General features: G+C 45.5%; 44 protein-coding genes (2 of these 44 only partly in view). 32 read left to right on the forward strand and 12 right to left on the reverse strand.

Going from position 1 to position 57,671, the window contains the following annotated elements:
- The 6 genes from B7P33_RS09215 to B7P33_RS09240 all read right to left on the reverse strand — a co-directional run.
- Positions 1–1,918, reverse strand: the 5' portion of a protein-coding gene (locus tag B7P33_RS09215) for a helix-turn-helix transcriptional regulator (RefSeq protein WP_097441679.1). 722 nt of this gene lie to the left of the window's left edge; only the first 1,918 of its 2,640 coding nucleotides appear in the window; its start codon is at positions 1,916–1,918; its stop codon lies off the left edge, out of view.
- 131 nt (positions 1,919–2,049) lie between these two features.
- Complete coding sequence (locus tag B7P33_RS09220; protein ID WP_141402431.1) at positions 2,050–3,060, reverse strand: DUF6588 family protein; 1,011 nt, start codon at positions 3,058–3,060, stop codon at positions 2,050–2,052.
- Between the two features lie 202 nt (positions 3,061–3,262).
- A complete protein-coding gene (locus B7P33_RS09225; RefSeq protein ID WP_097441681.1) occupies positions 3,263–3,493 on the reverse strand; it encodes a ferredoxin in 231 nt (76 codons plus the stop codon).
- Positions 3,493–4,734 (reverse strand): peptidase U32 family protein, encoded by a 1,242-nt coding sequence (locus B7P33_RS09230; RefSeq protein WP_097442295.1) that lies wholly within the window; start codon positions 4,732–4,734, stop codon positions 3,493–3,495. The genes B7P33_RS09225 and B7P33_RS09230 overlap by 1 nt, the downstream gene beginning before the upstream one ends.
- A gap of 187 nt (positions 4,735–4,921) precedes the next feature.
- Entirely contained in the window at positions 4,922–6,436 is a 1,515-nt protein-coding gene (locus B7P33_RS09235; protein WP_097442296.1) for an arylsulfatase, read from the reverse strand.
- Positions 6,437–6,577: 141 nt separating this feature from the next.
- Complete coding sequence (locus B7P33_RS09240; RefSeq protein ID WP_097441682.1) at positions 6,578–7,105, reverse strand: SRPBCC family protein; 528 nt, start codon at positions 7,103–7,105, stop codon at positions 6,578–6,580.
- Positions 7,106–7,235: 130 nt separating this feature from the next.
- Here B7P33_RS09240 and B7P33_RS09245 point away from each other — a divergent pair, with 130 nt between their 5' ends.
- From B7P33_RS09245 to B7P33_RS09270, 6 genes are all read left to right on the forward strand, one after another.
- Positions 7,236–7,811 carry a TetR/AcrR family transcriptional regulator gene (locus tag B7P33_RS09245; protein WP_097441683.1) on the forward strand — a complete coding sequence of 192 codons (576 nt, stop codon included), beginning with the start codon at positions 7,236–7,238 and terminating at the stop codon, positions 7,809–7,811.
- A 62-nt stretch (positions 7,812–7,873) separates the two neighbouring features.
- Positions 7,874–8,308, forward strand: a complete 435-nt coding sequence (locus tag B7P33_RS09250; RefSeq protein WP_141402432.1) for a hypothetical protein — start codon at positions 7,874–7,876, stop codon at positions 8,306–8,308.
- A gap of 163 nt (positions 8,309–8,471) precedes the next feature.
- Positions 8,472–9,311, forward strand: a complete 840-nt coding sequence (locus B7P33_RS09255) for a phosphatase PAP2 family protein (RefSeq protein ID WP_097441685.1) — start codon at positions 8,472–8,474, stop codon at positions 9,309–9,311.
- A gap of 118 nt (positions 9,312–9,429) precedes the next feature.
- The gene (locus B7P33_RS09260) at positions 9,430–9,951 is read left to right on the forward strand and encodes a ferritin (protein ID WP_097441686.1); all 522 of its coding nucleotides are present in this window, start codon (positions 9,430–9,432) and stop codon (positions 9,949–9,951) included.
- A gap of 118 nt (positions 9,952–10,069) precedes the next feature.
- Positions 10,070–10,255, forward strand: coding sequence for a hypothetical protein (locus B7P33_RS09265; RefSeq protein WP_097441687.1), 186 nt, complete (start codon positions 10,070–10,072; stop codon positions 10,253–10,255).
- Between the two features lie 109 nt (positions 10,256–10,364).
- Positions 10,365–11,654 carry an acetyl-CoA hydrolase/transferase family protein gene (locus tag B7P33_RS09270; protein WP_097441688.1) on the forward strand — a complete coding sequence of 430 codons (1,290 nt, stop codon included), beginning with the start codon at positions 10,365–10,367 and terminating at the stop codon, positions 11,652–11,654.
- Positions 11,655–11,692: 38 nt separating this feature from the next.
- Here the strand turns inward: B7P33_RS09270 and B7P33_RS09275 are convergent, their stop codons facing one another.
- From B7P33_RS09275 to B7P33_RS09295, 5 genes are all read right to left on the reverse strand, one after another.
- Entirely contained in the window at positions 11,693–12,736 is a 1,044-nt protein-coding gene (locus B7P33_RS09275; RefSeq protein ID WP_097441689.1) for an efflux RND transporter periplasmic adaptor subunit, read from the reverse strand.
- A gap of 9 nt (positions 12,737–12,745) precedes the next feature.
- Positions 12,746–17,065, reverse strand: a complete 4,320-nt coding sequence (locus B7P33_RS09280; protein ID WP_097441690.1) for a CusA/CzcA family heavy metal efflux RND transporter — start codon at positions 17,063–17,065, stop codon at positions 12,746–12,748.
- 65 nt (positions 17,066–17,130) lie between these two features.
- Positions 17,131–17,523 (reverse strand): hypothetical protein, encoded by a 393-nt coding sequence (locus tag B7P33_RS09285; RefSeq protein WP_141402433.1) that lies wholly within the window; start codon positions 17,521–17,523, stop codon positions 17,131–17,133.
- Between the two features lie 86 nt (positions 17,524–17,609).
- A complete protein-coding gene (locus B7P33_RS09290; protein WP_097441692.1) occupies positions 17,610–18,953 on the reverse strand; it encodes a sensor histidine kinase in 1,344 nt (447 codons plus the stop codon).
- The gene (locus B7P33_RS09295; protein ID WP_097441693.1) at positions 18,950–20,311 is read right to left on the reverse strand and encodes a sigma-54-dependent transcriptional regulator; all 1,362 of its coding nucleotides are present in this window, start codon (positions 20,309–20,311) and stop codon (positions 18,950–18,952) included. Before B7P33_RS09295 ends, B7P33_RS09290 begins: the two co-directional genes overlap by 4 nt.
- Positions 20,312–20,559: 248 nt before the next feature.
- On the opposite strand from B7P33_RS09295, the gene B7P33_RS09300 reads away from it, so the two are divergent.
- From B7P33_RS09300 to B7P33_RS09375, 16 genes are all read left to right on the forward strand, one after another.
- A complete protein-coding gene (locus B7P33_RS09300; RefSeq protein WP_097441694.1) occupies positions 20,560–21,909 on the forward strand; it encodes a TolC family protein in 1,350 nt (449 codons plus the stop codon).
- 45 nt (positions 21,910–21,954) lie between these two features.
- On the forward strand, positions 21,955–23,205 hold the full coding sequence (locus tag B7P33_RS09305) for an efflux RND transporter periplasmic adaptor subunit (protein WP_097441695.1): 1,251 nt from the start codon (positions 21,955–21,957) through the stop codon (positions 23,203–23,205).
- A 119-nt stretch (positions 23,206–23,324) separates the two neighbouring features.
- The gene (locus tag B7P33_RS09310; protein WP_097441696.1) at positions 23,325–24,020 is read left to right on the forward strand and encodes an ABC transporter ATP-binding protein; all 696 of its coding nucleotides are present in this window, start codon (positions 23,325–23,327) and stop codon (positions 24,018–24,020) included.
- A 79-nt stretch (positions 24,021–24,099) separates the two neighbouring features.
- The gene (locus B7P33_RS09315; protein ID WP_097441697.1) at positions 24,100–26,508 is read left to right on the forward strand and encodes an ABC transporter permease; all 2,409 of its coding nucleotides are present in this window, start codon (positions 24,100–24,102) and stop codon (positions 26,506–26,508) included.
- A 105-nt stretch (positions 26,509–26,613) separates the two neighbouring features.
- Entirely contained in the window at positions 26,614–28,983 is a 2,370-nt protein-coding gene (locus tag B7P33_RS09320) for an ABC transporter permease (RefSeq protein ID WP_097441698.1), read from the forward strand.
- 104 nt (positions 28,984–29,087) lie between these two features.
- Positions 29,088–31,478 (forward strand): ABC transporter permease, encoded by a 2,391-nt coding sequence (locus B7P33_RS09325; protein ID WP_097441699.1) that lies wholly within the window; start codon positions 29,088–29,090, stop codon positions 31,476–31,478.
- A gap of 225 nt (positions 31,479–31,703) precedes the next feature.
- On the forward strand, positions 31,704–34,136 hold the full coding sequence (locus B7P33_RS09330; protein WP_097441700.1) for an ABC transporter permease: 2,433 nt from the start codon (positions 31,704–31,706) through the stop codon (positions 34,134–34,136).
- Between the two features lie 108 nt (positions 34,137–34,244).
- Positions 34,245–36,668: an ABC transporter permease gene (locus tag B7P33_RS09335; RefSeq protein ID WP_097441701.1), complete on the forward strand. Its 2,424-nt coding sequence runs from the start codon at positions 34,245–34,247 to the stop codon at positions 36,666–36,668.
- 107 nt (positions 36,669–36,775) lie between these two features.
- On the forward strand, positions 36,776–37,438 hold the full coding sequence (locus B7P33_RS09340) for an ABC transporter ATP-binding protein (RefSeq protein WP_097441702.1): 663 nt from the start codon (positions 36,776–36,778) through the stop codon (positions 37,436–37,438).
- Between the two features lie 209 nt (positions 37,439–37,647).
- Entirely contained in the window at positions 37,648–38,109 is a 462-nt protein-coding gene (locus B7P33_RS09345; RefSeq protein WP_097441703.1) for a c-type cytochrome, read from the forward strand.
- Between the two features lie 11 nt (positions 38,110–38,120).
- Complete coding sequence (locus B7P33_RS09350) at positions 38,121–39,461, forward strand: cbb3-type cytochrome c oxidase subunit I (RefSeq protein WP_097441704.1); 1,341 nt, start codon at positions 38,121–38,123, stop codon at positions 39,459–39,461.
- Between the two features lie 143 nt (positions 39,462–39,604).
- Positions 39,605–40,384, forward strand: a complete 780-nt coding sequence (locus B7P33_RS09355) for a CbbQ/NirQ/NorQ/GpvN family protein (protein WP_097441705.1) — start codon at positions 39,605–39,607, stop codon at positions 40,382–40,384.
- A 9-nt stretch (positions 40,385–40,393) separates the two neighbouring features.
- Positions 40,394–42,163 carry a nitric oxide reductase activation protein NorD gene (locus B7P33_RS09360; RefSeq protein ID WP_097441706.1) on the forward strand — a complete coding sequence of 590 codons (1,770 nt, stop codon included), beginning with the start codon at positions 40,394–40,396 and terminating at the stop codon, positions 42,161–42,163.
- Between the two features lie 5 nt (positions 42,164–42,168).
- Positions 42,169–43,140 (forward strand): DUF438 domain-containing protein, encoded by a 972-nt coding sequence (locus tag B7P33_RS09365; protein ID WP_097441707.1) that lies wholly within the window; start codon positions 42,169–42,171, stop codon positions 43,138–43,140.
- A 233-nt stretch (positions 43,141–43,373) separates the two neighbouring features.
- Positions 43,374–43,946 (forward strand): cytochrome c oxidase subunit 3, encoded by a 573-nt coding sequence (locus tag B7P33_RS09370; protein WP_097441708.1) that lies wholly within the window; start codon positions 43,374–43,376, stop codon positions 43,944–43,946.
- 30 nt (positions 43,947–43,976) lie between these two features.
- Positions 43,977–44,216, forward strand: coding sequence for a cytochrome C oxidase subunit IV family protein (locus B7P33_RS09375; protein WP_097441709.1), 240 nt, complete (start codon positions 43,977–43,979; stop codon positions 44,214–44,216).
- Here B7P33_RS09375 and B7P33_RS09380 read toward each other — a convergent pair.
- Entirely contained in the window at positions 44,210–44,668 is a 459-nt protein-coding gene (locus tag B7P33_RS09380) for an RNA methyltransferase (protein WP_097441710.1), read from the reverse strand. The genes B7P33_RS09375 and B7P33_RS09380 overlap by 7 nt on opposite strands.
- Before the next feature lie 375 nt (positions 44,669–45,043).
- Here B7P33_RS09380 and B7P33_RS09385 point away from each other — a divergent pair, with 375 nt between their 5' ends.
- From B7P33_RS09385 to B7P33_RS09430, 10 genes are all read left to right on the forward strand, one after another.
- Entirely contained in the window at positions 45,044–46,933 is a 1,890-nt protein-coding gene (locus B7P33_RS09385) for a metallophosphoesterase (protein WP_097441711.1), read from the forward strand.
- A 186-nt stretch (positions 46,934–47,119) separates the two neighbouring features.
- The gene (locus B7P33_RS09390) at positions 47,120–48,589 is read left to right on the forward strand and encodes a M20 family metallopeptidase (protein ID WP_097441712.1); all 1,470 of its coding nucleotides are present in this window, start codon (positions 47,120–47,122) and stop codon (positions 48,587–48,589) included.
- 46 nt (positions 48,590–48,635) lie between these two features.
- Entirely contained in the window at positions 48,636–49,712 is a 1,077-nt protein-coding gene (locus B7P33_RS09395) for a DUF418 domain-containing protein (RefSeq protein WP_097441713.1), read from the forward strand.
- A 57-nt stretch (positions 49,713–49,769) separates the two neighbouring features.
- Complete coding sequence (locus B7P33_RS09400; RefSeq protein WP_097441714.1) at positions 49,770–50,873, forward strand: helix-turn-helix transcriptional regulator; 1,104 nt, start codon at positions 49,770–49,772, stop codon at positions 50,871–50,873.
- A gap of 158 nt (positions 50,874–51,031) precedes the next feature.
- Positions 51,032–51,505, forward strand: coding sequence for a DoxX family protein (locus B7P33_RS09405; RefSeq protein ID WP_097441715.1), 474 nt, complete (start codon positions 51,032–51,034; stop codon positions 51,503–51,505).
- Positions 51,506–51,675: 170 nt separating this feature from the next.
- Positions 51,676–52,698: a DUF2911 domain-containing protein gene (locus tag B7P33_RS09410; RefSeq protein ID WP_216359376.1), complete on the forward strand. Its 1,023-nt coding sequence runs from the start codon at positions 51,676–51,678 to the stop codon at positions 52,696–52,698.
- Entirely contained in the window at positions 52,698–54,062 is a 1,365-nt protein-coding gene (locus B7P33_RS09415; protein ID WP_097441717.1) for an alpha/beta fold hydrolase, read from the forward strand. Before B7P33_RS09410 ends, B7P33_RS09415 begins: the two co-directional genes overlap by 1 nt.
- Positions 54,047–55,555: a hypothetical protein gene (locus B7P33_RS09420; protein WP_141402434.1), complete on the forward strand. Its 1,509-nt coding sequence runs from the start codon at positions 54,047–54,049 to the stop codon at positions 55,553–55,555. Before B7P33_RS09415 ends, B7P33_RS09420 begins: the two co-directional genes overlap by 16 nt.
- Before the next feature lie 9 nt (positions 55,556–55,564).
- Positions 55,565–57,328, forward strand: a complete 1,764-nt coding sequence (locus B7P33_RS09425) for a PD40 domain-containing protein (protein WP_097441719.1) — start codon at positions 55,565–55,567, stop codon at positions 57,326–57,328.
- A 4-nt stretch (positions 57,329–57,332) separates the two neighbouring features.
- Positions 57,333–57,671, forward strand: partial view of a DUF885 domain-containing protein gene (locus B7P33_RS09430; protein WP_172435906.1) — the 5' portion only. 960 nt of this gene lie beyond the right edge of the window; the window shows 339 of its 1,299 coding nt (coding positions 1–339); its start codon is at positions 57,333–57,335; the stop codon falls past the right edge of the window.

Raw genomic sequence — 57,671 nt, forward strand, 5'->3', positions numbered from 1 at the left:
CAACAAAATCGTCCAATTCGGCCCTAGTGGACGCCAACTTGGTGTATTCATGGTTCTTTAAATGGTACAACATCTTATAAAACCAGATATACATGAACCAATTCGGACGAAGCTTATCCCGCAAAGGCCACAGCTGATCGAATTTAGCCGAAAGGCCCTGATGGTCGTTGCGTTTATAGGCCGTAACTATATCGAAATAATGGAAGTGCCCCAAACCTTCAAAAAAGGTGTTTTGGGCACACAAGACCCGTAAACGGGGTAAAACGGCATTGATCCCTGGCCCATGGCCCGTTACCATATACAAAAGTATTTTGCCCACTAATAGCCTGATCCTGCTATAATGCTGTGCATCCGATAAGGCATCCAAAGCCGTATTTATCAGCACGACACCCTCTTGAAACTTATTTTGCAGGGCCAAGGTCTGGGCCTTGAAAATTATGGCATAGGTATATAGGGCCTCATTTTTTGGAGGTATCAAGGGCAATCCTGAATTGAAACTCTGTTCCGATTTGGAATAGGCCCTATCGTATATATAAATCAAACCTTTGAAAACCAAATAAGCGGCGACACTGGCTACCGGACCATTTTCGGGGTAACGGGCCCTTTCAAAATCGATCAGTATCTTTCGCCAAGGGCCAATTTTGCCCTGATATTGGTAAAGATTGGCCCTAATCATCATCAATATGGGGTGCTGCCCTGTCCAAGACCATGGTAATCGATCCATAAGTTTGCCCAAGCGTACATATTGATCGGTACAGCTTAAACGTTCGGCAACTTCTTCCATCAAAGCGGTTGTAAAATCGATTTCGGAAAGTTGTAGGCTTTGATCAATGGCTTCTTCGTAATACCCATGGATCGATAACCATTGGCAACCCACCCTAAGTATCCTTTTCCTTTTACTGCCCTCGACAACCGTATCCATTTCCGATAATATGGCCTTTTGAAAACCATGGTGCAAACGAAACCAATGGCCATCAGCGTCCAAGGCCATGATAAAAAAACTGCCCTGAAGCATACGGTTAAAAACGGCTACATAGTCGGCCTTTTGTTCAGCGCCTTGCCCGATATACTGAATCATCGGAATACTAAAACGCTCAAAAACGGCACCGATCAAAAGTATTTCCACTATTTGCATAGGCTGGTTACGAATGAATCGAGAGACCAGATAACCATCCAATGATGCGTCAATACCCCTCAAGCCTTCTGTAGTATGTTGCCGTAGGCGCAACCAATGGGCAAAGCCCATGATCCACCCTTCGGTATGGTCAAGACATTTTTGAAGATCTTCATTAGACAAACTTCGATCAAAACACCGTATGGCCATCCGACCCATCTCAGCTTCATCTAGGTTAAGGTCTTGGGCTTGTATGAGATTGACCAAACCATGGCGCGCCATACCATACTCGTTTAAAAAAGTGCGATCATGACTGATTAGATAAGGTAGTATCCGGGTCTCGGTCTGATCCCACCAAATACGTACAAATTCCAAAACCATGGCATCCGATACCAAATGAAAATCATCGAGCACGAGAATATGGGGCGTTTGCAATAACAGGATTTCCTCCAAGAAGGCATTGACCAAGGTATTTTGATGTATACTGACCGGACTATCCAAAAGGGCTTCCGTCTTAGGGAACAGTACACCTGGGGCCCCTCTTTGCAGGCCATGTACCAAATAGCGTAAAAACACACCTATATCATTCATTTCCTTTGCACAGGAAATCCAGGTAAAGGGCCTCGTATTCACTTGCAGCCAATGGCCAACCAATGTGGTTTTACCATAACCGGTACCGGCCCAAACAAGTGTTAAGGGGTCATCAAGACCTTTTTCCAACTGAACATACAAATCTTGGCGTTCAAAATATCGGAAATGGCCCACAGGAATTCGAAACCTGGTAAGCAGTAATTGATTGTGCATTATGGTTTGGTTGTTGCCTAAGGCATCACTAAAGATAGCAATTGCCTTTTGAAATAAAGCTTAGGCTCCAATCAAACTATATTAACATACAAACACTATACAGGAAGCCTTTACTACTGCCGGAAAAAGCCTTATTTCCCCTTTAAAATGGTATACCCCAAACCTAAAGACAGATTGTTATAGCCCTGAAAGGTATAGTCGAGGTTCAGGTGAAAACGGCCCCAATCGGCCTTGGCCCCTATATTGGCACGTATTCCGTCGATACTATCCTCTACATCGAAAGGATCGTTGAACTCTACGGTTCGTAAAGGGGTCACGATATCGTATTCTCCTTTTACAGCATAAACCGATTCGCCGGTTACATAACCCACGCCGCCATAGACATTATAGGTCGGGAATTTGGTGGAACCAATAAGCTCGAACATCCAGGTATCCAAGGCCACATCGATCAATTGATCTTCGCCGGTAAACACCCCGTTGGTCTCAAATTCATATTCAGCACTAAGACGGGTATAGGCCACCATACCCGACACGGCCACAGGCCAGTTGTTCATAAAACCTATGGTCTCACTCAATTCGTGTTTTAAACCGAATCCTAAAATACCAATTGAGGCATCGTCTATATGCAGTTTTGGAAAATAACGGAAAACGAATTCGGAATTGGCCGGCAATCCCACCCCGGCCTGTAAAAATGCCGAAGGTAATAGGTTGGTACTAATCAGTCCTAATCCCGTTGGCGCATCGAATTCAAAAGATTGGCCGTCTAAAAGGGCTGCCAACCGAACCCGTGAATTGGAACTGCCTAAAATAGTCGGGATTTTTATAACATTGCCACCACCCACAACACTCAAATTCTCAAAACGACTGATATCGATCTCTTGTTCCAATTTGTCTTTAGGCACAAAGGAACCATTGGTTATCAGGGACACATCGATCTCCCAGGTTTTTTTGACCCGGGCATCGTTATACCAACCTCCGGTCAGGGCAAATAACAAACCTTCGGAGACCGGTTCCAGATAAGATGCGGTCAAATCTTCGGCCTGTTCGGCACCCAATAGTAAATAGTATCGTAGATTGGAATCTTGTGCGTAGGTACTAAAGGCAAAGACTCCCATACATAGGAAACTGACAATCTTTTTCATGTGTAAACCCATTTGGTAAGAATCAACAGGAAAACCTGCGTAAAAACACTTACAAATGTACATAAAAACAAAGCGTCCTTTTCTGCCATTTGTCATAAAACGATTCCCGTGCAAAAATTGACCGTATCCGCCTCAATGGCTTATCGGCTTCTCTTTGAATCCTGGAAGCGACCTCCCCTATTAAAAAAGGGCAAGGTTAAAATTATAATTGCTTGGTCGAGATAATCTTGACCGGACAAGCTTTTTCGGCGGCTTCACAAGGCTCATAAATACTATCGTCAGGCGATTTTAAAGTAAAAAAACCCTTTTTCTCTTGAGAATGCAATAGCACCGATTTCCCATCTTTTTTGGACATCTGGAACTGCCCGGGGGCTAACTCTACGCAATAATTACAGCCGATACACTTTTTGCGCTGTAGGGTTACGACCACCATTAGGTCTTTACGATTTTATAGAGTTTGTCTGAGGGCCTGATCCTGAATTTTAACGGAATTGTACAACTATCGCCTTTGCTGGCAGTAGTCTTCTTTTCGTCGTTGACCAACATTTCGGTTAGCTCGAACTCTTCTACACCCGTAGTAGGACCGGTAATCAAAACCGTATCGCCAATACTTAGGTCGTAGGCCTCAATTTTAAACTCCCCTATACTGGCTTTTGGGAAAAAGTGCTGTCCTTTACCCAAGTATACCTTTTTTTGTGTAGCCTTAGAACCATCGACATCACTCCACGACCCCATTTTTTGACCTAGATAATACCCACTCCAGAAACCACGATTGTAGACCTTTTTCAATTCGGTCATCCACCCCTCAACCCGCTCAGGGGTAAAATTCCCTTCGTAATACGCATCGATGGCCTCGCGATAGGTGGCGATAACCTTGGCCACATATTCGGGGGCCCTGCCCCTACCTTCTATCTTAAGTACCTTAATACCCGTATCTATAACCTGATCTAAGAAGTCGAGGGTGCAAAGATCTTCGGGAGACATAATGTATTCATTGTCCAGCTCCATGGTATTGCCGGTATCTTGATCGATAACCGTATATTTTTTACGGCAGTTTTGTTTACAAGCCCCCCTATTGGCCGATGAGTTGTGGGCATGCAGACTCATATAACATTTACCGGAAACCGCCATACACAAGGCGCCGTGTCCGAAAATCTCGACCTCGACCAAATTACCCGAAGGACCACGTACGTCTTCCTTCTCGATCTGCTCACATATTTTCTTAACCTGACGCAAACTTAATTCCCTGCTCATTACCATGGTATCGGCAAAGAGGGCATAGAATTTAACGGTCTCAATATTGGTGATATTGATCTGGGTAGAGATATGCACCTCTACATCAATTTGCCGGGCATAGGCAATAACGGCCTGATCCATGGCAATAACCGCGGTAATTCCGGCCGCCTTGGCCGCATCGAGCAAGGTCTTTATGATCGAAAGATCATGGTCGTATATAATGGTGTTCAAGGTAAGGTACGAGCGTACCCCATGCGCTTCGCAACGTTTAACGATCTCGGGCAGGTCGTCCAACGTAAAGTTGATACTTGCCCGGGCCCGCATATTCAATTGCTCTACCCCAAAATATACCGAATCGGCCCCGTTGACCAAAGCGGCCTGAAGCGATTCGAAATTGCCCGCAGGGGCCATTAATTCTATCTTTCCCGTTGGTGTCATAACAATTACCCTTCTCTTTTTACCGTTTACCAAACTAAATTTCCGAGCCATCTCCGCTAATTAAGGCGGCCCGGCGCATGCAAAATACCAGCGGGCAAAATTACGAAAAGTTCCTTGAATTCTCGATTACAGCAGATAAGCCAGATCATTAGACCCCAAACCCAGCGGCCGAATCCTCACAAAATCCTTATTCCATACTGTCGCCCAGGGCTTTCATACGAAATTTGGGATTGGGGGCCTGGGTATGTTCCTGTTGCATAAACCGCTCTATTTGGGCCACGATTTCCGGGTGGTTTTGCGATACATCGTGCTGTTCTAAAATATCTTCTTCCAAATCGTAGAGTTCGGTTCTTAGCACGCCTTCCTGGATTTTTTGACGCACCGCCTTCCACTTGCCCATCCGAACGGCTTGCTGGCCTTTATAACCCGTAAACTCCCAATACAGAAAATCGTGCTGGGCTTGTTTTTCGCCCAAAAGGGTTGGCAATAAACTTACGCCATCGGTGTCTTGGGGCACTTGGGTTTGGGCCAGTTCGCAGAAAGTGGGCATCATATCGTAAAACACGGAAACATGGTCCGAGGTACTGCCGTTTTCCACCTTACCCGGCCAACTTACGATCAAGGGTACCCGCAATCCGCCTTCATAGACCGAGCCTTTGGTGCGACCCCGCCCATTGGTAAAGGGTTTTGAACTTTCGAAATACTCGTAATCGACCCCGCCGGTATAGGTAGGCCCGTTATCGCTGGTTACGAAAATGATGGTATTTTCATAAGCCCCGGTTTCTTTTAAGACACGAATCAAATCGCCCAGTTGCCAATCGAGATACGATATCATGGCCGCATAGGTAGCCCTTGGGGTCTGGTTCGGAAAATAGGATTTACCCAAATAGGGGCCCGTTTCCGGGATTTTATCTTGATAGCCTGCCACCCAACTTTCAGGAGCCTGTAAGGGCACATGGGGCAAAGGTGAGGCATAGTACATAAAGAAGGGTTTGTCCCGTTTTCTTTTTAGATAAGACACGGCTTTATCATGTATTAAAGTCGGGGCATAATCGGGTTGGGTAAAGCGGGCATAGCTTGCCGACAGATTAGGATCTGCCCCTTTATCCAAACCGGTATGGGGCTGCACCAAAGCATTGTTCAACGCCACCTTGTCTTCGTTTTCCCAAAGGTGTAATGGGTATAGATTATGCGCCTGGCGTTGGCAGTTGTAACCGTAAAAATAATCGAAGCCCATGCGCGTAGGTACGCTATGGGTAGTTGGCCCACCCAAGCCCCATTTACCAAAAATAGAGGTGTCGTACCCGGCTTTTTGCAACAGTTTGGCCACGGTAACCGTGCTTTGGGGCATTGGGCGCTGCCCTTCCAATTTGGGGTCTTTTGATACTGCAGCAAAATCCCATACCTCGCCACGTTCGCGCCATTCGTCATTCGATCGTACATAGGCATTGCCCGCATGCTTGCCGGTCAAGAACATACAGCGGGCCGGGGCACAGACCGGGGCGGCCGAATAGTGTTGGGTAAACAACATACCCTCGGCGGCCAAAGCATCCATGTTCGGGGTCTGGATCTTTTCTTGACCATATACCCCAATCTCCCCATAGCCGAGGTCATCGGCCAAAAAATAGATAATGTTCGGTCTTTGCTGTGGGTTTAGCTGTCCCAAAAGCAAACAAGGCAATAGTAATAACAAAATTCTCATAGCATATGCTTTTCTGCCCATAATATAATCAAAGTCGCTAGGGGGTAAAAAACGATACGCCATATTTCTTTTTAGCGTAGCTAGAAAACTTAAAAACCCGGCCAAAAATGACCAGGTTTTTTAATCTTAAAAGCATTTTCCCTATTCCAATTCGTTCTTTAAATTTTGGAGCCCTTCGTTCAATTGATCCCCTAAATCGGCTTCCATACTAGTAAATAGCAACATTAAATTCATCGGAAATGGCATTTTTCCCTGAAAGCCCCAGCTAACCGTAGTTTCACTTCCCGCACCAGCAAATACCATATAGGCTGGAGAGGTTGATTCATAAGGTTTTAGAAAGCGGAGTTCGTAGTCGATACGTTCCCCGTCTTTAATGGCGGTTATCTCTTGTTCGCCATGGCCAACATCTGGGTGTTCGCTCTCCCAAGCCGAAATAAAACCAACGGTTCCATCGGTACCGGTATAACTCTTTTTGGTATTGGGGTCCTTAGCCTGCCAAACGGCATAATTATCTTGGTTTTTCAGCATTTTCACATAATCAAAAACCTCTTGTTTGGGTTTGTTGATGACCACCGTACGTTCTACGGAAAACTCTTTTTTGGCTATGATTCCGGTAAGTAGTACCGCAGCAATCAAAACCCCCACTACGATTAGAATTTTTTTAAGCATGTTCTAGAATGTTTCTGTGTTGATGTCGTTTGAATATACGATAATTTAAAGACTTGGACCACCATTGCCCCATCCGGAAAGGGAATACTCCCTATTTTTGTGTACTTTTGCTATTAGACCAATCAGTCTAATGAATAAAAAATACAATAGGGAAGATATTCTGGTGGCCGGTATCCAATTGATCCGGGAGCGCGGCTATGCCAATACCGGCATACAGGATATTCTGAGTTATTGCGGTATTCCAAAAGGTTCATTTTATAACTTTTTCGCAAGTAAGGAAGCCTTCGCCTTAGAGGCCATCGACTTTTTTAAAGATAAAATGGGACATATTTTGGCCGATATAGATGCCGAGGCATTGACACCACCCGAAAAAATCAAAAAATTTGCATTAACCGCCAATACCCTCTATTGTTCCAGCGGACGCAAAAACAGTTTTTTATTGTCGCTAGCCAATGAAGTCTCGGAAGATAACCCGGCTTTCTCCGCTCCCATTTCCGATTGTTTTGAAGGTTTTAAAGGATTTCTACAAAAATGGATCCGGGAAGGACAAGAACAAGGCTATCTTATCAGTGCCCTCCCCGATAAGGAAATGGCTTCCTTATTATTGGACAGCTATCACGGGGCAGTTATCCGTATGCGCTACGAACTTAAACCCGATGCCATAGTAGCCTATTGTGAAAAAACATTACAGACATTCACCACCTAAAAAAATTTACCCTCTATATAAGTAAACTGGTCTAATTGAAATTGAAACTAAATCCTATTATTATGAAAATCGTAAGTATATCCGCATTGTTCTTTTTGTTCTTTGCCCTCCCTCTACAGGCACAACAAGGCAAATTGTTGTTGAACAAAATAACCGTGAGTAACGAAACCCCTGCTGTTAAAACCAGCCTCATGTTATATGCCAACGGTAGCTACACCCTTCAGGAGACCCAAGGTGATTCCGAAACCAAAAACGAATCGGGGCAATTGAATGCCGACCAACTGAAATCCCTTAAAAAGACGGTTAAAAAGGCTGGGGTAATCCGTTTGCAAAAGAAGTATCAGTGCGCCGCTGCCGACGGGGCCAAAGTGCTGTATTCTTTCTATACCTCTAGTGTCGCCAAAAAAATACAGTATCAAGAAGGTTGCCCTTTGCCCCAAGGCCTTGATAACATAAATGCGGCCTTAGATGGTGCATTTTCAACCGAAATCCAATAGGCTTGGCCCACTCACGGCAAAGGTGTTTTTAGGTATTTGTAAGTTTTAGTCAATATTGCCTACTATTTCAATAGGTTAGATGGGTCTCGCCCATTTAGTCTGCTATTGCTATTTTTGCAATCTAGGGGCTCATTACCCCTGTGCCATAAATATCCCGATACCTATGCCTAGAATTTTCATGGGCCTTTTGTGCCTTGTTTTGGTTGTCCCTTCTTTAACCGCCCAAGATCTGGGCTTGGCCCAACGGGGTTCTACCTGGAAGAACTTTACCTACGATATGGGTAACGTATTTGGCGGAATGGGCTATGCCTATAGCCGCCCTTTTCATTGGGAGGGAAAACAATGGTTACAAGTTGGGGGTGTGGCCGCCGGTGCAGGGTTGTTGTATATCTATGATGAAGAGGTATCGGAATATTTGGTAGATCATCAAGACGATATTCCCGAGATAATCAGGGATTACGGTTGGTACTATGGTAGCCCCCAAAACAATTATATGCTGACCGGGGCGGTATATTTAACCGGACTTTTCACCAAAAATGAAAAACTGCGGCGTACCGGGGTGCTCTTGATCTCCTCTGCATCGGCAGCCGGACTGTTACAACAGGTGAGTAAACGGGTTTTTGGGAGGGCCAGACCCCGTTCGGGCTACGGTAAAGAGGTGTTCCATCCGTTTTCTAACGACAAAGATTTTCATTCCTTTCCCTCGGGTCATGCCATCCTAGCGTTTACCAATGCCTATGCCATTGCCAAACAATTTAAAAATCCGTGGGTTAAAAGTGGTATTTATGTACTGGGACTGGTCCCTGGGGTCTCGCGTATTTGGGAAGGCGCCCATTGGCTTACCGATGTGGCCGTAAGTGTGGCCATTAGTATCGCTACGGTAGAGGCCATTGATAAATACCTCGACCGTAAATACGAACAGAAGTACAATACAGGTACCAAAAAAGTGGCTTGGGACCTTAATATGGGTCTCGGCACCATTGGGGTGGTCGCCCGGTTCTGACCTTGGCTTTGTCCAGGAATTTCAATTAGACCCCAAAGGAGGGTTTTTCCTTGTTTCCACTATAATACCTTTGACATCTGACAATATTCGTAACTTTAGCCTTTAAAATTCCATCTACATGTTATCGAAAAAACTAGAAGCTGCCTTGAACAAGCAGATTAAAATAGAAGCCGATTCCTCTCAAGTTTATTTGGCCATGGCGTCGTGGTCAGAAGTGCAAGGTCTTGAAGGTATTTCCGGATTTATGTATGCCCACTCTGATGAAGAACGTATGCATATGCTAAAACTGGTCAAATTCGTAAACGAAAGGGGCGGTCATGCCGAAGTACCGGCTTTGGAGGCACCAAAAAAGGAATTTGGCTCGTTTCAAAAAATGTTCCAAGAGCTTTTTGAGCATGAATTGTTCGTATCGAACAGTATCAACGAACTCGTACACATTACCCTGGAAGAACGGGATTATGCTACCCACAACTTTTTGCAATGGTATGTAGCCGAACAGATTGAAGAAGAAGCCTTGGCCCGTACCATTCTAGATAAAATCAATCTGATTGGGGAAGACAAAGGAGGCCTATACCTCTTTGATCGCGATGTACAGCTCATTACGGCCGATAGTGCCGCAGGGCCGGAGCCAGGGGCCTAAACCACTTAAAGAATCATAAAAGCCGAGTGTAAACATTCGGCTTTTTTTCTATCTAAACGTTAAAGTTTTATTTAGATTTAGTAAAAACAATATATTTGCCCCTGTATTTCAAACCGATATGGGGAAAGTTTTAAAATCTTCGGGTAAACAACGAATGAAGGCGGTTGAGCGGGGCGATAAAAAAGCGTTGAAGCAATTGATTCCAGATAAAACCAAATCGAAATGCTGCAAAAAATTTAAAAAGGGAGAACACAAACGCTGTGGAAAATGTCCTTGTTTCGATTTGCTTAAAAAAGTTGCTTAATCCCACTAAAAACAACCTAATTCCCCTAAAAGTGACATCTGTCATGTTTTGCACTGCATACCCCTTATAACTTTGCGGGCGCAAATGTAACCCAACAAAATCCTAGAAGATGTCAGCATCCGAACTTAAAATAGTCAGTAAGGAAGAAGCCGTATCCATTGTAAAATCTGGAGACCGTTTGTTCTTCCAAGGGGCCGCTATGACCCCTACTACCCTAATCAATGCCCTTTGTGATCGCCACCACGAACTTAACGATGTTGAGATCGTGCAAATGCATACCGAGGGTGAGGCCAAATACATGCAAGAACCGTGTAACAATGCCTTTAAACTCAGCGCCTTTTTCGTAGGTAAGAACGTACGCGATGGGGTAAACAACCGCAACGGTAGCTATATCCCTATTTTTCTTTCGGAGATCCATTGGTTGTTCCGCCGCGGATTAATGCCCTTGGATGTGGCCTTTATACAGGTTTCACCACCGGACAAACATGGTTTTTGCTCGCTTGGGGTATCGGTAGATGTTACCCTTCCGGCCATTCAAACCGCTAAAAAAGTAATTGCACAGGTTAACCCGCAAGTGCCCCGTACCCATGGCGATGGTATTATCCATGTCAGCAGTATCGATATGGCCGTCGAGATCGACGAACCCATTTTCCAGGCCCATTTGGGTGCCCCTACCGACAACGATCTTAAAATTGGTAACTATATCTCAGACCTTATAGACGATGGCTCTACCTTGCAAATGGGAATCGGAAACATTCCCAATGTGGTTTTGAATAACCTAGGTAACCATAAAAACCTGGGAATACATACCGAAATGTTCTCCGATGGGGTATTGCCTTTGGTTAAGAACGGGGTAATCAACGGTTCTAAAAAATTAATCGAAAACGGAAAAATGGTCACCTGTTTTGCCGTAGGATCTCAAGAACTCTATGATTTTATAGACGATAACCCGCAGGTAACCTTTAAAGAGGCGGCCTATACCAACGATACGGCCATTATTCGGCAGAATCCCAAGGTGGTGGCCATAAACTCGGCCATAGAGATCGACCTAACCGGACAAGTTTGTGCCGATACCATTGGTACCTACCATTACTCGGGTGTTGGGGGTCAAATGGACTTTATTCGAGGGGCCTCTTTATCTGAAGGAGGTAAGGCTATTTTTGGCCTGCCCAGTATTACCGCAAAAGGCCATAGTAAAATCGTACCTACCTTGAAAGGCGGTGCCGGCGTAACCACTACCCGTGCCCACGTACATTATGTTGTGACCGAGAACGGAGTGGTGAACCTCTTTGGGAAAAGCCTTAAGGAACGGGCCAAACTTATGATATCCATCGCACACCCTAGCCAGCAAGAGGCCCTAGCCGCAGCGGCCTTTGAACGCTTTGGGTATGTAGAATAATCCTTTCGGAAACCTAGCCTTTGGGCGCCGGTTCCCTGCTATTGAAAAACGCTTCCGTGCTCGAACTCGGAGGCGTTTTTTATTTCTACATAGCCCTGTTGTTTTTGTCCGATCGTTACCGCTTTCTTTCCACCTTTTTTCATACGCACCCAAAACCCTCCATCTGCTTCCGTTAAAACGCTTTTGGGTAAGGCCGGGGCTTGATAGGCATCCGTTATAATTTCAGCCTCAACGAACATGCCCGGTAAAAAGGGTTGGTCTTCATCATCCAAATGGGCATGTATGGCAATGGTCCTATCCGCATTCACCGTAGTACCGATCAAATATACCTCGGCTTCATATCGTTGCTCTCCGGTTTCAGGAATGCTGAAACTAATGCGCTGGCCTTTTTTGACCTTTAAAATATCCTTTTCAAACACCCGCAGCTCCAAATGGATATGATCCGGGTTCACGATCTCGAAAATCTCGGTGGCCGCCGACACGTACATGCCCTTGGCCACGTTCACTTGGGTGATGCTTCCTGCCAGCGGGGCATAAACCGAAGCCACCGTGCTCAACTCGCCTTGTTTTACTTTTTCCACACTGATATTGAGCAGTTCTAATTGCTTGGACAATCCGTTGAGGGTCGCTTGGGCGGTTTTATAGTCACTGGCCGACTTTAGGTACTGTTTTTTAGAGCTAATGCCCTCTTCGAACAGGGTTTTATGGCGTTCTTGCTCGGCCTCCAAATACGGAATTTGACCCCATACCTCCAGATAAGATTGCTGTAGGCTTACGAATTCCGGGTTCTTAAGGGTAACCATTAACTGGCCTTTTTTTACCTGATCACCCACCAACAACGGACTGAATTCTATATAACCACCTGCCATGGCCGTTACCAAAGCCTTGTTGGCCGGGGGCACATCTATGGTACCCGAGGTAGGGATACGTTCCTGGAATTCCATTTCGGTAAAAGACACCTCTTCGGTAAGGGGGCTTTGTATCGGGGTTTCTTCGGTTGCTTCCTGTTTGATGGTTTGTTTACACCCCCCGGCCATAACAACCATACCTAGCACCAGTATATTATAGATTTTATTTTTCATGTTTTTTATTTAGAGTGATGGATAGTTTAAATGGATAACGGCCTTATTATAGGCATGTAAGGCATCTAGATAGGCCAGCCTAAGCCGTTGGGCTTTATGTAGGGTCTGCAAATACTGTAAATAATCGAGTTCGCCATTCTTATAGCCCATTTCGGCCGATAGATACAATTGGTTCGATAGCTCCAAGCCTTCCGACTCGTAATAGGCCAGGGCCTCGGAATGTTTTCGAAACTCGGCCAACAATTCCTTTTTTCGCGCTTTTATTTCCAAACTATGCTTTTCGAATAGGGCCTGTTGCGCCAGCTCTACCCGTTTGGCGGCCTTGATCCGACCACTTTGCGCATGGAAGAACAGTGGAAACTTAATGCCCAATTGAAAACCATTGATCGTACCCTCCAAACTCGAATTCGATCCTTGGAAATAGGTCGCGTTAAGATCGGGCAACAGGGCCTGTTGCGACAATCTTCGGGCACTGACCGCCATGGTGTTATTTACGCGCAACCGGTCGGTTTCGTGGGTAAACCCAAAAGACACCGTATCTACCGCCAGTCTAACATAGGCACCCCGTTCCGCCAAGCCAAATTCGTAGGTCGGTGCCAAGGTCGACAAATGCCGTACTACCTTTTCCAGTTCATGGGTTTGGGCTTTTTGTGTCATTTGTATTTCCCGGGCCTCGGCCTTGGCGGTCAATTGTTCGAGATAATTCGACTCGCCCAATTCAAACTTCCGTTTGGCGGCATGGGCAAAATCGGAGTACAGACTGTCCAATAGATTAAAGACCTGTAATCGGGCCTGTACATAGCCCCATTCGTCATACCCTAGGTAAAGGGCCCTGCGCCATTCCTTCTCCTGAAGGCTCTTATCGATTTCCTTTTCCCGTAACTGTTGACCCAAATATTTCGATTGTCCAAAAAAGCGGGTTGGGAAGGGAATTTCCTGTCCCACCCCCCAAACTTGTAAAGGTTGGTTATTGGGGCCTAGGTTGTTTTGGTCTTCGCCCCAATACAGCTCCGTTTTCCCTAGATCAAAGGCGGTGGCCCGTAAAGCTTTTGTTTGTTGTAGCTCAAGCTCGGCGATTTCCAAACCTTTATACGAACGTAGACCATGGGCCAACAAAGAATCGAGAACCCGATCTTGTTGCTGGGCCCCGCCCATAAAAGGCACGAATGCCAACAGTAATAAAGTGGCCTTTTGGGGATTCAAACGCATTTTTTGTCCTTTATGAAAATAGGCGTACAACACAGGTAATACAAAAAGGGTAAGCAAGGTGGCCGTAAACAAGCCGCCAATGACCACTGTGGCCAAAGGCTGTTGTACCTCTGCCCCGGCACTGGTAGAGACCGCCATGGGCAAAAAGCCCAAAGCCGCCGCCGTAGCCGTTAGCAAAACCGCCCGTAACCGATCTTTGGCACCTGTGACGATCCAACCTTCCGATCTATCGGCATCTTTCTTCAATACCTTAAAATGTTCGATCATTACGATACCGTTCAATACGGCGATACCGAAAAGGGCGATAAACCCGACGCCTGCCGAAATACTAAAAGGCATATCGCGAAACCAGAGCAACAGAATGCCCCCAACCGCGGCCAAGGGGATGGCCGAGTAGACCAAAATGGCATCGCGAACCGAACCAAAGGCGAAATAGAGAAAGATAAAAATGAGCAATAGGGCCACGGGTACCGCAATTTTCAAACGATCCTTTGCCGATTGTAAATTCTCGAACTGCCCCCCGTATTGCACCGAATAGCCCACAGGTAGCTCTACCTCCGATTCAATACGCGCCTTTACATCGTCTACCACCGATTGAAGGTCACGGTTTCTCACATTTACACCGATTACGGCCCTACGGCGGGTATCGTCCCTCGAAATCTGGGCTGCCCCACTACTATAACTTATAGAAGCCAATTGGGCCAACGGCACTTGGCTACCATTGGGTAAAGGCACATAAAGCCGTTTCAGGTCTTCTATATCGGTGCGCCCTTGATATGGAATACGCACCACCAAATCGAAGCGTTTTTCGCCCTCAAACACTACGCCGCTAGCCTTTCCGGCAAAACCCATGGCGATCAGATCATTGATCTCACCAATGGAAACCCCGAAGCGTGCCAACTTTTTTCGGTCGAAGGAAACCCGCATTTGGGGTAAACCTTCTATTTTTTCGACCGAAATATCGGCTGCACCGGGTATGTTGGCAATGGCTTGCCCTATGGCCTCGGCCTTGTTGGCCAACACCTGTAAATCTTCCCCAAAAAGTTTGATGGCTATATCGGCCCGTACCCCGGTTATCAATTCATTAAAGCGCATTTCTATAGGCTGGGTAAATTCGACTTCCATGTCGGGCATTTGTTCTTCCAAAGCCCGTTTAAAGGCATCGGCCAGTCCATCTTTGGTATCGGCGGTGGTCCAAGTACCAGGGTCGTTCAACGTAATGATAATGTCGCTTTCTTCCATAGACATGGGATCGGTAGGTACTTCGGCCGCCCCGATACGGGTCACTACCTGATCTACCTCCGGAAAGCGCTCTAAAAGTAATTTTTCAATTTGGGTGGTAATTTCGGTAGTCTTGGCCAAGGAGGTACCGGTAGGCAGTACGGGCTGTATTACAAAATCGCCCTCGTCCAAGGTGGGCATGAACTCGCCCCCCATACGTGAAAAAATTCCTATTGAGACCACTAACAAAAGTGCTCCAACGGCCAAAACTTTCACTTTATGGGCCAAGGCCTTTTCCAGACCTATCACATATTTGGCTTCCAAAAAACGCATCAACCGGGCCGAAATTCCTTTTGGATTGGGTGTAACGGGTTTTAAAATCAAAGAGGCGGCCACCGGAACATAGGTCAGGCATAAAAGCATGGCCCCGATCAGGGCGAACCCAAAGGTTAGGGCCATAGGTTTGAACATTTTCCCCTCTACTCCCGATAGTGAAAGTATGGGTATGAATACGATTAATATGATCCACTGCCCAAAAATGGCCGAACCCATCATTTTCTGGGCCCCTTCAACGGCCATTTTTTTGCGTTCTAAACGAGCGGCTTGGGGCTGTAAATGGGCCATGCTATCGACCCGTTGGGCCATTTGGAAAGAGATAAACTCAACAATGATAACGGCCCCATCTATAATGATCCCGAAATCAATGGCCCCCAAACTCATTAGGTTGGCATCGACCCCAAAAATGTACATCAGCCCTAAGGCGAACAATAGAGACAAAGGAATTACCGATGCCACCAACAGACCCGAACGCCAATTCCCCAACAAGAGTATGACCACGAAAATGACGATCAAACACCCTAAGATCAGGTTTTCTTTTACCGTATCGGTGGTCTTGGCAATAAGTTCGCTTCGGTCTAAAAAGCCGTTGATATATACCCCTTCGGGCAGGGTCTTACCAATCTCTGCCACACGTGCCTTAACCGCTTCAATAACCTGGTTCGAATTGGCATCTTTTAACATCATAACCTGACCCAATACCTTTTCACCCTCACCATTCGCGGTAATGGCCCCAAAGCGGGTGGCGTGTCCGTAGCCGACTTTGGCCACATCATTGATATACACGGGTCGGTTCTCGAGGTTCTTAACGACTATAGCTCCAATATCCTCCAAAGAACCCGCCAAGCCTTCACTTCGAATAAAGTAGGCCTGTTCCTCTTTTTCGATATAACCCCCACCAGCTACCTGATTATTCTCTTCCAAGGCCCGAAATACCTCGTGGGCCGTAATATCCAACGCTCGTAGTTTGGCGGGATCTAAGGCCACCTCGTACTGTTTTAAAAAACCGCCCCAGGTGTTTACCTCGACTACCCCCGGAATGCCGGACAACTGCCTTTTTACTACCCAATCTTGTATCGTCCGGAGTTCCGTGGGCGAATATTTATGGGCAAATTCCGGTCGAACATCTAGGGTGTATTGATAAATTTCGCCTAAACCGGTACTAATAGGTCCCATTTCGGGTTTGCCAAAGCCTTCCGGAATGTTCTCCTGGGCCGATTGGATCTTTTCGGCGATCAATTGGCGGGGTAAATAGGTGCCCATCTTATCTTCGAAAACAATGGTAACCACCGAAAGCCCGAATTTAGATACGGAGCGGATTTCCTTAACCCCGGGCAAATTTGCCATTTCCAATTCTACCGCATAGGTAATGAACTGTTCCATATCTTGGGTAGAGAGGTTTCTGGAGGTGGTAATTACCTGAACTTGGTTATTGGTAATGTCGGGTACGGCACCTATGGGAATTCGACTTAGGGCATACAGACCGAAAACAATTATGGCCACGGTACCCAAAAGCACCAATATCCGATGCCGGATACTGGCTTTTATGATAGCTGATAACATACGAATTTGATTATGTCAAAAATGCCTTCCCCAAGGGGAAGAATTAGATAACCGGAAACAGTATGTTAGGCTTTGGGAGGCTGGAAAATACCTCGAGGTTCGAAAAGTGAATGCAGATTCTCGTAGCTAAATATCTTGGTTCGCTGTTCCATAAGCACCAAACGTGGCCTTTCCATTTCTAAAAAAGGGGCTGTTAATGCCAGTTCGGCTACATGGGTCGCTTTTTGGAAAGGCAAGGCCCCATGTTGCTCTTTTTCTTCTTGATGGTTCTTTTCGTGATCTTCCTTTTGTTCTCCGTAATGCTTAGATAAAAAGGTTAAAAAATCGTCTCCATAGGTTTGTTGGTGGAATCGGGCATGCTCTACCAATTCATTGAATTGAATTATGTCACGGGCCCCAACACCAAGCGCCTGAAGCAGTACCAAATTTGCCAAGAGTATGTGAAACATGCGTAACATCTCTCGAAATTAGGGAAAATAGGTGATGCAGAAACCTCAGACCCACAAATTTAGGTTTGGTCTAAATAGATTGGGAACCATGGCCCTTATGGAAAAAACAAAGTAAATCTAGTGCCCTTGCCCAATACCGAATACACTTTGATGGTACCGCCATGTAAGTGCATAATCTGTCTCGACAGGCTTAAGCCAATACCCGACCCCCCTTCTTTGGTCGTAAAGAAAGGCACAAAGATCTCGTCGAGTAATTCGGGGGCAATACCGGGGCCATTGTCCAACACCGAAACAAAGGTGCCGCCATCTTCCGTTTTACCCGCACTAAGTTTTAGCTCGCCATCGGGTTGCCCGTTTAGGGCCTGTAGGGCATTTTTACATAAGTTAATCAATACCAGGGCCATCTGTTTGCCATCGATGAACAAGGTCAGGTCTTCGGGTTCGCAATCTACGGTAAACCGTAATTGCTCGTTCATATCGGGCACTAGTAAGGTCTTGATGTCGGTTAGCAAAATAGAGGCTTTAACCAAGACCTTATCAGGCTTGGGCAGGTTTAAAAAGTTTCGGTACGATTGCACGAACTCCATCAAGTTTTGCCCTTGCATTTTTATTACCCCTAGGCCTTTTACGGTATTGCGCCATTGATCCGAACTTAACTCTACGGACGTCTCCCCCGTTTCGGGAAAGTACTTCATTATGGATTCCGAGATCGAGGTTATCGGGGTAATGGTGTTCATAATCTCGTGGGTTAGCACCCGGATCAAGCGTACCCAAGAATCGGTTTCCTTCTCGTCCAATTCTTGATGGATGTCCTGGGCCACGACCAACAATAACTCATCGTGGTTCAAGGCCAATTGGGTAGCCTTAAGTGAAATCTGTTTCTTGCCCCTTTCGTTACTGAGCTGCACCAATTTTCGTTTAAAAACTTGATTACCCTCGAACAGGGCATAGAGCTTTTCGTCTACCTGTTTTAGTTGTTTAATATGGTTCAACGGATGGTAATCGAGTAGCCCTTCTATGGTACTATTGGCAAAAAGGATATGGCCTTTTTTATTGATGGTCATAATGCCTATATCGGCCTGTTTTATGATTTCTTCATAATACTGCTCTTGGGCCTGCTTTTTTAAATGGATGTCTTGGATCATGGCATTGACCCGATTCAGGCTATGGTTAAGCTCTTCCAGAGACTTAACACTGAGCTTCTCAGGAAATCGTAAACTAAAATCCTCATTTTTTAGGGCATCGAAGAAATAGGCGATCTTTCGGTTGGTCTGGTTTACATACCGAATCAGGTAATACGATTGTACCACCAGGGCGAATAAGAAAAGAAAGGCTTGAATGTATTGGCCATCAAAATATAAATAAGCCGCCAGTACCGCCGAGACCACGATAAACAAAATACGGCCAATAAGCTGCAGATAAATATGCCTACTGATCATGTCCCTTTTTTGATTTTGTTATATAAGGTCTGTCGCGATATACCCAGTTCGTCCGCCGCTGCGGAATAATTGCCCCCATGACGGTCGAGGGCGGTTTGGATCATTAACCACTCCATCTCCTCCAAAGTCCTTGGCGACCCCGTACTTGGGTTGGCAGCTTTGTTGCTCAACAAAAAATCATCGGGTTTCAAAACTTTACCCTCTCCCAAGATTACCGCCCTTTCCAAGGTATGCAATAATTCGCGAATGTTTCCGGGCCAAGGATAAGCCATTAACTTTTCTTGGGCCGCTTGATTTATACGTAACCCCGACTTCCCATATTTGTTCATATAACGGCTCAAAAAGAACTCTGCCAAGACCAAGATATCATCGCCTCGGTCGCGCAGTGCCGGTACTTTTATCTGGATCGTGTTGATACGGTAGAGGAGATCTTCGCGAAACAGGCCATCGGCTACCATTTGTTCCAGGTCACAATTGGTGGCGCACACCAACCGAATGTCTACCGGTATAGGCTTGTTGGAACCTACCCTAACGATTTCCTTTTTCTGAATGGCCGATAAAAGCTTGGCCTGGGTCTGTAGCGAAAGATTACCGATCTCATCTAAAAAGAGGGTGCCGCCTTGGGCCGCCTCAAACTTACCGGCCCTATCTTCCTTGGCATCGGTAAAGGCCCCTTTGGTATGCCCGAACAATTCGCTTTCGAACAGACTCTCGGTCACCGCGCCCATATCCACACCAATGAATATTTCATCTTTACGGCCCGAACTAAGGTGCAATTCGCGGGCAATGAGCTCCTTACCAGTACCATTTTCACCAGTAATGAGCACATTGACATCGGTTTTGGCCACTTTATGCACCAAGTTCATCACTTGGTTCAGGGCCTTGGAGTTCCCTACGATAAAATCGTTTCCCTTATTGATATGTTGTTTGAGGGAATGCTGTTTTTTCTTTAAGGAGTCTATTTCTTTTTTAGAATTGCGCAAGGCCAAGGCCGACTTGACCGTAGCCAAAAGCTTATCGTTATTCCAAGGTTTTAAGATAAAATCGGCGGCGCCCTCTTTTAAGGCCTGAACGGCCAAATCGACCGCACCGTAGGCTGTCATCATTATTACCGAGGTCTCAGGACTCTTCTTGCGGATCTCACGTAACCAAAACAGACCCTCATTCCCACTGTTTACCCCGGCCGAAAAATTCATATCCAACAAAACGATATCATAACTCGCCAAATTAGGATAAGACGAAATTTGGTTGGGATTGGAAATGGTATTGACCTCACTATATTCGAATTGCAATAAGATTTCCAAGGCGCTTAACACGCTCTTGTTGTCGTCTACCACTAAAATTTTTGCCGCTACCATATTAGTTGTCGAATGTCAAAAGTCAAATGTCGAAAGCCTTTTAAGTACAAGGCCAAGAACATTGAACTAAAACTACATCATCGGAACATGTCAATCAAACCACTGTAAAATTATTTGACACTTAGTGTACAACTTTTTTACACCACATACAGGGTCAGCACTAAAATACAGCCGTCAATTACCTCATTTTGTGCTGTTTACGGTTTTTGGCACGGCTATAGCTAACATTCTGGCATAGCATCAAAAAAATGAAGCATTACCTGATTTTTATTTTATCCCTCTCTCTTTTGGCACTGCAAAGCTTACAGGCCCAAAAGAAATGGAACTTGGACGAATGTATCGCCTATGCCCTGGAGCACAATCTACAGTTGAACGATTTTGACCTGACCGAAGACTCCAATAAGGAAACCTACAGACAATCGGTTCGGGAATTGTTGCCCACGGTAAATGGAGCTACCAATTACAACATCAATTATGGTAGGTCGGTAGACCCGGACGACAACTCGTTTATCAATACCGATTTCTTTTCGAACAATTACTCCATCGGCGCTTCGGTAGATCTTTTCCGCGGGTTTCAAAAAATGAACGCCATCAAAGCTTCTAAGTTTTTGTACCTAGCTGCCCAAGAAGATTTGGTGCAACAGAAGTACCTCTTGGCCTTTCGGGTAATGTCTGCCTATTACGACATTCACTTTTTTCAGGGTATGGTCACCAACTCCAAAGAACAATTAGGTATTTCGGAAGCCAATTACGCCTTAGTTGAAAAACAAGTGGAACTCGGCCTAAAAGCCGGGGCCGATCTTTATGAGGCCGAATCGTTATTGCTAACCGATCAACTCACCCTGACCCAAAATGAAAATGCCTTGGAAACGGCGGTCTTGGTATTAAGTCGGGAAATGAATCTGACCGATACCGCTGACTTGGAATTGACACCTTATCTAGAAACCGCCCAAAAACTGGATACCGTTCAGAATCTGGACAAAGAAGACGTTTTCGAAACCGCCATGGGCTTTGTACCCATGATCCAAGCCCAAAAACACCGCCTGGCCGCTGCCAAAAAAAGCCTGGCACAGGCCCGGGGTAGCCTATCGCCAACCCTAGCCCTGAATGCCGGCTGGCAAACCGGGTATTTTGAGACCCGTACCGATTCGGAAACCGGTGAGGTGTTGCCTTTCAAGAACCAATTTAAAGATAATGCCAATAGTTATGTAGGCGCCTCTTTAAATATTCCCATTAGTAACCGCTGGTCGCGACGGTCTCAGGTAAAGCAGCAAAAAATAGCCTTGGAAAGGGCCAAGAACCAAATGGACGTTCAAGAACAAGAGCTATACAATATCGTACAAAAATTGGTGCAGGACCATCGCTCGTTCAGTGATCAGTTGGCCCAAAGCTATAAACAAATGGAATCTCAGGAACTGGCCTTTACCATTGCACAAAAACGCTACGAAAAAGGCCTTATCAACGCACTAGAGCTTACCCAGGCGAAAAACCTTTTTGCCAATGCGCAGAACGAAAACCTTCAGGTGCGTCTGAGAAAAATAGTAAACCAAAGTACCTTGGACTTCTATAGGGGGGTCTCTGAATTGAATATTAACTAGAAAGAAAGATTTCCACCTTCGCGGAAATGTAAAGACAATATATATATGGACATACAATTAGAAAAGAAGAAAGGTATTAAACCGAAGCAGATAGCCTATATCGTAATTGGGGCGTTGCTACTTTTCCTTGGCTATAAAATGGCCTTCGGCAATTCATTGGCCACCTTTCGTACCGATGCCGATAAAATATCGATAGCAACGGTCAATCCCGGAAAATTTGATGACTACATTACTATAAATGGCAACGTAGCCCCGATCTCCACTATTTTTATGGATGCCTATGAAGGGGGCCGGGTTACCGAAAAACTAATAGAAGAAGGAGCCACGGTTAAAAAAGGGGACATTATCTTAAAGTTAGAGAATATGAACCTGTATGAGCAGATCTTGGCCAGTGAAAGTAATTTGGCCTTAAAACAGAACGATCTTCGTTCTACCAAACTCACCTTCGATTCGCGTCAGGTAGAAGGAAAAAAAGCCCTGGCTACGGCCTATTACGACCTGCAACGCCTAAAGCGTAGTTTTGAACAAAATCAAGAACTTTTTGACGAAGAGTTGGTTTCCAAGGAAGTGTATCTTACCTCCAAAGAAGATTACGAACTTTCCCAAAAACAATACGAAATCGTAAAACTACAGACCGAACAAGACGACGAGATGCGCAAAACCTCCTTGGCCGGTCTTGATACCGACCTAAGTCGCATGCAAAAAACCCTGGGCATGGTATACCAGCGCTTAGATCATTTGAACGTGAGGGCGCCCGCCGACGGACAATTGGGCTTTTTAGATGCCGAAATCGGACAAAACATTAGCCAAGGCCAGCGTATTGGCCAAATCAATGTATTAACCGACTATAAAATCGAAGCCGAAATAGATGAACATTATATAGACCGGGTAAAACGTGATCTTACCGCTAGTTTCGAACGCAATGGTGAAACCTTTGAACTACGGTTGCGCAAGGTGTACCCTGAAGTAAGGAACGGCAGGTTTAAGGTAGACCTGGTTTTTACCGATGCCAAACCCGAAACCATTAGGACCGGCCAGAGCTATAATATTAAATTGCAGTTGGGCGCCTCTTCGGATGCTTTGTTATTACCCAAAGGGAGCTTTTTCCAAAGTACGGGCGGTCAATGGATATTCGTGTTGAACCCGAACGGTAACGAAGCCATAAAAAGGCCTATTCGCGTGGGTAAACAAAACTCTAGGTATTACGAGGTTATGGAAGGCTTGGAAGCCGGCGAAAAAGTAATCACCTCAAACTATGAAACCTTTGGTGAGGCCGAACGTATCGTATTAAAATAGAGGCCCCTCCCCTAAATCCCCTCCCCAAAGGGGTGGGGACTTGAAAAAAAAGCATACGTAACAAAATAAGATGAGCACCATCTTTAAACAAAAAGAAGAAACATAAAAAACGAAATAGCATGATAACTATAAAGAACCTTAAAAAGAGCTTTAGGACCGAGGAGGTAGAGACCCTGGCCCTTAACAATGTGAACCTAACCGTAGAAGAAGGGGAGTTTGCCGCTATTATGGGCCCTTCGGGATGTGGTAAATCTACTTTATTGAACATTATAGGTATGTTGGACAACCCCACCGAAGGTAGCTACAACTTTGCCGGGCACGAAGTAGCCGGACTTAAAGAAAGTCAGCGTACCCAATTGCGTAAAGGAAACTTGGGCTTCGTTTTCCAAAGCTTTAATCTTATCGACGAACTTACCGTTTACGAAAATGTTGAACTGCCATTGATCTATCTGAAAATGAGTAAGGCCGAACGTAAGCAAAAAGTACGCGAGGTATTGGAACGCATGAAGATCGCCCATCGCGAAAAGCATTTTCCACAGCAGTTATCGGGCGGACAACAACAAAGGGTGGCTATCTCTAGGGCCGTAGTAACCAACCCCAAACTAATTTTGGCCGATGAGCCTACCGGTAACCTAGATTCCAAAAACGGAATCGAGGTCATGAACCTACTTACCGAACTTAACCAAGAAGGGGCCACCATTGTTATGGTAACCCACTCTGACCGCGATTCGCACTATGCCCATAGGGTTATAAACCTATTCGACGGACAGATTGTAACCGAAAGTAAAAACAGGGCCGTGGGCGCTGCTTTATAAGAGTTTATTCATCAATCAATCACAATCAGACCTGACAGGTTTTAGAAACCTGTCAGGTCTGAAAAACGAAACGAAAACCATGTTAAAAAACCATTTCAAGATCGCCTGGCGAAACCTGTTGAAAAACAAAGGGTATTCTTTGATCAATATCGGCGGATTGGCCATCGGTATGGCCGTGGCCCTGCTCATTGGGCTATGGATCGAAGACGAACTTACCTATAACGATTATTTCAAGCATAAAGACCAAATCGCACAGATATACCAGAACCAGACTTGGAATGGAAATGTGGGTACGGGGCCAGCCTTACCGCGACCGTTGGAGAAAGCCCTTAGGAATCAATATGCCGACAATTTCACCCATATTGTCATGAGTTCTTGGGAAGACACCCAATACCTCGAATACAAAGACACCAAAATTCAGCGCGACGGTAATTTTATGCAGGCCGGTGCACCGGAAATGCTGGACCTCCAAATTCTACAAGGGGAAAAGAACGGCATTAACGACCCCAATTCGATCATGCTGGGCGAATCTACCGCCAAAGCCCTCTTCGGAGACGAAGACCCCATCGGTAAAATTGTCGATTTCAATAGTGCCTACCCGGTAACCGTAACCGCGGTTTATGCAGACATCCCCTTTAACAACAGCTTTAATTCCATGCAGTTTTTGGCCTCATGGGAGAAGTATGTAAGTGAACGCCAATGGGTTCAGAATGCCGAAAACTCTTGGGGTAACAACTCTTTTCAAGTCTTTGTGCAATTAGCCGATAATTTGACTATGGAACAGGTTACCACCAAGATTATCGACATTAAAAAAGAGGCGAACGAAGATACCCGCGAATTCAACCCAGAATTGTTCTTACACCCCATGAAAAACTGGTATCTGTATGGCAATTTTGAAGACGGCAAAGCTGCTGGGGGGCGTATTACCTATGTGCGTATGTTCGGTATTATCGGTATTATCGTGTTGTTGTTGGCCTGTATCAATTTTATGAACCTAAGCACAGCCCGTTCCGAAAAAAGGGCCAAGGAGGTAGGTATCCGAAAATCGATAGGTTCGCAACGTGGCCAATTGATCAGTCAGTTTTTGGGTGAATCGTTTTTAATTACCCTCTTCGCCTTTGTAATGGCCATAGGGTTGGTCTTTATCTCATTGGATGGCTTTAACGAATTGGCCCGAAAAGAGGTGGCTTTCCCCTGGAACAATCCGATCTTTTGGGTTGTTTCGGCCCTATTTATACTATTTACCACACTGCTTTCGGGAAGTTATCCCGCTCTATATCTTTCCTCTTTTAAACCCGTAGAGGTTTTAAAAGGCACCTTCGTTTCACGAAAAAAAGGGGTGGGACCCCGGCAAATCTTGGTGGTAATCCAATTTACCGCCTCGGTTGCCTTTATTATCGGTACCCTGATCGTTCTGCAACAAATTAACCATACCAAAAACAGGCCCGTAGGTTATGAACGTGAAGGCCTGATTCAAATACCGGCCTTTAGTAGTGATTTTTACGGAAAACAAGATCTTCTCCGTGAGGAATTCAAAAAAACCGGAGCCGTATTGGAAGTGGCTACTTCAAGTGCCCCAACTACTAGCATTTGGTCTAACCGATCGGGCTTTACCTGGGATGGCAAACCCCAAGATCTACAAGAAGATGTGGCCTGGACCGAGGTTTCCGTCGAATATGCCCAAACCCTAAACCTAAATGTTATCGAAGGGCGCGATTTTTCTAGGGAATTCGCTTCAGATTCAACTGCCATCCTCATAAACAAAACAGCGGTAAAACATATGGGGCTTACCAACCCGGTTGGCACCATTATTAGGGAAGAAGACCCGGATCCAGAAGACCCTGACCCTACCATTCTCAAAATAATCGGTGTGGTCGACGATGTTATCGCACAATCGCCTTACGAACCCGTAAAACAAGGTTGGTATGTTTTTAATACCGATCCGTATTACAGTTACTTGAACCTGCGATTGAATCCAGAGAAAAGCGCAACGGAAAACTTAGCTGCCATTGAAAGGGTTTTCTTGGAACATTTCCCCGACCTACCCTTCAACTACCAGTTCGTAGATGAGCAATATGCCCGTAAATTCAGGGCCGAGGAACGGGTAGCCAGTTTGGCCGGAATCTTTACCGCCTTAGCTATTTTTATCAGTTGTTTGGGCTTGTTGGGATTGGCTTCCTTCGTGGCAGAACAACGTACCAAGGAAATAGGGGTGCGTAAAGTTTTGGGGGCTTCTATTCTCAATGTCTGGAATATGCTTTCGAAAGATTTCGTAAGGTTGGTGATCATCTCCTGTTTGATCGCAGTACCTATAGCCTATTTTTTAATGAGCCGTTGGCTGCAGGATTACACCTATCGCATAGATATTTCTATTTGGACCTTTCTAATGGCCGGTTTGGGAGCCCTGGCCATTACGCTACTGACCGTTAGTTTCCAGGCGATAAAAGCCGCAAGAACGAACCCTGTCAAAAGTTTACGTACGGAATAGCCCCCTCTAACTCCCCCCCAAGGGGGAGAACGCACAACACATGCCATAAGAAACCATCGAACCTGACAAGTTTTAGAAACCTGTCAGGTTTAAAAACGACAAACCATGTTCAAAAACTATCTGAAAATCGCAAGTAGGAATCTAATAAAGAAAAAAGGCTATTCTTTTTTGAATATTGGGGGATTGACCATAGGTATGGCCTGCAGTATACTTATTCTGCTATGGGTTCGAAACGAATCGAGTTATGATGCTTTTCATGAAAATGCCGATGAAAAATTTAGGCTTACGGCCCAGGCAAACGCCGATTTCAAGGCAGCGGTTAGTCCGGTAGGCATGGTTTTGGGGTTGGGCGAAGAAATGCCCGAGATAAAAGAAAGCTTGTTGCTAAGTAAACCCTTCGACGCCCTCATGGAGGTCCAGGGTACGAAATTCAAGGAAAACGCTGTTTTTTATGCCAGTGACAATTTCCTTCAATTCTTTAACTACCCACTCTTGGAAGGAGACCCGAATACCGCTTTGGTGGCTCCCAACGGCATCGTAATTACCGAATCTACGGCAGAGAAGTACTTTGATAAAAATAATGCCATGGGGCAGTATATTACCATAGACAATGGCGACTCCTTTATGGTAACCGGTATACTGAAAAGCCTACCATCCAATTCCCATCTACAATTTAAGGCCGTACTACCCATGGCCTATATTGCTAACCGAGATCAAGACCTTATCGATAAGGTATGGAACAGCTTTGACTTTTATGGCTATTTCCAATTTGAAAAAGAGGCTGTACAATCGCCTGAGGCCTTTGCGCGTACTATTGAAAAAATCAATACCATATACGCCAAGCGCCAACCCGATTTCGAAATTAAGTTCGACCTTCAGGCCATAAAAGACATTCATTTGCATTCTTCGAATCTGCAGATTGATGTGCCCGGACATGGAAACAGCCTATACGTGAACCTGTTTCTTATAGTAGCTTTCGTAATTCTGATCGTGGCTTGTATCAACTATATGAACTTGGCCACGGCGAAATCGTCTAAGAGAGCCAAGGAAGTTGGCCTGCGTAAGGTGGTGGGGGCCGGCCGCCATCAATTGATTTTACAGTTTTTGGGCGAATCTTTAATCATATCCTTCCTTTCCTTGGCCTTGGCCACGATTTTGGTATATCTGTTATTACCATCTTTCAACGATCTTACACAAAAAGTGTTGTCACCCCAGTTCAACGACCCTTTTATCGTGGTCAGCATGCTGGCAATGGCAATAGTAACCGGAATACTCTCCGGAAGTTATCCTGCTCTATTTTTATCAGGTTTCAAACCTGTACGGGCCTTAAAGGGTAAGTTAATCTTCTCTAAATACAACCAATTCTTCCGTAACGGATTGGTCATTTCCCAATTTGCGATTTCGGTATTGTTACTGATTGGCACCATGGTGATTTACGATCAGGTAAACTATATAAGGGACAAAAATCTAGGCTTTGATAAATCCAACCTTATCTATATTCCAATGGAAGGGGAAATGTTCGATAAACAGGAGGCACTGAAATCTGCTTTGACCCAAAATAAACTAACAAGTGATTTCTCCATAATATCAGATATTCCCGCCAATTTGGTCACCGGTGATTTCAATGTGAGTTGGGAAGGAAAAGACCCTAACCTGCAGGTACTTTTTCCCAGTATCCGATCCGACGAACGGTTTTTAGAGGTCTTTCAAATGCAATTGTTGAGCGGAAGCAATTTCTCTAAGACTTCCTTTGAAAACCACGACTATCTGGTCAATGAAACTACGGTAAAAACCATGGGCCTAACACCAGAGCAGGCCATAGGTAAAAACCTTAGGTTTCGTGGTAATTCCGGAACAATTCTGGGTGTGGTCAAGGATTTTAACTTTAAACCATTACAACATGCCATGGAGCCCTTGATCATACAACACCATAAAGGCGGTAGATACGCCGTGGTAAAGATAGCTCCTAATACCATTAAACCTACTATAGCGGCTCTTGAGGAAATCTATGGCCGTTTAAACCCTGCCTACCCCCTAACATATAATTTTATGGATGCCCATTTAGATGCCCAATATAAGGGCGAGCAACAAATGGGAGCGGTTTTCAATGTCTTTGCCCTTTTGGCCATCTTTATTTCTTGCTTGGGACTATATGGACTTTCCGCTTATATGGCAGAACAGCGTTTTAAGGAAATAGGCATTAGAAAAGTACTTGGGGCTAGTTCTTTAAAGCTTTTACATATGCTTTCCAAAGATTATCTAAAGCTCATTCTCGCCGCTTTTGTTCTAGCATTACCCATTGCCTGGTATATTATGGACCTGTGGTTACAAGAATTTGCCTACCACATCGAAATACAATGGTGGATGTTTGCCTCGGCTGGCTTTATCTTGCTAGTGGTGGCCCTATCGACCGTCAGTTTCCAAAGTATGAAAGCCTCAATGGCAAACCCAATAAAAAGTTTACGCACCGAATAGCCCCCTTTAAAACCACCCAAGGGGGAGAACATATAACACATGCCCTAAGAAACCATCAGACCTGACAGGTTTTTGAAATCAGTCAGGTTTACAAAACGAAAAACATGTTTACTACTCATTTAAAAATCGCTTGGCGCAACCTTCGTAAGAATGCCTTGTTTTCCTTAATCAACATTTTTGGTCTTTCAATAGGTTTGGCGATAACCCTATTACTGTTCCTGTTCATTTCCCATGAACTGAGCTATAATAGCATGTACCCAAAAAAGGATAGGATCCATAGGATATTGATCCAAACCAATAGTGAGTTCGACAATCAAACCTGGGCCACGGCGCCACCAGTTATGGCATCGGCATTAACCAAAGAGGTTACCAATGTTGAATCTGCGGCCAGACTATATAAACATAACTTTGGCAAGTCGGCCTCGATCCGGGCCAATGAGAAAAACTTTACCGAAAACATGTTTTATTGGGTAGATCATGCCCTATTGGATATTTTCGATATTAACATGGTCAAAGGCAACAGCTTCAATGCCCTCACCCGCCCCAACACGGTTATTTTATCTGAATCGGCAGCAAAAAAATACTTTGCCGATCAAGATCCGATAGGGCAAATTTTGCTTGTAGATAACAGCAAACGACTAGAAGTTACCGGTGTGTACCAAGACCATCCCAAGAATAGTACATTGGATGCCGAGATTATGGCTTCTAGCAATGGGGCGTGGTTTTACGAAAGAACCAGTTGGGGTAATGTGAGTTTTGAGACCTATTGCTTATTGAAGGAGCATGTTTCTTTACAAAGTACCGAAATACAAATGGCCCAGATGCTAGACCAAAACGTAGCCAAGGAGGGGCAATGGTACAGCCTTTCGCTTCAACCTTTGGATAAAATCCATTTATATTCAGCATCTTACCACAACTCCTATGCCTCCTACGTCGGTGATATAGGTGAAGTTCGCAATCTCGGCTTTTTGGCCATTTTAATACTCTTGATCGCTTGTATCAACTATATGAATTTGACCACGGCAAAATCGCAAAAAAGGGCCAAGGAAGTGGGTGTAAGCAAAGCCATGGGTGCCCAATCGAAATCACTTTTCTCGCGCTTTTATATTGAAACTGGACTCGTTACGGGTATATCGGTGGTTTTAGGGGTTCTGCTTGCCATGCTGTTACTACCCGCCTTTAACGCGCTGACCGATCAAAACCTCAGCTTACAACTTATGGCTAACGGTACGTTCATCGGGGTTATTTTAGGGGTATGGTTGTTGACTACCGTATTATCAGGGATTTATCCATCCGTTTACCTTTCGAGATTCTTGCCCAAAGAGGTATTATCGCCATCCCAAAAACAAGATCAAGGCAATATATTGGTGCGAAAAGGTTTGGTGGTGCTTCAGTTTGCCGCTTCCGTAATCTTGATCGTTGGGGTGTTGGTTATCTACAAACAAACCCAATATATCCAGAACAAAGAATTAGGGTTCTCGCCCGAAAATGTCATGGCCATTTCCATTAGAGGTCTTAAAGATGGGCAAAACAAAAATGCCCTGGCCCAAGAATTTAGAAGAATCCCCGACGTAAAGGCCGTATCCTTTGCCCAAGGATATCCCGGATTGGATGTCAGTGGGTATGTATTGCAAAAAGATGGTACGGAAAACGAACGGGGACTGAACATCCAAATGAATACGGCCGACAGTGAAATCGCTGAAGTATTGCAACTCAAATTCTTATCTGGCCGAAGCCTGCCTAAAAACAAGAGCGCCAAAGACACCCTAGTTGAAGTTGTCTTAAACAAAAAAGCTTTGGATTACTTAGGTTTCACCGCTGAGGAGGCCATTGGAAAAAATGCCAACATCTTTTACCAACAAGAAGCACGCATCGTCGGAATCGTAGATGATTTCAACTTTGCTTCGCTCCACGAACCTATCGGTGCCTATGCCTTTCACAACAATACCAATGAAGGTAAATCTTTCGTATTGGTGCGATTAAACACCACGAACTTAGCACAAACGGTTTCCCATTTAAAAAGTTCCTTCTCCAAAATAGCCCCCAACCTAGATTTCAGCTATTCATTTCTAGATCAAAACCTGGCCCAATTGTACCAACGTGAAAAAAGAGCCGCCAAGGTCAGTATTATCGGCAGTGTATTGGCCATTACCGTGGCCTGCTTGGGCCTATTTGGCTTGGCTGCTTTTACAGTAGAACAAAGAAGAAAAGAAATTGGGGTTCGTAAAGTTTTGGGAGCAAGCGTTATGGGCATAACCCATATGTTATCAAAAGAATTCGTTAAACTGGTTTTGGTGGCCATGGTTTTGGCTTTTCCATTGGCCTATTGGATCATGTCCAACTGGCTCGAAGGTTTTGCCTATAGGATCAATATAGGATGGATTGTTTTTGTTATTTCGGGTGCTATTGCCTTGATCATTGCCTTATTGACCGTAAGTGTACAATCGATTAATGCCGCCCTGACCAACCCGGCAAAAAGTATACGAACCGAATAGCACAAAACCATCAGACCTGACAGGTTTCAGAAACCTGTCAGGTCTATGATGCCTATTAAGGCCCAATGCATGTAAAAAGAATAGACAGTAACTGTCCATTTTTTTTACACCTTAGAAAACACATTTCAATACAAAACTCTGTATATCTGTATTTTATGATTTCGGCATGGAATTGGTTTCCATAAAAACGTCAATTAAAAATCGAACCTTACACAACTGAGCATTATGTTTAAAAACTATATAAAAATCGCTTGGAGAAGCCTTAAGAAAAGGCCCTTCTTTACCTTTTTGAACACTTTTGGGCTGGCCATCGGTATGGCAGGCGGACTTTTGATATCACTCTATCTGATAGACGAACTTAGTTTTGATACCATGTACCCCGATGCCGACAGGATCTATCGGGTAGATTCCTCAATAAAATTCGGGGGCAAGGCCAGTGAGGTTCCTCAATTATCGGCCCCCATGGGTGCCGCTATGAAAGAAGATTTCCCACAGGTAGAGGAGTTTTGTAGAATGCGCAATTGGGGCAGCACCTTTATTCGCAAAAGCGATGTGGAGAACAATGCCAAAGAAGAACAAATCGCCTTTGCCGACCCTACTTTCTTTGATATGTTCGGTATAGAATTACTGGCAGGCGACGCCAAAACCGCCCTGGAAAAACCCATGACCCTGGTATTGACCCAATCAGCGGCCGAAAAACATTTTGGTGTCCACGAAGCCGTGGGGCAAACCGTATTATTGGATAACGACGACCTCTATACGGTTACCGGAGTTATCGCAGATCTACCCCGAAATTCCATGTTCCGCAACCATACGATCTTTATGGCCATGGATGGCTTGGAAGATTCCCGTGAACCCAATTGGACCAGCCATAACTATTTTACCTTTATCCGATTGGCCCCGGGTGTAGATGTGGCCGATCTTGAACAACCCCTACACGATATGTTGGACAGGTACATCATTCCCTATGTGCAACGTTTTTTTCCGGGCATTACCATGGAACAGTTCGAAGCTTCCGGAAACTACTTGAGGTATAGCCCGATCAATGTTCAGGATATCCGTTTGCATTCCGACAAATACCCCGAAGTGAGCCAAAACGGAAGCATGCAAAACGTTTACATCCTTTCCTTCATCGCCATTTTCTTGATCGTGCTCGCCAGTGTGAACTTTATGAACCTCTCTACGGCACATTCCCTAAAACGGGCCATGGAGGTGGGTATACGTAAAACCTTGGGCTCCCAAAAAACCGATATCGTACGCCAATTCTTGATCGAATCGGGGCTTATTTCATTTATCTCCTTGGTTTTGGCCTTGATCTTAGCGCTTGTGGCATTACCGTTTTTTAACGAGCTCGCCGGCAAAGAACTGCAAATGCCCTTCGAGAACCCCTTGTTTTGGTTCATACTATTGGCGGCTACTTTGGTACTCGCACTGGTTTCCGGAAGTTACCCGGCCTTTTTTATGTCGCGCTTTGGAATCGTTCGGGTACTTAAGGGCACCGGCGATAGTGGTAAGGGTGACGGTACCGTGCGAAACGGACTGGTGGTGTTCCAATTTGCCATTTCCATCTTTTTGATTATTGGTACGTTGGTCGTGTTCCAGCAATTGAAATACATACAAAACAAAGACCTGGGCTATTCCAAAGAACAGGTATTGGTCTTGAACGACCTCTATATGGCCGACGAAGGTATTCCTAGTCTAAAACGCGAAGTGGAACGTTTAGGCCAGGTAAATTCGGTAACGGTGACGGGTTATTTACCCACCCCTTCATCGCGCTCCGATAGTTCTTTTTATGTTGAGGAAAAACCCAACCAAGAAGATGCCATTAGCCTACAACATTGGGTAGTAGATCACGATTATGCCCAAACCTTGGGCCTACAATTGATCGCCGGACGCGATTTTGACCGTGAACGTCTTACCGATTCCACGGCCATTGTTGTAAATGCCAAAGCGGCCAAAGTATTGGGGCTTTCTCCCCAAGAAGTATTGGGCAAACGCCTTTCTAGCGATATGGGCTCGGAAAACCCCTTGTTCTACACGGTTATCGGTGTAGTTGAAGATTTCCATTTCGATTCGCTCAAAAAAGATATTGAGGCCTGGGGTATGTACTTGGGAAATAGTAGAAGTAGAATGGCCATAAAAATGGAAACAGGCAACCTAACCGCAACCCTAAACCAAATAGAGAACCTTTGGCACGAAGTGGCCCCTGGCGCCCCATTCAACTACGAGTTTCTCGATGCTTCTTTTAACGATACCTATAGGGCCGAACAACGCCTCGGCCGTATTTTCGTGATATTCACCATCCTATCTATACTCATCGCCTGCCTGGGTCTGTTCGGCCTGGCCGCTTTTAATGCCGATAAGCGTACCAAGGAAATTGGCGTACGTAAGGTTATGGGCGCATCGGTAGGTCAGATTACCTATCGCCTCACCATGGATTTTTTAAAGTTGGTAGGTTGGGCCGTTTTGGTAGCCATACCCATTGGCTGGTTCGCCATGGATTCTTGGCTCAAAGATTTCTCATACCGGATAAATGTAAGTTGGTGGGTACTGGTTTTGGCGGCCGTGTTGGCGGCGGCCATAGCCATAGTTACCGTGGGCTACCAAAGTATTAAGGCCGCCGTGGTAAACCCGGTTAAAAGTTTGCGTAGCGAATAGTTCAGGCCCCCTCTAACTCCCCCAAGGGGGAGGACGTAAAATATATACCAGAAAATACTCCAAGACCTGACAGGTTTTTGAAACCTGTCAGGTCTAAAAAGCAACACTATGATAAAGCTGTATTTTAAAATCGCCCTAAGGTATTTGTTCAAGAACAAAATGTACTCCTTTATCAATATCGGTGGACTCGCCATCGGTATCGCTTCCTTTGTTCTGATTATGATCTATGTGGCACACGAAAAGAGCTATGACCGTTTCCTAGGCTCAGAAAACGTGTATCGATTGTATATGGATTACCTTGAAGGGGACACCTACGAACCCGGCGATGTAATGACCTATAACGCTTCCGGACCTGAACTGAAATCCATGTTCCCGGAAATAGAAGATTTTGTTCGCTTCTATTATTTTGAACGTATGACCTTTGTGTACGACGATCTTATCTTGGAACAGCCCATAGGCTCCATGGCCGATGCCTCTTATTTTTCCATCTTTGGTTATCCGTTGCTTAAAGGAGCGCCCGAAAAGGCCCTGGAAAGACCGAACACCATCGTGCTCTCATCCACATTGGCCCAAAAAATTTTCGGGATTCAAGACCCTATTGGTAAAACGCTAAAAGCCCATTGGGATAGCTATGAAACCGTATTGACCGTAACCGGGGTTATGGCCGATTTGCCACATAACGCCCATTATCGCAACAACTACCTGATTTCATTCGCCACGGAAAAGACCTGGGGCATTTTTAACGAACAACAGTTGCGGATGAATTTTAATATGAACAACTATTATACCTACATCCGGGTAGCCCCAAATACCGATATCGATCAATTACGCCAAAAGATCATAGCCAGTGATGTAGAGGACAGTGTAGACGAACGCCATAATCTTGAGCATATAGAAAAAATACACCTTTATAGCGATAAACCCTATGAGGTTTCTGTGAATGGTAGCGCCACACGGGTCAACTTTTTGACCGCTATCGCCTTTATTATTCTGGTGCTCTCCTGGTTAAACTACATAAACCTTTCCACCACCAAATCCCTAGAAAGGGCCAAGGAAATCGGTATTCGCAAGGTATCGGGGGCCCAAAGGCCTCAATTGATCCTACAGTCGTTGGTAGAATCGACTTTGATCAATCTGATTGCCCTAGGCATCGGATTGGTATTGGCCTATCTAATATTGCCCCTTTTCAACAACCTGATCGGACAAGACCTTCTTTTAACCGCCAATAGCCTGAACGACATCTTTCCGTATTTGGCCTTTGTTTTGTTCGGAATCGTATTGGCAGGTGTATATCCGGCTCTATTGTTAAGCAGTTATAACCCCACCAAAGCCTTAAAAGGAAAGATCCAGACCCAAACGAGCGGTCCCAACCTTCGCAAAGGACTTATCGTAACCCAGTTTATAGCAACCATCGTACTGCTAATCGGCACCCTTATGGTTACCAAGCAGATCAAATATTTACAAAGCCGCCCCCTAGGTACCAACCTAAATCAGGTGGTGGCCCTAAAAGGGGAAATCATCAGTACCCAATCCGATTCGCTGGTTACCCAAAGCTTTTACACCTATAAAGAAGAAATAGAAAGATTGTCCTTTGTTGAAAATACTGCCGTATCCCAAACCTATCCGGGCGATAGCTTCGATAACCTTTCTTCTACCAAAGGCATTACCCTACCTAATGGCATCAAAAACACCACGGATATTTTTTATACCTATCAGGCCCAAAGTGATTATTTCGATTTGATGGGATTGGAGTGGGTGGCCGGGGGTACCTTTACACCAACTACCCAAGACAACAGTAAACAAGTGGTGGTCAATGAAACCTTTTTAAAGGAAATGGGGATCAGCGCCGAAGCCATAGTGCATAAAAACCTGTCTTTTTGGGGCAACCAAGAATGGGTGGTTACGGGGGTATTCAAAGACTACCACCACTTCGGACATAAAGGAAAATTATTGCCAATGTTGATCCGCCAACGCAGGGGCATTAGCAATCTATTGGTAAAACTGGACCAAAAAGCACTTTCGGCCCAAGGGGTAAGCGGGGCACTTTCGCAACTGGAGGCACAATGGAAGGAGCAATTTCCGAAAAGCACCTTCAAATACACCTTTTTGGATCAGAATTTCCAGGCACAATACCAAGCCGAAAGAAACTTTAGTACCGCCTTTCAGGTCTTTACCTTCCTCGCCATATTTATCGCCGCCCTGGGGTTGTTCGGGCTCACCTCTTATACCGTTGTGTTGCGAAAAAAAGAGATCGGGGTGCGCAAGGTCAATGGGGCCTCCCTATTGGATATATTGCATTTGTTAAATATAGATTTCGTAAAATGGATCGGCCTATCTTTTGTGTTGGCCATTCCGATCGGCTGGTTCGCCATGGATCGTTGGCTACAAGGCTTCGCCTATAAGACCGAACTGAGCTGGTGGGTGTTCGCCTTGGCCGGAATAGCGGCCTTGTTAGTGGCCCTGATAACCGTAAGCGGCCAAAGCCTACAAGCGGCCCTGGCCAATCCGGTAGATTCGTTGCGGGATGAATAAGCCCCTTTGTCCTATCGGACATTTCCCCAAAGGGGAATGGAACAAGCATAAATTATAGACCTGTCAGGTTTTTGAAACCTGACAGGTACAACAAACAAAAAATAGATATGCTCTTAGAATTAAAAAACATCTTTAAATGGGTACAATCGGGCGGACAACGGGTATTTCTGCTCAAAGACATCAACCTACAGGTACAAGAAGGCGAGTTTATCTCCATTATGGGGCCCTCGGGTTCGGGTAAATCTACCCTGCTACATGTACTAGGCATGCTAGACGGATTCAATGAAGGCGAATACCACTTTTTGGAAGGTGATGTACACGGACTCAAAGAAAAGCAGCGGGTAAAATTGTATAAGGAATATATTGGATTCGTGTTTCAATCGTACCACCTTTTGGATGAACTTACCGTATACGAAAATCTGGAAATGCCCTTGATCTATAAAAACATCAAGGGGGCCGAACGCAAGGCCATGGTGGCCGATAGCCTCGACAAATTCAATATCGTGGGTAAAAAAGATCTATTCCCCTCACAACTCAGTGGCGGGCAACAGCAGTTAGTGGGCGTGGCCCGGGCCTTGATCGCCAACCCCAAACTGATCTTGGCCGATGAACCCACCGGAAACCTCAACTCACAACAAAGTACCGAGATCATGGAGCTCTTCCAACAACTGAACCAAGAAGGGGTGACCATAATACAGGTCACCCATTCCGAGAAAAATGCCGCATATGGTTCGCGTACCATCAACCTATTGGATGGTCGAATGATCTAAAAAGAACTTGAATTAGCCGTTCCGAGCACGCTCCCAAAAGGGATATAGCCTTTATTTAGGTTGTGTCCCTTTTTTTGGATCCCATCAAAATAAAATACCTCTTTATCCTTTTTATGACATTTATCATTTTCAGCAGATCGCCCTCAACGTATTTTTACCCAATTAAAAGATATTAATGTCTTTTTATCAACCCTAAAACCTGCGAAGATATGTTATCCAAAAAACAAGCAAGGGCTTTTTTTCTGGGCGGGACCTTGGTAACCTTCCTGATCTTTATCGGGCTGACCATTTACTCCTTCACGGAAACTAATGACCAATCGAACGAAGAAAACCTCAGCGCTTCGGCCATTCGTGGTAAAGTGATCTGGGAAGAAAACAACTGCATGGGCTGCCATACCATTTTGGGTGAAGGCGCCTATTATGCTCCAGAACTCACCAAAGTGATCGATCGCCTAGACCAAAAATACAATGGTGAAGGCGAAGCTGTAATCAAAGGAATTTTGATGTCTGAAGTACCCTGGCAACCCAATGGCCGTAAAATGGTCGCTTATGGTATGAGCGAACAGGAGGCCGAAGATGTGGTAGAGTTCCTAAAATGGATCGGAGAAATTGACCTGAATGGCTTTGATAGGGTGGTATCGCCCTTGGCCAAAGATAAAATGAACCAATAACCCCCATTACAATGAAATACAAATCTCAAAAAGTCGCTTATTGGTTCTTCGCCCTCTCCATGTTGCTTTTGGTCTTGCAGCTGGTGTACGGCTTCGTTATGGGTTTTGCCCGTATCGGAATGGATAACCTACATGAAATCATCCCATTCAACACCGCAAGGGCGGTACATACCAACCTATTGGTGGTGTGGTTGCTGTCCGGTTTTATGGGCGCCGCTTACTATATTATTCCCGAAGAGGCACAACGCGAACTCGTTAATGTAAAACTCGCCTATGTACAGCTGATCAGTTTGGCCGTAGTGGGTGTTATTGCCATCGTTGGCTATCATTTCAACTATTGGGAAGGTCGTAAATTCCTCGAAATTCCGCGTCCGCTCGATTATTTGGTGGTCGTTAACGTCTTGCTTTTCCTCGGGCTCATCCTCGCCACACTTTTTAAGGGAAAACGGAAAACCACAACCGCCCTCGTACTATCCATGGGGCTTTTGTTCGCGGCCTTACTGTACCTACCCGGTATGTTGCCCTTTGATAGCCAGGTTAAGGATTCCTTTTTCCGTTGGTGGGTAGTACACCTTTGGGTAGAAGGGGTATGGGAATTGATCATGGGAGGTATCCTTTCCTTCCTATTGATCAAACTGACCGGGGTAGACCGCGAGGTCATTGAAAAATGGTTATACGTAATCGTCGGTATCACCTTCCTTTCTGGGGTATTGGGTACCGGACACCATTATTACTATATCGGCGTAAATAAAATTTGGCTCATCGTTGGGGGTATATTCTCTGCCCTAGAACCTTTGGCATTCTTGGCCATGGCCCTGTTCGCCGTGAATATGTACCGCAAAGGCGAAAAACGCCATCCGAATAAAATGGCATTGTACTGGACCCTAGGGGCCGCTATTGTTTCCTTTGTAGGTGCCGGGTTATTGGGCTTTGCCCATACCCTACCCCAGACCAACATCTATACCCATGGTACCTTGGTGACTGCTATGCACGGCCACTTGGCCTTTTGGGGCGCCTATGGTATGATCGTACTGGCCATTATCAGTTATAGTCTGCCCAACCTTACCGGTCGTAAGTTCTACGATAGTACCCGCGGGCGCTTGGCCTATTGGCTCTCCAATATTGGTATGATCGGCATGACCGTGGCCTTCGGGGTCGCCGGTGTGGCCCAGGTATATCTAGAACGGAAATTTAAAATGGACTTTATGGAGGTACAGCAAGAAATCAGTATCCACTTTGTGGTACTCATGCTCTGTGCCACCATGTTCGTTACCGGTATCGTGTTCTATATTATCGATTTCTATAAACACGGAACACCCACGGATGAAGCCTTAGAAGCTTCTCCGGCATAATATACAACGTGGTTCGTTTGCCATTTTGATCGGTCGGTCTCCTACTGTTACTTCCACTCCATGCACTTTGGACCGGCCGGTTGGGATGGCTTTTTTATTACCCCTACCGCGTATTGTTTAATTGAACTTGAATCAATCGGAATATGGAACCAAATATCCCCTACTACAAACCTTTGGGTAAGGAAATCGAAGTCTTTACCCATGCCTATTCGAATAAGATACCGTTTCTGCTGAAAGGTCCTACGGGTACCGGGAAATCGAGGTTTATCGATTATATGGCCCATAGTTTGGATCGAAAGCTAATTACCGTGGCCTGCCATGAAGAAACCTCGGCCACCGACCTTATTGGCCGATATATTTTAAAAGGGGCCGAAACCGTATGGACCGATGGCCCTTTGACCACGGCCGTTAAAGAAGGTTGTATTCTCTACCTCGACGAGATCGCCGAAGCCCGCCCCGATGTTATGGTGGCCATCCACCCTTTGACCGACCACCGGCGCGAATTGTATATCGATAAGCTGGGGCAAAGCTTAAAGGCCCATCCCGATTTTATGTTGGTGGCCAGTTTTAATCCGGGATATCAAAGAGGATTTAAGGAAATGAAGCCCTCTACCCGACAACGGTTTACGGCCATGGGTTTTAGCTATCCGCCACCCCAAGATGAGGCCGATATTTTAAGTAATGAGTCCGGAGTGGATGCCGATACCGCCAAAAAGTTGGTGGCCATCGGCAATAAGATCCGCAACCTGACCGAGCTCGGATTGACCGAAACGGTCTCAACCCGCCTGTTGGTAGATGCGGCCAAACTGATCCATAGTGGTTTGCCTAAACGCCTCTCGGTACATGTGGGTGTGGTAGAACCCCTTACCGACGACCCCGATATTATTACCTCTTTAAAAGATTTGAGCGACCTCATGATCTAGTGCCTTGCCATGTTTGAACCCGATGAGTACATATTTACCAAACTGGCCTATTTCTTTAAGCGGAAACGGAAAGAACGCTTGGCGGCCAACCCCGATACGGTTTACCTTTCGGAACTGAAACCCAGGCTCGCCTTATTGGCCCGTGCACTTACCGGCGCACCTATCGAAATCTATGAGGCCGAGGAAGAAGGGGGCTATAAAAACGAGGGCTTCTTTTTACCTGCCTCGGTTACCCGTTTTGGCCAAGCCGAAGAAAACCTACGTTATTACCTCTATCGCCTTCTCTATCTTTCAGTACAACGGGAATTGGGTTTGAATTGGGGTTTGCAACAAGACAACGACCTCACCCGATCACGACAAGAGGCCGTAAAAACGGCTTCCGTTGTTTTACAAAGCTTATCAAAACAATATCCGGTGGGCATACATTACCACGACCGTTTTAAAAAGGTATTGGAATTACAGTCCAACAAGGAGGAAACCCCTGCCTACCATTGGCTATATGGCAAATGGATGCGTAACGAAGCCATACCCGATCCCGCCGACCCTTTGGAAAACTTCGGCAGCCAAGCCAAACAGGGGCAACAATTGAATCCGGACACCATTCTAAAAAAGAAAGGGGTAGAAGAGCTGATTTCGGTACAGATCGACAAAAAACAGTTGGAAGATGCCGTATTACAGCACCAGTTCGAAAAGGTGGAAACGGCCGATGAATTCGGGGGCAACTGGCGCGATATGGATGGCGATGACGAACTAGAGGACCACGCCAACGCCCTCGAAGACCTGAACATGAAGTTTACCGTACGTTCCGATGATATGACCCACTCGGTCTATCAATCCGAGTTTATGGAAAACACTACTATAGCCGAAAGTGCCGCCCAAGACGCCCAAGGTTTTTATACGACCTATGACGAATGGGACCATAAAAAAAGAAACTATAAACCTGAGTATTGTAAAGTGTACCCCCAGTGGGTACTAAAACGAACCACAGCCTATTACTCCGAGACCATTCGGGAGAATGCCTCCGTTTTACTTGGTTTGCGCAAAATGCTGAGTCATGTAAACAATCGCTACCAACAGCAACGCCGGCAAAACCAAGGTGATAGTTTTGATTTAGATGCCCTAACCGATCTTTTCGTGGAACTGCAAAGTGGCCATACCCCAGATGAGCGCGTATATCTGTCGCAAAAAAAGAAGGAAAAAGACCTTTCCATTCTATTACTGTTAGATACCAGCCTTTCGGCAGATGGTTATGCCGCGGGTAATCGGGTGATAGATGTGGCCAAACAAACCGCCATACTGTTCGGGGAGATATTGGATGAATTCGGCATCGATTTTTCCATTGATGGCTTTTATTCCAAAACCCGAAACCATACTACCTATAATACCGCCAAAGATTTTGACGAGGCCTGGTCGATAGGCAAACATAAGATCGGGGCCTTGGAACCCACAGGTTATACCCGGATTGGTACAGCCCTACGCCATGCCGGGGCCCGATTAGATGCCCGCCCCAGTACCCATAAATGGGTAATCCTTTTATCGGACGGTAAACCCAATGATTATGACCGCTACGAAGGCAACTATGGGTTGGAAGATGTAAAACAGGCCCTCCGGGAACTAAACCAAAGACATATCAATTCCTATGCTTTGGCCATTGAGGCCGAGGCCAAATATTACCTGCCCCAAATGTTCGGGCAGAACCACTACCAGATCTTAACCTCTCCGGTAGAATTGTTACAGTCCCTGGTAAAACTGTACCAGCGTATTAAAACACAGATCTAATCCCTATGAATTCATATTTACCTACCGTCGAAAATCTAGAAAACGGCCACCCGGTCAAGGTGTATTATCAAGAAAGTGCTTTGATCCAAAAACTGATATTGGAAATCACCGATGTTGACCCAGGTGAGGAACTACAGAAATACATCAACATATTTAACCAGTTGGCAACCATTGAAAAACGCTTCGCTAGAAAGGAAAACCAACTCTTCCCGTATTTGGAAAAACATGGTTGGAACGGTCCAAGCCGGAATATGTGGTCTTTTCATGATGTGCTCAGAGACCAAATCCGATTACTTCGGGAATATCTAGAACAAAAAGATTTTGATAAACTCCGCACCAACACTCCTTATTTGGTTCAGGGAATCGGTCGCTTATTGACCATAGAAGACCAAGTTCTTTTCCCGAATGCCATGTCTTTACTGGATGAAACGGAATGGATGGAGTTTTATTCCGGTGATGAAGAAATCGGGTGGATGATTCCTAAGCCGGAAGACCCGAATAAAAAAAAGGAAAACTATGTGCACCCGGCCGACGACCACCAAATTAAGGCCCACCAATTAAATACGGACCACACCTACCATTATGACGAGGGTTATATGAGCCCCGAACAGGTAAACCTATTACTGCGGTTTTTACCTGTAGATATTACCTATGTAGATGAAAACGATCGGGTTATTTTTTACAACCGGGGCGAAGAACGGGTGTTTCCCCGAAGCAAAGGTATCATTGGCAGGGAAGTGCAGTTTTGCCACCCACCCAAAAGCGTTCATATGGTCTTGCGTATCGTGGAAGAATTCAAGGCCGGTACCAAAGATATGGCCGAGTTTTGGTTCGACTATCGGGGCCGTAAGATCCATATCCGATACTTTGCCATTAGGGACGACAACAAAACTTATAAAGGGGTCATTGAAATGTCCCAGGATGTTACCGAAATCCAGCAGTTGGAAGGTCAAAAACGTTTACTTGATTGGGATTGATGTGGTCCCCTAACCCCCAAGGGAAGAACCTTGTTTTAACAGTTTATGATTTGAAGGTTTCATGAATATCCATAAAATTTTACTTCGGATCTCCCAATTCGTACTTCGTACTTGGAAGGGGTTTGAAGGGTTTATGGTTCAAGACGATAAAGATTAAGTAGAATATTTATGTCACTTCGACCCAATGGGAGAAGTCTCACAAACAGCTTTGATGATAGAGAAAATGATTATTAATGAAAACAGCCGGTAAAAACGCGATTTTTTATCCCCCAGGAGGCATCTTGATCTGGATTCTGATCTTTTTGGAACTGATCACCTTTGGTATCGCCCTCTTGGCCATGGTGTATGAAGGGGGGCAAGACCCTGTGTCTTTCCACCAATCCCGTTTACTCTTAAACCCCACATTAGGTACCTTGAATACTTTGATACTGCTGAGTAGTGGGTATTTTATGGCGCTAAGCGTGGGTGCCCTCAAAAAGGACAACGCCCAATTGGCCAAACGACACCTAGTCTATGCCATGCTATTGGGATTCGCCTTTCTCGGCGTCAAAGGATTTGAATACTACCAGAAAATCGGAGACGGACTCGTTTTGGGCTACAACACTTTTTTCGATTACTATTGGTTGCTTACCCTATTCCATGTCATACACGTTATCGTAGGCTTGGTGATTTTAGGGTTCCAATGGTTCGGAATGCGTGCAAACCACCCGGAGCGTTTAGATGATCTCGAAGCTTCTGCCGCCTTTTGGCATATGTGCGACCTGATCTGGCTCTTATTGTTCCCGTTACTCTATCTATTCTTTTAACCCCGCTATGTACCAAACCCACCGTTTTATATGAAGACCACATTATTTACTTGGTTGTTTTTGATCGCCCTCACCCTGGGAGCCACCGGATTTTCACTGCAACAGGGTTTATATGCCCTTATTTTCGTAATGCTGTTGGCCGGGGTAAAATTTTTGACCGTTGCCTTTCAGTTTATGGAACTACGAACAGCCCATGTATTTTGGAAAGGGGCGCTCATCTGTTTCCTCGTACTGTTTTTAGGTTTGGTTTTACTGCTGAAAACCTACTGACGGCTTTTGGGCAACTGCCTATCGTACATGACAATGCTTCCGGCTATGGCCACGTTCAAACTCTTTTCTGATTTGAACTGCACCAAATGATGGCTTTTCTCCTGGGCTTTTTTACTGAGTCCATGATCCTCCGCACCCAATAGATATACACACCGCCTCGGATGCTCAAAGCTTTCAAGAGCCACGGCTTTTTCGGCCATTTCAACACCGACCAAACGGGCCCCTTTGGGTAAATGGGCATAAAAATCATCAAAAGTATCGTAATGGAAATAAGGCATGGCCTTTACCGCATGGTGGGTGTCCGAGGCTTGTTTGGCATAGCGGTTGCCAATGGTAAAGATAAAACTGGCCCCTAGGTTTTGGGCCGATCGCCACAGTGCCCCAAGGTTTTCGGGTGTTTTCCCGTTCTGTATGCCTATCCCAAAAAATTCATGTTCAAAATTGTCGACCATGGGGCGAAGATAAGACTTGTTTCAAATGTTGCATGTCCATGTAGATCCCAAAATAGCACTGACCGCTTTGGCTATCTACTTTTTAAAAAACTAATACTGGGCTTTCAGAAATATGATTCATTTTTCCAAATCCAAATTATTACCAGCCCTTAAACCATTATTCGAGCTTTACTAATAAACGCGTTAGGTCCCGAGACTTCGGGAGAAGCTGGCTACCCTATAGCGCGGAAAGCCTGACCCGTCGCGAGGAGGGTAACGCCCTATACCTAGATACCAACAAACTTATATTTCTTATGGTTTAAAATTAACCTAGGCTTAACCCACAAAACAATCACTTCCAATACCTTGAGCCCACCAAACAACCAAACTTTAAAAATGAAAAAAATCCAATTCTGGGGCATTTTATTTGTCCTGGGCATGTTCGGATTGCAGGCCCAAACCGATTCGCTTCTCGTAAAACCTTATTTACAATACGCCACCCAAAACAGCATTCACGTACTCTGGGAAACCACGGCCCCGGCCAGTACCCTGGTTGAGTATGGCGAGGCCCAGCTCGATGCGGTAGCCCCCAACCTTTCGTTAAAAGCAACACTAGCGGGGAATCGTTTATTACATGAAGTTCCTATAGACAACCTAAAACCAGCGACTAAATATGTGTATCGGGTCACCACCGTTTTCGAGGGTGGGAAAAAAATCGTTAGTCCGGTGTATACCTTTGGTACGGCCGTAAACGACGAAGACGCCTATTTCTTTGCCTTTATAGGCGACTCACAACGCAACAGCCGTACACCAAAGGCCTGGCAGCGCATTGCCCAACGTATTTGGGGCGACCGACCCAACTTTATCGTACATGCCGGAGATTTGGTGGATAGCGGCAATAAAAAAACCGATTGGACGGAACATTTCTTCCCTTACGGCCATGTGGCCATGAGCCGTTTTCCTATGTATACGGTTTTGGGCAACCATGAGGAGGACGCCCAATTGTATTATGATTATTTCGTTAATCCGGAACCGGAATATTACTATACCTTCAAATATGGCAACGCCCAGTTTTTTATGGTAGATACCAATCGCGATGTGCGCGAGGGCTCGGAACAATTCAACTGGTTGGAACGCGAATTGGCCAACTCTACCGCCACCTGGAAATTCGTCGTACATCACCATCCGCCCTACTCTTCTGAAGAAAACGATCATGGCGATACGGCCATAGGCGCTTCATCCTTTGGCACGGACGAAGGCAGGAACCTGGTCCCTCTCTATGAAGCTTATGGCGTCGATTTTTGCCTGTACGGCCATACCCATGTATATGAACGCAGCTGGCCTTTAAAGAACAATGCGGTCGATACCAAAAATGGTGTTATCTATATCAACTCGGGGGGCGCCGGGGGCGGCTTGGAAGATTTCGACCCTACCCGTTCGTGGTTTACCCAAGAGTTGGAGACCGGGCATCATTATACCACTTTTGCCATTTTCGACAATCAATTGTTGTTCAAGGCCATATCTGACCAGGGACGTCTTTTCGACACCTTCCAATTGCAAAAAGACAGCCACAATGCCAGCGCACAAGTGGTACAGCCGGTACCGGCCCGCATCCGCTCCGAGGCTTATGTGTTTGAAAAAAGCACCCAGGTCTCTTTAGAACCTTTCCGACCTAATGATGCCGTGTACTATACCCTAGACGGTTCCGAACCCACCCAATCGGCGACTCGTTATACCAAACCATTTACCTTAAAAGGTTCGGCCGAACTTAAATCCCGTTCCTATACCCCAGACGGTAAGGCCAGTAGAATGGTTAGCAAATCCTTTGAACGGATGGCGGCCATACCCGCTTCTAAAGTTGCCGGTTTACAAAAAGGCCTGCGTTACAAAAGTTATGAAGGGGAATGGAACGAACTACCTGACTTCAACAGCCTTAAACCGGTTGGCAAAGGGGTGGTTAAAACAGCCTCGGACCAAGCCTTTCCGCATAGAGATGATAATTTTGGGGTACTTATGGAAGGGTATCTAAATATTCCGGAAACAGGCACTTATACTTTTTACACTTATTCCGACGATGGTTCGCAACTGTTTATAAACGACCGACTGGTGGTAGACAACGATGGGGCACATGGTAAAATGGAGCAATCCGGTACGGTAATCTTAAAAAAGGGGTACCACAAAATCAAGATCGGATATTTCGATATGCGTAGGGGCCATACCCTAAGTGCCGGATTTTTGGAAAACCGTTTGCGGGTACCTTTCCATCCCGGTCAGCTATGGCATTAGTAAAGCGTACCAAAACCCAGTACCGGCTAAAATTCAAAAGGGGTGAAACCATGACCCAGCTACTTTCACCCCTTTATTTGGGGGTTTAACCACCGCTTTACGAACTTATACAGCAAACAGCATCGGTTGTTGCCTAGTTTTTAATATATTGGAGCGCTATTAAACCAACCTGAAACATCCCAGATAATGCCCTTAAGACCCTGGTTACTTGGCCTGTGCGCCTTTTTATCCTTTCTGCCTTGCCTAGGTAGCACCCCTCCCGACGAAGGGGAGTTTATGATTTCGTTTAATAACGAGTCTTTTACCATTCAACAGATCTTAAGTAAGTATATTCAAATTCCCTCTGAAAGCGGACATGAACGGGAAGCTGGGGAATTCTTGAAAAAACTATGTGAAGAGAACGGCTTATACGTTACCCAAATGGGCGATACCGATGGGAATTATAATTTTTCGGCTTCGGTAAAACCCTTGGACGATAAGCTGCCCAATATCGTATTCCTGAACCATATCGACGTAGTACCCCCAGGTGATCTGGAAGAATGGGAGTTGCCTCCCTATTCGGGTACCATTACCGATACCGAGATTTGGGGCCGAGGTGCCTTTGACAACAAGGGTACGGCCATAATGCAACTGTTCGGGGTCTTGGAAATAGCCAAAACCAAACGTACCGCCAAACTAAACCATAATGTGACCTTTTTGGCCGTTTCTTGTGAAGAGACCCAGTGCGATGGCGGCATTCAATATGTAGTGGATAACCATTTGGAGGAATTGAACCCTTCGGTAGTTATCGGTGAAGGTCCGCCCTCGATAGATGGGCTAATTTCAAGAGATCCGGAAAAAGCCCTTTTTGGGATTTCCGTAGCCCATAAACGGGCACTTTGGTTAAAGCTGAAGTTAGAATTACCGACCTCGGGCCATGCCTCGGTTACCCCTTTGGCCTACGCCAATAAGGAAATGGTACAGGCCTTGAACCGTTTGGTGGGCAAAAAACCAAAGATCATTTATAACGACCTCAACGTAAACATACTCAAAAGCCTGGGCGAGCTGGAAAAAGGCCCCAAAGGTTTTGTGATGAAACACCCACGATTGTTTAAATCGTTGATCAAACCCCAGTTGAAAAAACAACCGGAACTTTTGGCCCTGTTTACCAATACCATTACCCTGACCAATATCGATAATGGGCTGAACGAGGTAAATGTGATTCCGGAAAAAATTTCAGCTACTTTAGACTGTCGTCTGTTACCCGGACAAGAGACTGAGGCCTTTTTGACCCAGGTGAGGCAAACCTTAAAGAACGATAAGATTAATATCGATATTATCCAAGAAATGCCCATGGTAGATTCTACTCCCGAGGAAAATATCTATTACGAGCATTTAAAATCCGCCATTCTTAAAAACCACGACAATGCCGCGGTAGCCACCATATTTTTACCCAACTCCAACGATTCGGCTTACTTTAGGGCCAAAGGAGTGCCCGTTTTTTCGAGTGTACCCGTTAAGATTGGCAGGGAATATTTGGAGTTGATCCATAACTACAACGAACGGATCCCAAAATCGATACTCGATTATGGTAAGGACACCTATGTTTCCTTTATCCAAGATTGCCTTAGCGTAGAAGATGCCCCAGTATCTGGTGGTATTGCTAGTATGGAGTAAACACATTTATTTGTAACGAAACTTAGTTTTGCCATACCAATTCCGCATGGCAAACAAACGTATACATGGTATAGATTTGGCCAGGGCCTTGGCGGTGTTCGGCATGGTTATCGTCAATTTTAAATTGGTTTTGGGCAAGTCCGGTCCCACTTGGGCCATAAATTCATTAGCTATTCTTGAAGGTAAGGCGGCCGCACTGTTCGTAATCTTGGCCGGTACGGGTTTAGGACTTTTGACAAAAAGTGCTTTTGAAACACCCGACCCCCTCAAAATGAGAAAGGCCAAAAAAGGGATTATCATTCGGGCCCTGCTTCTTTTTGTACTTGGTTTAGCCTATATGCCGCTATGGCCGGCCGATATCCTACACTTTTATGGTATTTATATGTTATGTACCCTACCGCTACTATGCCTTAACCCCAAAAGGATCTTACCCTTCAGCCTGTTTTTGATCTTGGGGTATGTTTTCGTCTTGTTCCTCTTCGATTATGAAAAAGGTTGGGATTTTGAGGCCATGGCCTATCCCGGATTCTGGACCTGGGATGGTTTTATCCGTAACCTGTTTTATAATGGATTCCATCCTGTATTGCCCTGGACCGCCTTTATGTGGATAGGCCTTTGGCTGGGGAGGCAAGACCTACACGATCAAAATGGTTTGCGTAAAATTTTGGTACGTAGCTTGGCCATTTTTACTATGGGCTGGCTCATCTCCAAAGGACTTCTTTACCTGTTGACCACGGCCTCCGAAAATGCGGAATTCGCCGAACTGTTCAGTACTGCCCCTATGCCACCCCTACCCTTGTATATGATCTCGGCCAGTGCCCTAGGGGTTGCTATGGTTTGCGGCTGTATCTTACTGGCAAAGAGCTTCGAAACCAACCCCATGGTCAAAGTTCTGGTGAAAACGGGCAAGTTGGCCCTTACCTTTTATGTGGCCCATGTGGTTTTGGGCATGGGATTGGCCTATACCTTTTTCGAAAATGAATTGAGCTCTCTTTCATTTTCCATGCCCTATGCGCTGGCTTTTTGTCTGTTGAGCATGGTATTCGCCCATTTGTGGCTAAAACGATTTACCCTGGGGCCCTTGGAATGGGGCCTTCGTAAGCTGGCCGAAGCCTTAGGTTAAAACCCGAACGTATCCCAGAATTTATTATCTTTTACTTCATCATCAAAAAACCATATTATGTCTTTTACCGCAACCTTAGAGACCATTGCGGCCTTTAACTTTCTTTTGATAGGCATTAGCCTGTTGGTCTTGCGTAACAAACTGCGATACGCCCTATTTATATTTGGCTTTTTTCTATTAGGTAAAGGTATTACCCTTTCTGTAGATATCGCTTTCTCGTATTATCCCGAGATGGGCGTAAGCTGGCGTCGAATAGCCTACGTACTGCACGGTTTTTTGTTCTTTTATGCGCCTTTCCTTTACTTTTTTGCCCTCGCCTTAGGTGGCAAACGCCCCAGCATTGGCACCCTCGCCCTGCATTTGATTCCGTTTGCCCTATTTATGGTCTACAAAATAGCTAGCTTGTACTTTGCCCTAAACGGTTACCCCTATGCTTGGATTCAATCGGGCTTGGATTTCGTGCAACAAAGCTTGCCCTGGTTGTACTATTCCCAAGCCTTTGTCTATACTTTTTTAGGATATCGCAGCTTGCAGGCCGCCCATATCACTGAATCGGCCTCGGCCTCGGTTCTTTGGGTAAAACGTGCCCTTTTGTTGTTCTTCGCTATTTGGACATTCTTTTTACTCCAATTTGCTTTTGAAGCCATTTTCGAAGATCCGATTTGGGCCAATGCCTTTAAGATTGCCGGAATTCTTGGGTTATTGACATTGGCCAATTTTACATGGGTCATGACCCTAAACAACCCGGAAGCCGTCATCGCCGATTTCTGGAAGAGCAATGCGCATAAAAAACCCGTAAATAAATTCATTACCCAAGAAAACTACGATTTTCTTTGCGGTATTATGGCCAAGGAAACCTTGTATAAAAGACCCGACCTAAGTGTTGGTGACTTGGCAGAACTTTCGGGTTTTAGTAAACGGAATACCTCCGGACTCATTAAAACCTATTTTGGGCAGAATTTCCCTGAATTCGTCAATTCGTACCGAATTGCTGAAGCCAAACGATTGTTGGCAGACCCTGAAAGTGATAGCAGCATACTTTCCATTCTCTATGAGGCCGGGTTTAATAGTAAATCGGTTTTCAATACAGTGTTTAAAAAGCAAGTGGGGCTTACCCCTACCCAATATAAAAACAATCAGTTGGCCAAGTTGTATTCTTGACCCCCTAATTACCATCATTTTAAACCCTGGGCGATTTTCATCATCCATCAGGCCTGGAACTGACCCAAAAACGCATAGAGCTTGTACTGATTTTACGCATGTCCACTTTTAGGTCGACACGGCCTTAAAAGCATGTTATCTTCATCATAAAACATTTTATGAAACCTCTTGCCGTACTCTTTGCCAGTTTTGCTTTGTTTGCCCTATATGCCCTTTTATTTCGCCCTAAACTGGGTTTAGGTGAATTGATTCGTTGGGCCCTAGGTTGTATGTTTCTGTTTACTGCCCTAGGTCATTTTATTTATCCGCAGGGTATGTCGGCCATGATCCCCGATATGATTCCGTATCGTACTACCCTAGTCCTGCTATCTGGTCTACTCGAAATTGGCTTTGGCTTATTCCTGTTATCGGGCTATCATAAAAAAATCGTAGGATGGGCCATTCTGGTCTTTTTAGTGCTCAGCTTACCACTTAACATATATGCGGCCCAACATCAAATTGATTATACGACCGGAAACACCGATGGCCCGGGCTTAACATATTTATGGTTCCGTATTCCCCTGCAACTCTTCTTTATGGTATTGATATTTTATGCCAACATTAAAACGCCCAAGGGTGTTAAACTTGGTTAAATCGAGGTTCTGATTCCCGTATTTACTGGAATTCGGTCGCTTTTACTTGGGCTCCCGCATAGTTTTGAAGCATCAACAAAAACCTAAATATCATGATGCGATCCATACTATGCTGTAGCGTTTTACTACTTGCTTTGAGCTCCGTACAAGCACAATTCCATACCATCGACATGCCCAAGAGAAGTCCCCGGGTAACGGAGACCCATACCTTGGGGATAACCAAAATTACCTTAGATTACGGAAGCCCGGCCCTACGGGGACGCGATGTATGGAACGATGGCACCGTACCCCAAAAAGGCGAACCTTATGCCTGGCGCGCCGGGGCCGATATGAATACTACCCTAAGTTTCGATACCGATGTTACCATTGAGGGACAACCCCTTAAAGCCGGCACCTATGGTTTCCATATCATTCCCGATAACGACACCTATACTTTATTATTCGCCCATAATAATAACCAATGGGGCAGTTATTATCTCGATGTAGACCAAGATGTAAGCCTAAAAGTTACCGTAGACCCAGAAAGTTGTAGCGGTTCGGAGCAATTGGATTTTGAATTTCTAAACCGGACGGAAAACACGGTCACCATTGGTTTGGAATGGGGTGAAAAACGAATTCCCTTTACCGTGGGGGTAGATCTGGACCAAACCGTGGTTACCCATTTACGGCAAGAACTCAGAGGAATTAACACTTACCACTGGCAAGCCTGGGACGATGCTGCCAAATGGTGCCTTGAGCACGATACCAACCTGGAGGAAGCTCTAAGTTGGGCCGAACGCTCTATAGCCGGTGGTTATTATGGCTTCGCGGCCAACAAAAACCCCAATAATATGCTTACCAAGGTGCGATTGCTGCAAAAACTCAATAAAAAAACCGAAATGGATGCCAGTCTAGCCGAATTGGCCCAATTACCCATGACCGATTCCCAGGCAAACGAAACCACTGTTTTCCTGTTGCGACAATCGTTTTACGACACCGCTTTCGTGGTAGCCAATACCGCTTTACAACAAAATCCGGAAAGTTGGTTTTTAAACTTAAACCGAGGGCTGTGCCATTACTTTATAGGCAGTAAAAAGAAAGCCTTAAAAGATCTGGACAAGGCCGCAGCATCGGTACCCGATGGGTTTGCCAAACGTATGGGGGAAATCCGGAACGAAGTAGCCAGTGGCACCTATAAACTACCCGGAGCCTAATGAAAAAGTTACTCGCACTACTCGTATTGAGTATCGGATTTTCGATTGGGGCACAAGAGCTTCCTAGAAAGGCGCAACTGGGAATTCTTATGCAACCGGTTTCCGATAGTTTGGCCACGGCCCAAGGCATGTCTACTGCCACAGGTTTATATATCTCTAGGGTCATGCCGAATTCCACCGCCTCCAAAATCGGTTTGCAAACCGGAGATATTATGACCACTTTCAATGGTACCGCCCTAGAAAGTAATGGCGACCTTTTAGAAGTCTTGGCAACCGTTTACGCCGGTGACCCTATTGCCATAGAAGCCCAATCGCAAGGGAAGACCAAACAACTTCGGGGAAAAGCCTTGGGCAGACCACAAGAAACTTCGGAGAAAGCCGATATCACCTATGGCACGGTCTCTTATCCCGGCAATAAACTACGTTCCATTTTATACGTACCCAAAGGTAAAAAACAGGTGCCGGTCATATATTTTATTCAAGGATATACCTGTGCCTCCATAGATTATGCAGGCATGCCCCAAAACCCGGTTAGCCGCATGATAGACCATTGGGTAGATCAAGGCTTTGCGGTGTATCGGGTAGAAAAACCCGGAGCAGGCGATAGCCAAAGCGAAATTCCATGTAGCCGTATCGATTTCGACCAAGAATACAGGGGCTTTTCAGAGGGGTTTAAGGCCTTGGCCAAAAGCCCGGGGATAGATCCGAACAAGATCTATATTTTCGGACATTCCATGGGTGGGGTTATTGCCCCGTTAATGGCGCAAGACTTCGGTCTCGCGGGCATTATTACCTATGGCACCATAGGCACCGATTGGTACCCCTATATGGTAGACATGTTTACCGTTCAACCCAAATTATTCGGGGTCAGTGCGGCCCAAATCGCCCAAGACAACAAACGCGGATTACCTTTCTTGGAAGATTTCTTGGTCAAACGTCTACCCCCAGCGACCATTCTGGCCAATCCGGATCATAAAACCTTTTTAGCGGCCCAGGCCGAGGCCTTTGGCCGTGGTAATTATATCGGAAGATCGGTAGCTTTTTGGCAAAATTTAGCCCAAAAACCAATCGAAGCCGCCTGGCAAAAGATCAATTGCCCCGTACTGGCCCTTCATGGGGAATTCGATATACAGGCCATTAACAGCAAGGGCGCCCAGGGCATAGCCCAAATGGCCAATACCCAAAAAGCAGGTTCCGGCACCTTTAAGCTCATTGCCAAGGCCGATCATGGTTTTGTTTCCTTCAACAGTTTCGAGGAGAATGTAAATACCTTGAACAGTGGCGGCTATATGGAGCATGCCCAAACCCATTACAACCCTCAAATAGCCGAAGAAACCGCCACATGGATATGGAAAAACAACTAAAACATCTGTTGGGCCTACTCTGGTTCGGCTTGTCCATGCTTCCCGGTCTACAGGCACAATCGGCATCCTCGGCTTGGCCAGAAGACATGGCCTATATTCAAAAACAATTGGAAAAAACCTTTCCCCATTTTGAGTCCCATCCCCAGCAATCCGAAGTTGAACAACGTTTTTCCGAGCTAAGGGAACGGCTGGAATCCCTATCGGATTTCGAGGTCTTGGCAGGCATACAATATGCCCTGAACCCTTTAGGGGATGAAAGTGCCCGTATTCCTTTTTTCCAAACCCGATTGAACACCCCTATTATTTCCCTTAAAACCTATCTTTTCGAAGATGGCTTGTATGTCTGCGATGCCCCAAAAGCCCATTCGGAATGGATTGGCAAACGCATCAGTACCATAAACGGCATGCCGGTAATGGCCGTTAAAGAAAAACTGGCCCACTACATTAATGCGGATAACGGACAGTATGTTGACTATGCCTTTCCACTTTACGCCAATATGCCCGCCCTGCTTGCCGCAGCCCAATTGGGTACCAATACCGATAGCATAACATTGGAAAGTTCAGATGGGCTAAGTGCCTCCTTTAAGGCCCAACCGTATGAAACCTATGCGGCCTTGGAACGAAAACTGCCCAATGATGGCCATTTTCAAAATACATCTTTTGCCGACTCCCCTTTTTGGTTTGCACCCTTACCCGATAACCAAGGGTTGTTCGTGCAGTTAAAACGTATCCAGAACCCTAAGGACGGACCTAATTTTTCTTCCTTTATCAAAGACCTCAAAAAGCTGTTGAACCAAAAGCCTAACATACTCATCTTGGATCTTCGGTATGGCGGTGGCGGTAATGGGTTTAAATTAAAACCTTTTACCGACCTCATACGCGAACAACAAACCCAAGACCCTAAGTTTCAACTTTTGGTACTAATTGGTCGCGGCACCCGGGGTACCTTAGCCGAACTGGCTTCTATTTTATCGCTAAACACGAAAGCCATCTTTATAGGGGAATCAACCGCAGAAGGTCCGAATACGGTGGCCGACTCTAAATATATCGAACTGCCCCAAACGGGCTTTGTGGTTTCTATACCCCATGTATTTTGGCCCACCTCTTGGGCTGCCGACAATCGTAAATGGATAAGCCCCGATAAGGTTATTGACTATAGTTTTGAAGCCTACCAAAAGCATACCGACCCTTGGCTCGATGCGGCCTTGAACTATACCCCACCCAAAGCCTTAGCCCCCGTTCCCATGGAAATCGCCAACAGTTTGGTGGGAAAACATCAGATCGGGGGAAGAAACCTAACTGTAGAAAAACAGGGGCAGCAGCTTCTGCTACGTATGAACCGTAGGTTAAAAAGTTTCTTCGAAATACATACCGAGCTGTATTATGCCTCAGAAGGGGTTTTAGCGACGGATATCCCTCAGGTTTTTGTGCATTACGATATCGAAAACCATACGATAACCCAGCTCGACTGGAAAGGTGTAAACATTCAATAAAGCTTAATCATGAGACCGATTCCTGTTGGCACTAAAATACTTCTTGTATCCTTGGTTCTCGCCCTTTGCAGCTGTCATCAAAAACCAAAAGACCCCTTTGCAGACTATGCCCATGTTACGGTACCAACGAAGCTGGCGCCCGGGATTTTGTCTACAGACAGTATTCAATGGAATAACGCCTTCGCCTCACAAACCCAACAGTTGTTCTATACCAAAATGGGAAAGACCAACGCCATAGGTATGTATATCGATTTTAGGGATCCAAACCCAATAGGAAAGCCCATTGGACTACCGGAAGGACAAGCCTATTCCGATTTTTATGTGAACCCGGAAGGCCAACTGCTCTTGTTTGCATCGAACCAGTTGGAAAACGAACGGGATACCCTAGGTGATTGGAATATCTGGCAATCGAAAAGGCTAGGTAATTCATGGGGCAATCCTGAACTCCTTTTAGATCAAAAATTGGAAGGCAATCAATTTTACCCTTGGCTCACCGGCAGTGGTAACCTTTACTTTTCAACAACCCCCGACGGAAGCCGCGATGCCGACATCTTCAGGCTTCCCATGCAAAACGGAAAATACACTAGTCCGCAACGATTGCCATGGCCCATAAATACCACAGCCATGGAAGCGGATGCCTTTGTCTCGCACCAAGAAGACTATATGATTTTCGCCGGCTTTGACCGCAAGCAAAACTTAGGGCTGTCCGACCTGTACATTTGTTTTAGGATCGAGGAACAATGGACCGCGCCGGTCTGGATGGGACCGGAGCTAAACTCCTCAGGTTACGATGGCAGCCCTTTTGTTACCGATAACGGCCGCTATCTGATCTTTACCAGTAGCCGGAATAGCCCAGAAGAAAAGCCCTTCTTTAACCACTACATCGTACCATTTTCTGTCGATAAGTTCCGTAAACAGGCCCTCAAAAAAAGCCAACGTTATGCATTGGTCGGTAAAATACCACAACGTTTCGAACCCAATCTAATCAGTACCCCATCGGTGGAGTATGGGGGAAGTTTCGCGCCTAATGACGCTAATTTCTATTTCAGCACCGCCTCGGCCGATTTTAGCAAAAGAACCATAAGGCAAGCCCGTTTCGCGAACGGAAAGTTCGATGCTCCCCAAGTTGTGGAAATGGGCGGAAAGCTATATGACGCCAGTGATGTGCAGATTAATACCGAAGCCAATGCCCTATTCTTTAAAATGTATGGTCAAGTAGCCAACGATAGTACCCGAACCGATGGCAATATATTTGTTAGCACCAAAACCGATGGCCAGTGGGGGGCGCCACATTTGTTGGGGCCTGAGGTAAACTCGGGTTATAACGAATATTATCCCATGGCTACCCAAAGTGGCAACCTCTATTTTAGTAGGAATCTGCCCGGCCGTGGCTACGATATTTATTGTGCCCAAAAAAGGGGCGATACCTATCTAGAAGCTCAGCCTTTATCGACTACCATTAATACCGATTTACTGGAATCCGATGCCTATGTTTCCCCAGATGAATCGTTTATGATATTCGTACGTGCCGATGCCGCCGATGGTCTGGGTGCCACCGACCTATACATAAGCCTTCGGGAAAAAGGGGCATGGACTACCCCCAAAAACATGGAAGCTTATAACAGTAAGGGTATAGATGGTAGTCCGTTCGTTGACCCAAACGGTGGCCATTTGTTCTTTACCTCTAACCGCAGTTCGCCTTCCCCGGAAACTTTCGATGGACATTTGGACATTTATGTGGCTGCTTTCGACATTAACGATTGGAAAAACTAGAATTATGCCCCTTACTAAAATCTTTGAACAAAGCATCTATCTCGCCACTTTTTTAGGGGCCGGGTTTATATTCGGTCAACATTCATTCAACGAGATTCGGACCCATTTTCTAACCACTTACCCGAGTCTGGACATACCAGCACTTCAAATTTCCTATGTAGATTATTTGGAGAACATACAATCCACCAGCGCCTTAAAAAAGCAAGAAATCTATTTTCAGGACTTGGCCAAAGCGTTGCAAGCCATACAGTCCAAAAAACTTTCCAAAAAAGATCAGATCGATTATGGTATTTTGGTATACGAATGTGAACTTCATCTCGAAAGGATCCGCTTGGAAAAAACC

This window comes from Sediminicola luteus (genome assembly GCF_002514735.1).
In the GTDB taxonomy this organism is placed as follows: domain Bacteria; phylum Bacteroidota; class Bacteroidia; order Flavobacteriales; family Flavobacteriaceae; genus HQA918.

Bases quoted from the DNA above. Each gene is read 5' to 3' on its own strand.
- B7P33_RS09335 (WP_097441701.1), top strand. From the start codon at position 34,245: ATGATAAAGCTGTATTTTAAAATCGCCCTAAGGTATTTGTTCAAGAAC.
- B7P33_RS09330 (WP_097441700.1), top strand. From the start codon at position 31,704: ATGTTTAAAAACTATATAAAAATCGCTTGGAGAAGCCTTAAGAAAAGG.
- B7P33_RS09375 (WP_097441709.1), top strand. From the start codon at position 43,977: ATGAAGACCACATTATTTACTTGGTTGTTTTTGATCGCCCTCACCCTG.
- B7P33_RS09230 (WP_097442295.1), bottom strand. From the start codon at position 4,734: ATGACACCAACGGGAAAGATAGAATTAATGGCCCCTGCGGGCAATTTC.
- B7P33_RS09320 (WP_097441698.1), top strand. From the start codon at position 26,614: ATGTTCAAAAACTATCTGAAAATCGCAAGTAGGAATCTAATAAAGAAA.
- B7P33_RS09425 (WP_097441719.1), top strand. From the start codon at position 55,565: ATGAGACCGATTCCTGTTGGCACTAAAATACTTCTTGTATCCTTGGTT.
- B7P33_RS09290 (WP_097441692.1), bottom strand. From the start codon at position 18,953: ATGATCAGTAGGCATATTTATCTGCAGCTTATTGGCCGTATTTTGTTT.
- B7P33_RS09235 (WP_097442296.1), bottom strand. From the start codon at position 6,436: ATGAGAATTTTGTTATTACTATTGCCTTGTTTGCTTTTGGGACAGCTA.
- B7P33_RS09280 (WP_097441690.1), bottom strand. From the start codon at position 17,065: ATGTTATCAGCTATCATAAAAGCCAGTATCCGGCATCGGATATTGGTG.
- B7P33_RS09385 (WP_097441711.1), top strand. From the start codon at position 45,044: ATGAAAAAAATCCAATTCTGGGGCATTTTATTTGTCCTGGGCATGTTC.
- B7P33_RS09265 (WP_097441687.1), top strand. From the start codon at position 10,070: ATGGGGAAAGTTTTAAAATCTTCGGGTAAACAACGAATGAAGGCGGTT.
- B7P33_RS09345 (WP_097441703.1), top strand. From the start codon at position 37,648: ATGTTATCCAAAAAACAAGCAAGGGCTTTTTTTCTGGGCGGGACCTTG.
- B7P33_RS09250 (WP_141402432.1), top strand. From the start codon at position 7,874: ATGAAAATCGTAAGTATATCCGCATTGTTCTTTTTGTTCTTTGCCCTC.
- B7P33_RS09255 (WP_097441685.1), top strand. From the start codon at position 8,472: ATGCCTAGAATTTTCATGGGCCTTTTGTGCCTTGTTTTGGTTGTCCCT.
- B7P33_RS09380 (WP_097441710.1), bottom strand. From the start codon at position 44,668: ATGGTCGACAATTTTGAACATGAATTTTTTGGGATAGGCATACAGAAC.
- B7P33_RS09370 (WP_097441708.1), top strand. From the start codon at position 43,374: ATGAAAACAGCCGGTAAAAACGCGATTTTTTATCCCCCAGGAGGCATC.
- B7P33_RS09245 (WP_097441683.1), top strand. From the start codon at position 7,236: ATGAATAAAAAATACAATAGGGAAGATATTCTGGTGGCCGGTATCCAA.
- B7P33_RS09340 (WP_097441702.1), top strand. From the start codon at position 36,776: ATGCTCTTAGAATTAAAAAACATCTTTAAATGGGTACAATCGGGCGGA.
- B7P33_RS09220 (WP_141402431.1), bottom strand. From the start codon at position 3,060: ATGAAAAAGATTGTCAGTTTCCTATGTATGGGAGTCTTTGCCTTTAGT.
- B7P33_RS09405 (WP_097441715.1), top strand. From the start codon at position 51,032: ATGAAACCTCTTGCCGTACTCTTTGCCAGTTTTGCTTTGTTTGCCCTA.
- B7P33_RS09275 (WP_097441689.1), bottom strand. From the start codon at position 12,736: ATGAAAAATAAAATCTATAATATACTGGTGCTAGGTATGGTTGTTATG.
- B7P33_RS09365 (WP_097441707.1), top strand. From the start codon at position 42,169: ATGAATTCATATTTACCTACCGTCGAAAATCTAGAAAACGGCCACCCG.
- B7P33_RS09300 (WP_097441694.1), top strand. From the start codon at position 20,560: ATGAAGCATTACCTGATTTTTATTTTATCCCTCTCTCTTTTGGCACTG.
- B7P33_RS09310 (WP_097441696.1), top strand. From the start codon at position 23,325: ATGATAACTATAAAGAACCTTAAAAAGAGCTTTAGGACCGAGGAGGTA.
- B7P33_RS09400 (WP_097441714.1), top strand. From the start codon at position 49,770: ATGTCTTTTACCGCAACCTTAGAGACCATTGCGGCCTTTAACTTTCTT.
- B7P33_RS09360 (WP_097441706.1), top strand. From the start codon at position 40,394: ATGTTTGAACCCGATGAGTACATATTTACCAAACTGGCCTATTTCTTT.
- B7P33_RS09395 (WP_097441713.1), top strand. From the start codon at position 48,636: ATGGCAAACAAACGTATACATGGTATAGATTTGGCCAGGGCCTTGGCG.
- B7P33_RS09410 (WP_216359376.1), top strand. From the start codon at position 51,676: ATGCCCAAGAGAAGTCCCCGGGTAACGGAGACCCATACCTTGGGGATA.
- B7P33_RS09295 (WP_097441693.1), bottom strand. From the start codon at position 20,311: ATGGTAGCGGCAAAAATTTTAGTGGTAGACGACAACAAGAGCGTGTTA.
- B7P33_RS09285 (WP_141402433.1), bottom strand. From the start codon at position 17,523: ATGTTACGCATGTTTCACATACTCTTGGCAAATTTGGTACTGCTTCAG.
- B7P33_RS09225 (WP_097441681.1), bottom strand. From the start codon at position 3,493: ATGGTGGTCGTAACCCTACAGCGCAAAAAGTGTATCGGCTGTAATTAT.
- B7P33_RS09355 (WP_097441705.1), top strand. From the start codon at position 39,605: ATGGAACCAAATATCCCCTACTACAAACCTTTGGGTAAGGAAATCGAA.
- B7P33_RS09270 (WP_097441688.1), top strand. From the start codon at position 10,365: ATGTCAGCATCCGAACTTAAAATAGTCAGTAAGGAAGAAGCCGTATCC.
- B7P33_RS09420 (WP_141402434.1), top strand. From the start codon at position 54,047: ATGGAAAAACAACTAAAACATCTGTTGGGCCTACTCTGGTTCGGCTTG.
- B7P33_RS09305 (WP_097441695.1), top strand. From the start codon at position 21,955: ATGGACATACAATTAGAAAAGAAGAAAGGTATTAAACCGAAGCAGATA.
- B7P33_RS09415 (WP_097441717.1), top strand. From the start codon at position 52,698: ATGAAAAAGTTACTCGCACTACTCGTATTGAGTATCGGATTTTCGATT.
- B7P33_RS09315 (WP_097441697.1), top strand. From the start codon at position 24,100: ATGTTAAAAAACCATTTCAAGATCGCCTGGCGAAACCTGTTGAAAAAC.
- B7P33_RS09325 (WP_097441699.1), top strand. From the start codon at position 29,088: ATGTTTACTACTCATTTAAAAATCGCTTGGCGCAACCTTCGTAAGAAT.
- B7P33_RS09390 (WP_097441712.1), top strand. From the start codon at position 47,120: ATGCCCTTAAGACCCTGGTTACTTGGCCTGTGCGCCTTTTTATCCTTT.
- B7P33_RS09350 (WP_097441704.1), top strand. From the start codon at position 38,121: ATGAAATACAAATCTCAAAAAGTCGCTTATTGGTTCTTCGCCCTCTCC.
- B7P33_RS09260 (WP_097441686.1), top strand. From the start codon at position 9,430: ATGTTATCGAAAAAACTAGAAGCTGCCTTGAACAAGCAGATTAAAATA.
- B7P33_RS09240 (WP_097441682.1), bottom strand. From the start codon at position 7,105: ATGCTTAAAAAAATTCTAATCGTAGTGGGGGTTTTGATTGCTGCGGTA.